The 41,809-nt window shown below is 59.8% G+C and carries 32 protein-coding genes and 1 pseudogene; 18 read left to right on the forward strand and 15 right to left on the reverse strand.

What is annotated here, in order from left to right:
- Nucleotides 1-65: 65 nt before the first annotated feature.
- The 4 genes from PG899_RS19725 to PG899_RS19740 form a co-directional block, all read right to left on the reverse strand.
- Complete coding sequence (locus PG899_RS19725; RefSeq protein WP_270697586.1) at nucleotides 66-599, reverse strand: hypothetical protein; 534 nt, start codon at nucleotides 597-599, stop codon at nucleotides 66-68.
- Complete coding sequence (locus PG899_RS19730; RefSeq protein ID WP_077097251.1) at nucleotides 583-2,328, reverse strand: hypothetical protein; 1,746 nt, start codon at nucleotides 2,326-2,328, stop codon at nucleotides 583-585. Before PG899_RS19730 ends, PG899_RS19725 begins: the two co-directional genes overlap by 17 nt.
- Nucleotides 2,329-2,704: 376 nt before the next feature.
- Entirely contained in the window at nucleotides 2,705-3,532 is an 828-nt protein-coding gene (locus tag PG899_RS19735) for a bifunctional transcriptional activator/DNA repair enzyme AdaA (RefSeq protein WP_077097253.1), read from the reverse strand.
- Nucleotides 3,533-3,583: 51 nt separating this feature from the next.
- Nucleotides 3,584-4,348, reverse strand: a complete 765-nt coding sequence (locus tag PG899_RS19740; RefSeq protein ID WP_077097267.1) for an SDR family oxidoreductase — start codon at nucleotides 4,346-4,348, stop codon at nucleotides 3,584-3,586.
- Between the two features lie 337 nt (nucleotides 4,349-4,685).
- Between PG899_RS19740 and PG899_RS19745 the strand changes: the two genes are divergently transcribed.
- Together PG899_RS19745 and PG899_RS19750 are read left to right on the forward strand one after the other, a co-directional pair.
- Nucleotides 4,686-6,035 (forward strand): leucine-rich repeat-containing protein kinase family protein, encoded by a 1,350-nt coding sequence (locus PG899_RS19745; RefSeq protein ID WP_190283612.1) that lies wholly within the window; start codon nucleotides 4,686-4,688, stop codon nucleotides 6,033-6,035.
- 216 nt (nucleotides 6,036-6,251) lie between these two features.
- Nucleotides 6,252-6,905: a thiopurine S-methyltransferase gene (locus PG899_RS19750; RefSeq protein WP_016350923.1), complete on the forward strand. Its 654-nt coding sequence runs from the start codon at nucleotides 6,252-6,254 to the stop codon at nucleotides 6,903-6,905.
- A gap of 295 nt (nucleotides 6,906-7,200) precedes the next feature.
- Here the strand turns inward: PG899_RS19750 and PG899_RS19755 are convergent, their stop codons facing one another.
- On the reverse strand, nucleotides 7,201-9,975 hold the full coding sequence (locus tag PG899_RS19755; protein WP_270697588.1) for an insulinase family protein: 2,775 nt from the start codon (nucleotides 9,973-9,975) through the stop codon (nucleotides 7,201-7,203).
- Nucleotides 9,976-10,137: 162 nt separating this feature from the next.
- Here PG899_RS19755 and sixA point away from each other — a divergent pair, with 162 nt between their 5' ends.
- The 3 genes from sixA to PG899_RS19770 all read left to right on the forward strand — a co-directional run bounded on the left by sixA (nucleotide 10,138) and on the right by PG899_RS19770 (nucleotide 12,064).
- Nucleotides 10,138-10,605, forward strand: coding sequence for a phosphohistidine phosphatase SixA (gene sixA / locus PG899_RS19760; protein WP_077096998.1), 468 nt, complete (start codon nucleotides 10,138-10,140; stop codon nucleotides 10,603-10,605).
- 133 nt (nucleotides 10,606-10,738) lie between these two features.
- Nucleotides 10,739-10,945 (forward strand): DUF1107 domain-containing protein, encoded by a 207-nt coding sequence (locus PG899_RS19765; protein ID WP_016350921.1) that lies wholly within the window; start codon nucleotides 10,739-10,741, stop codon nucleotides 10,943-10,945.
- A gap of 201 nt (nucleotides 10,946-11,146) precedes the next feature.
- Nucleotides 11,147-12,064, forward strand: a complete 918-nt coding sequence (locus PG899_RS19770; protein ID WP_270697589.1) for a DMT family transporter — start codon at nucleotides 11,147-11,149, stop codon at nucleotides 12,062-12,064.
- A 49-nt stretch (nucleotides 12,065-12,113) separates the two neighbouring features.
- On the opposite strand, the gene PG899_RS19775 is transcribed toward PG899_RS19770, so the two are convergent.
- Entirely contained in the window at nucleotides 12,114-13,730 is a 1,617-nt protein-coding gene (locus tag PG899_RS19775) for a peptide ABC transporter substrate-binding protein (RefSeq protein ID WP_077096997.1), read from the reverse strand.
- 384 nt (nucleotides 13,731-14,114) lie between these two features.
- Between PG899_RS19775 and fbp the strand changes: the two genes are divergently transcribed.
- Nucleotides 14,115-15,149, forward strand: coding sequence for a class 1 fructose-bisphosphatase (gene fbp, locus PG899_RS19780; protein WP_077096996.1), 1,035 nt, complete (start codon nucleotides 14,115-14,117; stop codon nucleotides 15,147-15,149).
- Nucleotides 15,150-15,366: 217 nt separating this feature from the next.
- Here fbp and mfd read toward each other — a convergent pair whose 3' ends face one another.
- Both mfd and PG899_RS19790 read right to left on the reverse strand, forming a co-directional pair.
- On the reverse strand, nucleotides 15,367-18,828 hold the full coding sequence (mfd, locus tag PG899_RS19785; RefSeq protein WP_077096995.1) for a transcription-repair coupling factor: 3,462 nt from the start codon (nucleotides 18,826-18,828) through the stop codon (nucleotides 15,367-15,369).
- A gap of 9 nt (nucleotides 18,829-18,837) precedes the next feature.
- Nucleotides 18,838-19,413: a hypothetical protein gene (locus PG899_RS19790; RefSeq protein ID WP_011705874.1), complete on the reverse strand. Its 576-nt coding sequence runs from the start codon at nucleotides 19,411-19,413 to the stop codon at nucleotides 18,838-18,840.
- Nucleotides 19,414-19,489: 76 nt separating this feature from the next.
- On the opposite strand from PG899_RS19790, the gene PG899_RS19795 reads away from it, so the two are divergent.
- From PG899_RS19795 to lolE, 3 genes are all read left to right on the forward strand, one after another.
- Complete coding sequence (locus tag PG899_RS19795) at nucleotides 19,490-20,725, forward strand: lipoprotein-releasing ABC transporter permease subunit (protein ID WP_190283611.1); 1,236 nt, start codon at nucleotides 19,490-19,492, stop codon at nucleotides 20,723-20,725.
- A gap of 76 nt (nucleotides 20,726-20,801) precedes the next feature.
- Nucleotides 20,802-21,500, forward strand: a complete 699-nt coding sequence (gene lolD / locus PG899_RS19800; protein ID WP_020480138.1) for a lipoprotein-releasing ABC transporter ATP-binding protein LolD — start codon at nucleotides 20,802-20,804, stop codon at nucleotides 21,498-21,500.
- A complete protein-coding gene (gene lolE, locus PG899_RS19805; RefSeq protein ID WP_041217146.1) occupies nucleotides 21,500-22,741 on the forward strand; it encodes a lipoprotein-releasing ABC transporter permease subunit LolE in 1,242 nt (413 codons plus the stop codon). The genes lolD and lolE overlap by 1 nt, the downstream gene beginning before the upstream one ends.
- A gap of 83 nt (nucleotides 22,742-22,824) precedes the next feature.
- Here lolE and yfbR read toward each other — a convergent pair whose 3' ends face one another.
- Nucleotides 22,825-23,415, reverse strand: coding sequence for a 5'-deoxynucleotidase (gene yfbR / locus PG899_RS19810; RefSeq protein WP_017408232.1), 591 nt, complete (start codon nucleotides 23,413-23,415; stop codon nucleotides 22,825-22,827).
- A 73-nt stretch (nucleotides 23,416-23,488) separates the two neighbouring features.
- Entirely contained in the window at nucleotides 23,489-23,923 is a 435-nt protein-coding gene (locus tag PG899_RS19815; RefSeq protein ID WP_011705879.1) for a YccF domain-containing protein, read from the reverse strand.
- A 428-nt stretch (nucleotides 23,924-24,351) separates the two neighbouring features.
- Here PG899_RS19815 and tig point away from each other — a divergent pair, with 428 nt between their 5' ends.
- The 6 genes from tig to ppiD all read left to right on the forward strand — a co-directional run bounded on the left by tig (nucleotide 24,352) and on the right by ppiD (nucleotide 32,867).
- Nucleotides 24,352-25,662 carry a trigger factor gene (gene tig, locus PG899_RS19820; RefSeq protein ID WP_077096990.1) on the forward strand — a complete coding sequence of 437 codons (1,311 nt, stop codon included), beginning with the start codon at nucleotides 24,352-24,354 and terminating at the stop codon, nucleotides 25,660-25,662.
- Nucleotides 25,663-25,748: 86 nt separating this feature from the next.
- The gene (clpP, locus tag PG899_RS19825) at nucleotides 25,749-26,372 is read left to right on the forward strand and encodes an ATP-dependent Clp endopeptidase proteolytic subunit ClpP (RefSeq protein ID WP_005301526.1); all 624 of its coding nucleotides are present in this window, start codon (nucleotides 25,749-25,751) and stop codon (nucleotides 26,370-26,372) included.
- Between the two features lie 146 nt (nucleotides 26,373-26,518).
- Nucleotides 26,519-27,793 (forward strand): ATP-dependent protease ATP-binding subunit ClpX, encoded by a 1,275-nt coding sequence (clpX, locus tag PG899_RS19830; protein ID WP_190283610.1) that lies wholly within the window; start codon nucleotides 26,519-26,521, stop codon nucleotides 27,791-27,793.
- A 141-nt stretch (nucleotides 27,794-27,934) separates the two neighbouring features.
- On the forward strand, nucleotides 27,935-30,289 hold the full coding sequence (gene lon, locus PG899_RS19835; RefSeq protein ID WP_077096986.1) for an endopeptidase La: 2,355 nt from the start codon (nucleotides 27,935-27,937) through the stop codon (nucleotides 30,287-30,289).
- A 240-nt stretch (nucleotides 30,290-30,529) separates the two neighbouring features.
- On the forward strand, nucleotides 30,530-30,802 hold the full coding sequence (gene hupB, locus PG899_RS19840; protein WP_005315375.1) for a nucleoid-associated protein HU-beta: 273 nt from the start codon (nucleotides 30,530-30,532) through the stop codon (nucleotides 30,800-30,802).
- A 151-nt stretch (nucleotides 30,803-30,953) separates the two neighbouring features.
- On the forward strand, nucleotides 30,954-32,867 hold the full coding sequence (ppiD, locus tag PG899_RS19845) for a peptidylprolyl isomerase (protein WP_043123304.1): 1,914 nt from the start codon (nucleotides 30,954-30,956) through the stop codon (nucleotides 32,865-32,867).
- A gap of 226 nt (nucleotides 32,868-33,093) precedes the next feature.
- Here ppiD and PG899_RS19850 read toward each other — a convergent pair whose 3' ends face one another.
- The 5 genes from PG899_RS19850 to PG899_RS19870 form a co-directional block, all read right to left on the reverse strand.
- Nucleotides 33,094-34,686: an ABC-F family ATPase gene (locus tag PG899_RS19850; protein ID WP_077096984.1), complete on the reverse strand. Its 1,593-nt coding sequence runs from the start codon at nucleotides 34,684-34,686 to the stop codon at nucleotides 33,094-33,096.
- 235 nt (nucleotides 34,687-34,921) lie between these two features.
- Nucleotides 34,922-36,577, reverse strand: coding sequence for a cation acetate symporter (locus tag PG899_RS19855; RefSeq protein ID WP_017408234.1), 1,656 nt, complete (start codon nucleotides 36,575-36,577; stop codon nucleotides 34,922-34,924).
- Nucleotides 36,574-36,885, reverse strand: a complete 312-nt coding sequence (locus tag PG899_RS19860; RefSeq protein ID WP_077096982.1) for a DUF485 domain-containing protein — start codon at nucleotides 36,883-36,885, stop codon at nucleotides 36,574-36,576. The genes PG899_RS19855 and PG899_RS19860 overlap by 4 nt, the downstream gene beginning before the upstream one ends.
- Before the next feature lie 109 nt (nucleotides 36,886-36,994).
- Complete coding sequence (locus PG899_RS19865) at nucleotides 36,995-37,621, reverse strand: 3'-5' exonuclease (protein WP_077096980.1); 627 nt, start codon at nucleotides 37,619-37,621, stop codon at nucleotides 36,995-36,997.
- 2 nt (nucleotides 37,622-37,623) lie between these two features.
- On the reverse strand, nucleotides 37,624-39,411 hold the full coding sequence (locus PG899_RS19870) for a putative nucleotidyltransferase substrate binding domain-containing protein (protein WP_077096978.1): 1,788 nt from the start codon (nucleotides 39,409-39,411) through the stop codon (nucleotides 37,624-37,626).
- A gap of 177 nt (nucleotides 39,412-39,588) precedes the next feature.
- Here PG899_RS19870 and PG899_RS19875 point away from each other — a divergent pair, with 177 nt between their 5' ends.
- From PG899_RS19875 to PG899_RS19885, 3 genes and pseudogenes are all read left to right on the forward strand, one after another.
- Nucleotides 39,589-40,395, forward strand: coding sequence for a crotonase/enoyl-CoA hydratase family protein (locus tag PG899_RS19875; RefSeq protein ID WP_077096976.1), 807 nt, complete (start codon nucleotides 39,589-39,591; stop codon nucleotides 40,393-40,395).
- 412 nt (nucleotides 40,396-40,807) lie between these two features.
- Nucleotides 40,808-41,058: pseudogene (locus PG899_RS19880) on the forward strand (ogr/Delta-like zinc finger family protein).
- Nucleotides 41,059-41,445: 387 nt separating this feature from the next.
- The gene (locus PG899_RS19885; protein WP_270697594.1) at nucleotides 41,446-41,757 is read left to right on the forward strand and encodes a hypothetical protein; all 312 of its coding nucleotides are present in this window, start codon (nucleotides 41,446-41,448) and stop codon (nucleotides 41,755-41,757) included.
- Nucleotides 41,758-41,809 lie beyond the last annotated feature (52 nt).

Below are 41,809 nucleotides of genomic sequence, written 5' to 3' on the forward strand. Positions count from 1 at the left end.
ATGGATACCGTGTCTCCTTTCCCGGGGAATGGCTATGGCACAGCGAAGGTGTAGCACTATTGGGATCAGTTATTTAGAGATTTCCGCAATAATGCTTGATTAGAACTAGGTAATAGTTCTTCTTTTAGCAAGTGCTCTTGTATAAATTCTGAGAGCTTATCACCATTCCATTCTTCAAAGGAGATATTGTTCTTCGTATTTCTTTGTTCATAACCTGATACCTCTTGTCTAATTCCTGAGTTAACATCGCCACCAAAGCACAAGCAAATTACTATTTGCTTATCTCTATGTTGAGGTGGTAGGCGACTAGGTATAAACGAGTCTTGAATTTCATCTAGAGAAGGCCTCAGAGCTTGATCTGTATTTCCGTTCCAAGTTTCGCGCGTAAGGTTGCCAGACTTAACTGAGAATAAATAAACTTTATCTTCCTCACCATTTATTCGTCCAACTGCGGCGATATCGACACCATACTCTTTCACTCCACGTGCTGGAGAAATGAATACATTCAGCCCCATACTACTCAGCAAATCTGGTAGCACAGCATCTAATTCAGCCCGCTCTTTTAATGAAGCTAAATATTGCTTAAGAATTAATTTCATTTTTCATTCTCTCACAACGAAAAAATCGCAAAGAATAATCCAAGGATTCAGGGTCTAAAATGTTTAGTGTTGGCATCTCAGCAGAATGGGAGAAGGAATGCATTTGCATTTCCTGTCGTGAAGGCTGTCCGCCGATCTGATGAATATAATAAATTGAACTGTTGCCATACAACAATCGCTGTGGCGTGGCAATCAGTCTAAGAAAAGAATTCTTTGATGCTTCCTCATAGGATTCCTGCATATCTTTTTCAAAATCTTTCCAATATAACTCTATATTTTTGCTTGGAGCTGCCAGCTCTTTTAATTCAGACACTCTTAATATGTCTAAATTATGTGCCTCAAGCTTGTCAAGCAAAAGTCTGCATATATAATCTTGTTCATTATTATCTCTATATGTTTGAAAGAATTTTTTAAGTTCACCAGGATAACTAAGAAGCAATGGGTCGTATAAAATATCTTCAAGTGTTGCAATGGTATGTTTAGAAGCTGATCTTGATATAGACAATATTAAACTTGCTGCAGCTATAGGCCGTGTAAATAGCCAACCGACAGCTTTACGACTAACAAATAATTTCTTCTGTTCATCGTCTAGCAATGCCATATCTGCATTGAGCTCAATATCCTTCCCTGAGATATCATGAAGTAGAATAAAGACATTCTGACAAAGAGATGACTCTCCATCTAAAAACCATTTTGTAATAAGATGATTGCGGAATTCGAAGTGCTTTGTTAATAACTCGCTGGAAAAATTGTCCAAGGACTTAAAGTTAATATTATTATCTAAAATTGATTCAAGTAATTCTATTGCAAGAGAGAACTCCTGTTTTTCAATCAGTCTGGATAATAATAAATCAATGTTGTCTATAATTCCTTTCTGCTCCGGATAGACATTAAATAGCTGCCTTACCAGTAGTTGTTGAATACTATCTGGGAAGTTGTTTTTTTGAAATAAGATTATATTAGAAATCGCATAAATAACTTCGGGAGACGACTTTTTAACGAAAGTAATTAGTAGTTCTTCTATATGGGGCCAATAAGATGGAAATATAGTTCCAAGGTGAAGTACAGACCTTAGTATTGAAGCGCGGCAGATACTATCATGCTCAATATTGGCACTGCATTGAATTAGCTCCCAGATGAGGCAGGCTTGAACTTCATCGATATTTAGCCTCCCTAATGCATAATAGGCTTGATTCCTAATGAGACCATTACTATTGGCAATCAAACTTTTTGTTATCTGTATAGCCTCAACTACATGTTCTAAATTATATGCGAGAATTGCACAGGAAAGAAATGGGGCATACAAATCAAGCTCATTTTGCTTCATTATATACATGACGCACTCTGTAGGTCGATGTATATCATCTACGCGGCAGAAACTCTCAAAGGCATCATAGATTCCATTGATGGCTAAATCTCTGCCTGCTTGTTGTGTGAGGTGTGCTAGGCAATGTACAACATCTTCGACTCTTGCATCTATTAAAGGTAGAGCACCTTCAACTGTATGCAAAATTGTAAAAAAAATTCTTTCATGAGAGGTTCTATTAACGTCTAGCACTATTTTTAAGAGATCAATATCACCTGCGTTGTGAAGGTCAGATAGAGTCTCTGTCAAGAAGGTCTCTTCTGAATGTATTTCTTGAATATACAAATCGTGAATCAGAGTAAGTAGATTTTCTACGCTTTTACTTTCATTTAGCAACTTACCTCTGGTTTCTTCTAACGACATTATCCTGTACCTCAACACACTGTCATTAAATAAGTAGTTACTTTGTAATGTATCGGTAAGGAGGTCAAATGGAAAATTTTTTATTTTAGAGGTAGTTCGGCAGATTATTTGACATATTATATCTTGCAAAAAAATGCTCTGAAAATGGTGCAATGCGCTGCGCTTATTGCACCCTACGTGTTTCGTTAATTTGCTGGGGTGGTGTTGCTAAGCGCCATGCCTCGCCAAAACAACAAAAGGGGCGATCTGCGCCCCGATTCTTCTCATGTTCCCGTTTTATATCGCTGCCTGCTCGTTCGGCGCTGCCTGATTGTCTGCTGACTCACAACCAACACTCCAGTTTCTCCCCCATCAGGGCGAGCAGAAAAGGCCAGGTTCACTCATACCTCGCCGCTTCCCAGGCGTGTATCGCCTGTTTGCGGGTCTCGCCCCAGTGATAGCCGCCGAGCTTGCCGTTTTGCTGAATGACTCTGTGGCAGGGGATCATCAAGGCGACCGGGTTGGCGCCCACCGCCAGCCCCACGGCGCGGGCGGCCTTGGGATTGCCGACGGCGCTTGCCACCTGGGCGTAGCTCACCACTTTGGCGGGCGGGATCTGCAGCAGCGCCCGCCAGACGCTGATCTGAAAGTTGGTGCCGCTCACGTGCAAGGAGATGGGGCGATCCGGCGCCTTGCTGCTGTCAAACATGGTGTGGATGACCCCCCGGGTACGTGATGGCGCCACCCTAAGTTCTGCCTCTGGCCAGCTGTGGGCGAGGGCGGTCAGCGGCGCCTGTGGGGCCTGGTCATCGAGAAACGAGAAGTTGCACACCCCTCGCGGGGTCAGGGCAACGAACGCCTGGCCGAAGGGGGTGTCGTGCACCCCGTGATCGATAACCAGCCCGGCCCCGCGCTGCTTGTACTCGCCCGGCGTCACCGCTTCGAGCTGCACGAAGTGATCGTAGAGCCGCGAGCCGCTGCTCAGGCCCAGGGTATCGGCTACCTCCAGCAGCGGGCGTGACTCCTGCAATAGTGCCTTGGCCCGCTCCAGAGTCAGCACCTGCAGATAGCGTTTGGGCGTCACCCCGGCCCAGCGGCTGAACAGCCGCTGGAAGTGAAAGGGGCTTAGATGCACGTGCGCCGCTATCTCGTCCAGGGTGGGCTGGCGCGTCACCTGGCTTGCGATAAAACGGATGGCATCGGCGATGCGGGCGTAATCAGACATAAGGCGCTCTCACGATAAGTTTGCAGCCGCAGGGTGTTGGGTGCGACAAGGTCATGTGCGACAAATAGATACCCCACCATCGGCCAGCAGGGCAATGCCGGTGGTAAAGCTGGATGCATCGGACGCGAGATAGAGGGCCGAGCGGGCGATCTCCTCCGGTTGGGCCAGCCGTTTGAGGGCATGCATATTCTGCACAAAGGCGAGACTCTCCGGCGTATCGGTAAAGGCCCGCCCCATGGGGGTGTCGGTGCCCCCCGGCAGCAGGGCGTTGACCCGCACCCCTTGTGCCCCATATTCGGCGGCCAGCACCTGAGTCAGGCCGATGAGGCCCGCCTTGCTCGCGGCATAGGCCGCCATGCCGGGCAGCCCCAGGGTATGGCCGACGAAGGTGGAGGTAAAGATCAGCGAGCCGCCGCCGCGTGCCTGCATGGCGGGGATCTGGTACTTGGCCCCCACAAAGGCGCTGGTGAGGTTGGTATCCAGGGTCTCCTGCCACTGCGCCAGTTCAAGCGCCGGCACGCTGCCCGGCGTCCCCGTGGTGCCGGCGTTGTTGAAGGCGATATCGAGCCCGCCGAAACGGGTCAGCGCGAGCTCCACCAGGGCGCGGGCGTAAGTCTCGCTTTTCACATCCCCCGCCAGGCTCACCGCCTGGCCCCCTTCATGGCGGATCTCCTCCACCAGCAGCTCCAGCTCGGGCTGGCGGCGGGCGCCGACGACGACGCTGGCGCCTTCCCGGGCAAACAGGATGGCGCTGGCGCGGCCGATGCCGGAGCTGGCGCCGGTGATGATGGCGACCTTGTTGGACAGTAATGACATGGCAGTTCCCTCGCAGGTGTGTTGTGCGCCAGCTAAGTGGCGCACGGGGTTGGCTGTGGGTTGGAACCTCAACGGGTTCGGCTCTCAATTGATTCGAACCCACTCTGGTTTGACCCCACTATGGCAATCGGCCCTCACAGACACGACCCGAATCTTGCTCTCTTTGCCCCATATCACGGCACCGTGCGCCGATGCCGACCCTCGCGGCAACAAAACAGGGGATCTTCGGCCGTCATTCTCTATAATGCCCCCTCTTTTTTTGACTGCCGGTTTGACTGCTGGGCCATACCGGCGGCACCGCTGGCCGCGAGCCGGCCACCCCGATAGAGACGATGTCATGCATACTCTGGAACAGCTGCGCGCAGGTGAACTCTGCGGCGCCCGCCACCTCAAACTCGCCGAAAACCTGACGGAGTTCCCGCCCGAGATCTTCAGTCTCAAAGAGACGCTGGAGGTGCTGGATCTCACCGGCAACCAGTTGAGTCGGCTGCCTGACGAGCTGGCCGAGTTCAGCAAGCTGCGCATCATTTTCTGCTCCGAGAACCGCTTTACCGAGCTGCCCGAGGTGCTGGGGCGCAGCCCGGCGCTCACCATGGTGGGCTTCAAGGCCAACCGGATCACCACGGTTCCCGCTGCGTCGCTGCCGGCGGGGCTGCGCTGGTTGATCCTGACCGACAACGCGGTGGAGCAGTTGCCCGATGAGCTGGGTCAATGCGGCGCCCTGCAAAAGCTGATGCTCTCGGGCAATCGCCTGCGCGAGCTGCCGGCAAGCCTGGCCAACTGCCAGCGTCTGGAGCTGGTGCGCATCGCCGCCAACCGGCTCGACGCGCTGCCGGATTGGCTGGTGAGCCTGCCACGCCTCGCCTGGCTGGCGTATGCAGGCAACCCCTTCAGCGACAAGCAGGAGCAGCGGCTGGGCCAGTGCGCCTCGGTGGCCGACATCCCGTGGGCTGCGCTGACGGTGGGCGAGCTGCTGGGGCAGGGGGCATCCGGTGTCATCCATCGCGCGGAGCTGGCCACGCCGGCGGGGCCGCGGGCGGTGGCGGTCAAGTGCTTCAAGGGGGCCGTGACCAGTGATGGGCTGCCCCGCTGCGAGCTGGCGGTGTCGTTGGCGGCTGGTCGTCATCCCCATCTGGTCGGGGTCGAGGGGCGGGTGGGCGATCACCCCTCCGGCATCCCGGCGCTGGTGATGGCGCTGATAGACCCAGATTTTATCAACCTGGCGGGGCCGCCGAGCCTGGACTCCTGCACTCGCGACATCTACCCGGCCGATGCCCGCTTTACCCCGGCCGCGCTGCTGGCCATGGTGCAGGGGGTGGCGAGCGCCGCGCTGCATCTGCACGGACGCGGCATCCTGCACGGCGATCTCTACGCCCACAACATGCTGCACTCTTTGCAAGAGGAGGGGCAGTTGCTGCTCGGGGATTTCGGCGCCGCCTCCTGTTATGAGCGAACCGATGGTGAGCTGGCCGGCTTGCTGGAGCGACTGGAAGTGAGAGCCTTCGGCTGCCTGCTGGAAGAGCTGCTGGCCCGCTGTGCCCCCTGTGATGACAGGCTGGATGCCCTGCATGTGCTGGTAGATGACTGTTTTGCCGAGGTGGTGGCGGTGCGTCCCGGCTTTGCCGAGATTGTAGCCAGGCTTGCTGCGGTGGCGCCGGTCATCTGCGCCGAGCCAGTTTTGCTGTGATCCGGCCCGCCCTGCCGTCGCGGTTGCAAGCAGGTGGAAAGCAGGCGAGCAAAAGCAGGAGTGGATGACAAAAAGATGTCAAAAGGGGGCCTTGGGGCCCTTTTTTGTTTTGTTCCGCTTTTTTGGGCAAAAGTTATGGCTGCCGCCTTGTTGGTGCTTGCGTGTGCCGGGCTAAGTTGTGATATTGAGGCATCTTTACATGACAGGGGTTACTGGATGGAAGCGGCATTTTGGCATCAGCGTTGGGAAGAGAACCGGATCGGCTTTCATCAGGCGGATTTCAATCGCTGGCTGCAATCCTGGTGGTCGGCCCAGCAGCAGGGCGAGCCCGTGCTGGTGCCCCTGTGCGGCAAGTCCCGCGACATGCTCTGGTTGAGCGGGCAGGGCCATCCGGTCGACGGGTTCGAGCTCTCGTCCGTCGCCATCAACAGCTTTTTCAGCGAGAACAAGTTGAGCGACACTGTGAGTGCCGAGGGACCCTATCAGTGCCATCAGCACGACAGCCTGCGCATCTATGAGGGGGATTTTTTCGCCGCCCCCGAACTTGGCCGCCGCTATCGGCTGGCTTACGACAGGGCAGCCCTCATCGCCCTGCCGACCGCCATGCGCCGTCAATATGCCGAGCTGATGAGCCGGCTTATCGAGGCGGGCGGTCAGATCCTGCTGGTGACTCTGGAGTATCAGCCGGAGCAGCAGCGCCAGCCGCCGTTCTCGGTGGGGGAGATGGAGGTGCGCACCCTGTTTGAGCGCCACTTCCAGGTCGAGGTGCTGGGGCGAGCGGCGGAGCTCGATCACCCCAGGGTGCTGTCGGGCCAGCTCTCCTACTTCGACGAGGTGGCCTACCGGTTGGTGCGCCGTCCAGAGGCTTGACCAAAAGCGTGACCCGAGGCCATAAAACTCGCCATAAAGCTGCAGCTGGTTGACTCTTTATTACCTCCTTTGACATAGATCAACGTGACAAGGGAGGGGAGTGCCTAAGATGAGCCTGTTTCTCAATCACTGTTGTCATCGGCAGGCGCGCTCTGGTTTGGGACTGCCCGCCGACCATCAACTCAGTGTCTGATTTTCACGCTCATGTTCACTTTTGGCGGCTCTGGTCGCAATTGATTATGGTTTTTCCAGCCGACCCCACGGGGTCGGCTTTTTATTGGCTGAAAGAAGGGGATCAGGCCTCGAAGGTGGCGGCATTGAGCCGGAACGCACGCGGGTCGTCGATGAACTGGCCGGTGATGCGCTCGTCGTGCTCGTGGCCCTGGCCATAGCTGCAGAGGATCAGCCGATCCGACGTTCTCGATCTCAGCTGGGTGATAAAGCGCACCAGATCGGCGCGGCTCAGGTTGCCCACCTCCTCGCACACCCTTTCGCGCTGATCAAAGCCCAGATCCTTGTTGCCGATGCTGACCCACAGTCGCTGGCCGCGGCTGCGCAGGTTGGCATCCCGCTCGCTCAGCTGGGCCTGCAGGCCCGCCTTGCTGTCCTGCCACTGGCGGGCGGTGAGCTCGAGCATGGCCAGCGGAAACAGATCGATGAACTCCTCTACCGCATCCAGCAGGATCTGCGGCCCGGCTACTGGCGACTGGATGTAGAAGATGAGGCCGGGATGGCGGTTGAGGGGCAGGTTGCCGGCCCCCACCACGTAGCCGAGCTGCTGACGGGTACGCAACTCGTGAAAGAAGGTGGAGGACATGATGTGGTTGGCCAGGGTGAAACAGGCCAGATCCCGCGCCCGTGTGGTGCGTGACTGGTAGTAGACCAGCAGGGCCGAGTCTTCATGCTCGCAGCCCTGTTCGCGAATGAGGGTGCCCCTGTCCTGAATGGAGATGAGTGGACGACGGGTCTCGGCACTGGGCTGGCTGTTGACACCGAGGTGGCGCTCCAGCAGGGCGGCGAGCTCGAGGGCCTCGGCGGCGGTCCAGTTGCCGTGCACCAGGGTCTCTACGTGCACCTCGGCAAAGAGGCTCGCCACGAAGGCGGGCATCTCGCCCAGCTCGACGCTGCGCAGGTGGCGCAGCAACTGCTCGAACGGCGGGTTGTTGGGCTGCAGCAGGCTGGTGAGCTGGTTGAACAGCTGGGAGATGGGGCGCGCCTTGGACTGGTTGTCCCAGTTGCGGATGAGCTGCTCCTTGATCTCGCTAAAGCGGGCCGGATCCGGGTAACCCAGGGTGCGGTTGCCGAGGATCATGTCGAGCAGCAGCGGCTGCTTGTCGGCAAAGCCGCTCAGGTTGATGGTAAAGCCTCCCTGGTGGGCATAGATCTGGTAACCGAGCCCCGCCAGCTCCGCCGGGTAGGTGAGGGCGTTGAGGTGGTCGGTGAGCAGCTCCACTGCCAGGCGGGCCATGGCAATGTGGCGCGGGCTCTTGACCGCGTGCTCGCTGTCGATGGAGATGTAGAGGTTGCCCTTGGGCACGCTGAACTGATGCTCGTGCAGGTGCCAGAGCCGAAAGCCGGGCCGATCGATCAGGCAGGCGGGCATGTCTGCGGTGAGCTCGGGCGTGCGCACATCGAGCCGGTTGCTGATGAAGGGGTTGGGCAGCGGCAGGGCCAGCGCCGGATCCGGTTCGCTCTGCTGCCAGCGGATCTTCTCCGCCTCGGTGATGGTGGTCACGCTGTAGGGGGTCTGATACCAGCGGGCCAGCCGGTCCGTGCCGAGCTCCGGCGCCGTGATGGTCAGGCGCAGGTTGTGGGGGGTGAGCTTGGCGAGCAGGCGGCGAATGAGCGGCTCGTCGTATGCGCGCATCATGTAGTCGCCGTAGAGCAGGTCGTCGGGAGCATAGCTGAACAGGTTCAACACCAGCCCGGAGACGGTGTCGAGCGCCCGGCCCCGCTCCTGGAAGCGGAAGGCGGACTCAAGCACGGTGCGCTTCTCGTCGTAGCGCCAGGCTTCCACCCCGCCGCGTTCGATGAGCTTCAAGTAGCCGAACAGGGCCGCCACTATCTCGTTGACGTGCTCGAGCCCGAGCGGGGTCAGGCCGAAGTTGACGCCAAAATCCTTGAAGTTGGCGCCGCTGATGCCGCCGCCGGCGGAGAGCTGGTTGACCCAGCCCTTCGCTTTCAGCAGGGAGAGCAGGCTGCCGTCTCCTTCGTAGCCGATGAGGTGGCTCAGGAAGGTGAGGGGCTTCTTGTCGTAATACTCATCCACGTTGGGCAACGGGAAGGTGAGCGCGAGTTTGCGGGTCTCCTTGACCGGGTTGATCTGGATGCGAATGCCCAGGTCATCGAGCCGGTAGAGGGGCATCTCGAGGGTCGGCGTTCCCAAATTGCGATTCAAAATGGGAGCGAAAAAGCGATCGCACCAGCCGAGCTGGGCCTCGATGGTGGCTGGCGAGATTATCACCAGCGCCATGCGATCCGCGCTGTAGTGGGTTTCGTAAAACCGGATGAGGTCGGAGCGCAGATCCCGACCGGGCAGATCGGCCAGGGTATCGAGGTTGCCCACCGAGAATTTGGCGAAGGGGTGGGCGGGATTGACCGTCTCCTTATGCACCTGGTAGCTGCGGCGCACGTCGTCCTGCAGCTTGAGGCGGTATTCGGAGTCGACCGCGTTGCGTTCCTTGTCCACCCACTCGGGATCGAAGGTGGGGCAGATGAAGAACTGGGAGAAACGGTCCAGCCCAGCCTCGAAGAAGCCGTTGTCGATCTCGAAGAAGAAGTTGGTGAACTCGGTGCCGGTCCAGGCGTTGTTGCTGCCGCCATGACGGCTCATAAATTGCTGGTATTCACCAGGTTTGGGATAGGTGCAGGTGCCAAGGAACAGCATATGCTCAAGGAAATGAGCCATTCCCTGCCGGTCCGCCGGATCGTCGAAATGGCCGGTGTTGACGGCCAGGGAGGCGGCAGACTTGTCGGTGTCGGGATCGCAGATCAACAAGACCCTGAGCCGGTTTGCCAGCTCCAGATAGTGGTACTGCCGATGGTCGTTGGGACTGGCATATGGGCTCATTGGCGCGTGACTCTTGTTGGATTTATTTGAATTTAAACATGATTATCGACCCCGCTACCCGGTGAGGCAAACCCTTTTCTGAGAGGTAGCGCAATTGTTTCCCCCGGCATGGCGGGGTAAGATCCCCCCGCTATCAAAACAGGCCCGTTGGGCGAGGTTGTAATGAAAATCTACATCATGCGTCATGGCCAGGCAGGCATGAATGCGAAAACAGATGAACAGCGTCCACTGACCGAGCAGGGAATCGAAGAGTCCATCTACATGGCCCGCTGGCTGGCTCCCCAGCTTGGCGACAAGCTGGATCGGGTGATCCACAGCAACTACCTGCGCGCCAAACAAACCTGGCAGAGCATATGCAGTGAATTACCCAAGGCAGGGGCCGTCGAAGAGAGTGGTGACATCACCCCTTATGGCGATCCGGCCTTCGTGGCGAGCTACCTCACTGCGCTTGCGGCCAAGCACGACAGCATTCTGATGGTGAGCCACCTGCCGCTGGTGGGCTATCTGGTGCAGAGCCTCTGTCCGGCAGCCGGTGCCCCCATGTTTTCCACCTCAGGTCTGGCCTGTATCGAGTGGCAAGATGGCAAGGGGGTCTTGCTCTGGTTGGAAGGACCACATACAATACGCTAAAAGTTAATAAAAAGTTATAGATTGGTTTTTTGGGGAAGAGAGTCGCGATTTTTCCGGATTTTTATACAGAATTTACGGAATTATTTCGCAGAAGCTGCTGTCATACGGATACAACTGCAAGAGGTTGCAAACGATGAGAGTGTTCAAGAAGTACCTGCCGCTGATGGTGGCAAAACATGTCAAAACCTTCTTCAAGGGGCGGATTTACATCCACGGCAGAGGACGCTTTGACTTCCAGTCCGGCCTGCTGATGATGCCCACGTCGGCGGACATTCCCCACCGTCAGACCGTGGTCGAGGTCAACGAGTTGATCTCGAGACTGCACATGGATGCGGCGTGATTGCTTCGTCACCTCGCTGATCCGCGTCATGCCCGCCACCGTGCGGGCATGACTGTTTTTGGGCTCCCTCCGGCCTCTTCAGCGCTGTTCGACCCCCCTTTTTGTCAGCCAATTCTGCCCAGGCGGCGCGGCGCTTGCTAATCCTGTTGACCCCCCTATACTGCCGCCAGAAATACCCGCTGCTTTTTTCTGGATATAGCGATGCCACTTGCCTTCTTGTTTCCCTTCTCCTGCATGGCCATCTGGGCCGGCAACGCCATCGTCAGCAAACTGGCGGTGGGCGTACTCTCACCGGCGGCGCTGGCCTGGTCGCGCTGGATGGTGGCCGCCATCATCTTGACGCCGTTCCTTGCGCACCGGGCCTGGCGGGATCGCGCCAAGCTGCGCGCCGGCTTCTATCAGCTGGCGGCGCTGGCTCTGCTCGGCATGGTGTTCAACCAGACTTTCGGCTATTACGCGGCGCAGACCCTGGGGGCCACCGAGATCGGCCTGATGATGGGGCTGACTCCGCTGATGACGGTGCTGCTCAGCATCTGGCTGCTGCGCGAGCGCCCCACCTGGGGGGCGCTGCTTGGCGGCGTCATCTCCATCCTGGGGCTGGCGATCTTGCTGGGGCAGGGGGATCCCGCCCGCCTCTTTACTCAGGGTATCCACATCGGCTCCGTCTACATGCTGCTGTCGGCGGGTACCTATGCGCTCTACAGCGTGTTGCTCAAGAAGTGGGATCTGGGGCTCGACAACTGGTCCATGCTCTACGGCCAGGTGCTCTGCAGCCTGCTGTTTCTCACTCCGTTCTATTTGCTGGTGGACGGGCAATGGCCGGACGGCCGGGCGCTCTGGCTGATCCTCTATGCGGGGATCCCGACCTCGGCCCTGTCGCCCTGGCTGTGGATGCAGGGCATCGCCCTGCTGGGGGCAAGTCGCACTGCCATCTTCATGAACCTGCTGCCGGTGATGACTGCCGCTCTGGCCATCAGCTGGCTCGGCGAAAGATTGACCAGTTATCATCTGATCGGTGGCGGCATGACCCTGTTTGGGGTGCTGCTGGCCCAGTTGCTGGTGCAGCCTGTGGTGCTGCGCCGGCGCAGGGTGGCGTTGGCCGCCTGCCGGGACGAATGAGAAAAAAGACCGCCGAAAGGCGGTCTTTTTGTCTGCGGGATGGCGAACCTTATTGCGCGGTCAGATAGAGATCTTTCGAGTAGACCAGATCCTGCGGATTCTGATAGGGGTAGCCCTTGATGTTGGGTTTGAGCAGGCGGGATTTGACATAGAAATAGACCGGGGCGATGGGCGCTTCTGCATCGATCAGAGCCTCGGCCTGCTGATAGAGCTGGTTGCGTTCGGCCGGATCCCTGGCGTCATGGGCCTTGGCCAGCAGGGCATCGTACTGCTTGTTGAACCACTTGCCGCTGTTGGCACTGCTGCTGGAGGTCATGATGTCGAGGAAGGTGGAGGCATCGTTGTAATCCCCGTTCCAGGCGTAGCGGCTGACCCCGAAGTCCCCTTCGTTCAGGGCCGACACCATGGTCTTCCACTCCATGTTGTTGAGCTTGGCCTGCACTCCCAGGTTATGCTTCCACATGGAGGAGATGGCCAAGGCTATCTTCTTGTGCCCTTCGTTGGTGTTGTAGAGGATGTCCACATCCAGCGGCTTGCCCGGGCCATAACCCGCTTCGGCGAGCAGCGCCTTGGCCTGCTTGATCCGCTCTTCCTTGCTCATCCGCTCGCTGGCCGGTCGCTTGAGCTCGAAGCCGTCCACTATCGGCGGCGTCAGGCTGAAGGCGGAGATCTGGCCCTGCCCCAGGATCTTCTCGGTGATGGTGTCCCGATCGATGGCCAGGGAGAGCGCCTTGCGCACCTTGGGGTTGTCGAACGGCTTGCGCTGGGTGTTGAACACGTAGTAGTAGGTGGCCAGGGTCGGCACGCTCACCAGCTCCTGCGGGCTCTGCTGCTTGAGCTGCTTGTACTGCTCGAGCGGATAGCTGGTGTAGTGCAGCTCGCCGGCGCGATAGCGGTTGTAGGCGGCGGTGTCGGAGACGATCTCCAGATAGAACACCTTGTTCAGCACCGTATGCTGGTTGTCCCAGTAATGGGGGTTGCGCTCGGAGATGAGACGCTCGTTGGGGGTCCACTCCTTGAGCACGAAGGCCCCGTTGGAGACGATGTTGCCCGGCTTGACCCACTCATGACCGAACTTCTCGATGGTCGCCCTCGGCGCCGGGAAGGTGGTGTAGTGGGAGAGGGTTTTGAGGAAGAAGGGCACCGGGTTTTTCAAGGTGATCTGCAGGGTATGGGCATCGAGCGCCTTGATGCCCAGCGTATCCGGGCTCTGCTTGCCCTGAATGACCTCGGCGGCATTGGTGACGCCGGTCAGCTCGATGAACCAGGCGTAGTTGGAGGCATTCTTGGGATCCGCCGCCCGCTGCCAGCCATAGACGTAATCGGCCGCCGTCACCGGCTCGCCGTTGGACCATTTGGCATCGGGTCTGAGCTTGAAGGTGTAGACGGTGCCCGTGGGGTCGAGCTCGTAGCCAAGAGCGCCGGCAGGCTGCAGCTTGCCGTCTCCGTCCAGGGTGTAGAGCCCCTCGAACAGATCGTTGACGATTTCGCTGCCCGCGCTCTCTTCCACCATCTGGGGGTCGATGGAGGCGGGTTCGGTACCTATGTTGCGGATGAAGGTTTGCTGTTCTGCCGGCAGCAACTTGGTACCGGCCGGTACCTGGGCTGCCAGGGCGGGGAGTGTGAACAGGGCGGCAACCGTGCCGGCAATGAGTGTCCTTTTCATTGAATATCCTTATGTTTTTTTGCTTCCAAAGCCGGGCCAGTGTGCGGGATTGATGGCGAGATCTCAAGAGGCAGACAGGTCCCCCATGGCATGTGTCCCAGATAGGGGGCATGGCGGGGATCTTGCCATCCTCATGGCGACATCTTCGTGAGTTTTTGCCACGAATTAACATCGAAAAAGTTACCGATTGAAACCAGTTTGAGGGCGGTTTCGGGCGAAAAAGGTGGGGGAGATGTGCGTTTATTCAGCGGCTTAATTCGCTGCAAAAACAAAAAACAGGCGTTACATTAGGTTACAAAACAAGGCTGCCGAGGATCGGCACTTTTTTTGTCTATGCGTGCAAACGTTTTCAAAGCCAACGGAAACGATCTTAAAGGAACAATAATGCGAAACATGATCACCATGGGCGAGTTCATCGTCAAAAAGCAGGCGGATTATCCCACCGCGACCGGCGAGCTGACCTCGCTGCTCAGCTCCATCCGCCTGGCCGCCAAGGTGGTGAACCGGGAGATCAACAAGGCGGGGCTGGCGGACATCATCGGCTCCATGGGCGCTGAAAACGTGCAGGGCGAGGTGCAGCAGAAGCTGGACGTCTACGCCAACGAGCGCTTCAAGGCGGCACTGGAAGCCCGTGGCGAAGTGTGCGGCATGGCCTCCGAAGAGGAGGAGGATTTCGTCTCCTTCGATTCCGAGCTCTCCCGTCACTCCAAGTACGTGGTATTGATCGACCCCCTCGATGGCTCCTCCAACATCGACGTCAACGTCTCCGTCGGCACCATCTTCTCCATCTACCGCCGGGTCAGCAAGCCGGGCGCCGGCGTCACCCTGGAAGACTTCCTGCAGCCGGGCAACCGCCAGGTCGCCGCCGGTTACGTGGTCTACGGCTCCTCGACCATGCTGGTCTACACCACCGGCTTTGGCGTCAACGGCTTTACCTACGACCCCTCCATCGGCTGCTTCTGCCTCTCCCACGAGAACATCCGCATTCCGGAGGAGGGCAAGATCTACTCCATCAACGAGGGGAACTACATCAAGTTCCCGGACGGGGTGAAGAAGTACCTCAAATATTGCCAGGAGCGGGACGAGGCGACCCACCGTCCTTACACCTCCCGCTACATCGGCTCGCTGGTCTCCGATTTTCACCGCAACCTGCTCAAGGGCGGCATCTACATCTATCCGTCCGGCACCAACTCGCCGAACGGCAAGCTGCGCCTGCTCTATGAGTGCAACCCCATGGCGTTCCTGGTGGAGCAGGCCGGCGGCAAGGCATCAGACGGCTTTGGCCGCATCATGGACATCCAGCCCACCGCGCTGCACCAGCGTACCCCCTATTTCGTGGGTTCCACCAAGATGGTGGAGCGGGCCGAGGCCTTTATGCGGGAGTTCTCTTCCCATGAGGATCCGGCTAATCAGGGTTGATCGTCAGAGGTGTAGGTTGGTGCTGAGCGCAGCGAAGCCCAACGTTTACCGGTGCGATTCCCTCTCCCTCTGGGAGAGGGCAGGGTGAGGGGAATGGTTTTCACTGCCCCCCTCATCCCCGACCCTTCTCCCACAAGGGGAGAAGGGAGACGCTCGTCACCAGCCAACATAAACAAAACGGGAGCCACAGTGGCTCCCGTTTTGTTTCGCTTTCCGCCTACAGGCTGTTGTTGGCGAGGTCTGCCAGCAGGCCGTCCACCAGCTTGAGGCGCATGGCCCTGTCCTGGGTCGGCACCTGGAAGCGCAGCCGGGTCGGCCCGTCCATCTTGTAGATGCGCGGCTGCTCGGAGAGCAGCTTGACCAGATAGGCAGGGTTGACCTTGGTCTCCTGGGTAAAGTCCAGATAGCCGCCACGCTCGCTCATCTCCACCCGGCGAATGCCAAGGGCTGTGGCGCGCTGGCGGAAGGCGGCCAGCTCCAGCAGGGTTTTGGTCGGCTCCGGCAACAGGCCAAAACGGTCGATCAGCTCCACTTTCAGTTCGCGCAGCTCCTGCTCGTCCGCCGCACTGGCGATCCGCTTGTACATGGAGAGGCGCATGTTGACGTCCGGGATGTAGTCGTCCGGCAACAGCGCAGGCAGGCGCAGCTCCACCTCGGTGTGCTGGCTCATGAGTTGTTCGAGCGACGGCTCTTTGCCCGATTTCAGCGCCTCGACCGCCTGCTCCAGCATCTCCATGTAGAGGGTGAAGCCGACCGATTCAATCTGGCCACTCTGATCGTCACCGAGCAGTTCGCCGGCGCCGCGGATCTCCAGATCGTGGGTGGCCAGTGCAAAGCCAGCACCGAGATCTTCAAGGGACGCAATGGCCTCCAGCCGCTTGGCCGCATCCTTGGTCATCAGCTTGGGATGGGGGGTGAGCAGGTAGGCATAGGCCTGGTGGTGGGAGCGGCCGACCCGGCCCCGCAGCTGGTGCAGCTGGGCCAATCCCAGGTGATCCGCCCGATCCATGATGATGGTGTTGGCGCTCGGTACGTCGATGCCGGTCTCGATGATGGTGGTGCAGACCAGCAGGTTGAAGCGCTGGTGGTAGAAGTCCGACATCACCCGCTCGAGCTCGCGCTCGCGCATCTGGCCGTGGGCGATGCCGATGCGCGCCTCCGGCACCAGCTCGGCAAGATCTGCCGCGCACTTCTCGATGCTCTCCACGTCGTTGTGCAGGTAGTAGACCTGGCCGCCGCGCTTCAACTCCCGCAGCACCGCCTCGCGGGTGACCGCCGGCTCCTGCTGGCGCACGAAGGTCTTGATGGCGAGCCGCTTGGCGGGCGGGGTAGCGATGATGGAGAGATCCCGCATGCCCGACATCGCCATGTTGAGGGTGCGCGGAATGGGGGTGGCGGTGAGGGTGAGGATGTCCACGTCGGCCCGCAGCGCCTTGATCTTCTCCTTCTGGCGCACCCCGAAGCGATGCTCCTCGTCGACGATGAGCAGCCCCAGATCCTTGAAGGTAAGCTCGGCGCCGAGCAGCTTGTGGGTGCCGATGATGATGTCGACCTTGCCCTCGGCCAGCTCTTTCATCACGGCGGACTGCTCCTTGGCAGAGCGGAAGCGGCTCAACACCTCGACCCGTACCGGCCAGTTGGCGAAGCGGTCGCGGAAGTTGTCATAGTGCTGCTGGGCGAGCAGGGTGGTGGGCACCAGCACGGCCACCTGCTTGCCGCCATGCACTGCCACAAACGCCGCCCGCATCGCCACCTCGGTCTTGCCGAAGCCCACGTCGCCGCACACCAGCCGATCCATGCTCTTGGCCTGGCACATGTCGCCGAGCACCGCATTGATGGCGTTGAGCTGGTCGTCGGTCTCCTCGAACGGGAAGCCGGCGGCAAACTGGCGATAGGCCTCGCGGTCGTGTTTGAAGGCAAAGCCGTGACGGGCCGCCCGCATGGCATAGACATCCAGCAGCTCGGCTGCCACGTCGCGCACCTTTTCGGCCGCCTTGCGCCGGGCCTTGACCCAGGCCTCGCCGCCGAGCTTGTGGCTGGGCGGGTTGTCCGAGCCGGTATAACGGCTGATCAGGTGCAAACTGGTGACCGGCACGAACAACTTGTCGCCGCCGGCGTATTCCAGGGTCAGAAACTCGGTGGGCAGGCCGCCGGCATCGATGGTTTCCAGCCCCAGATAGCGGCCGACCCCGTGATCCAGGTGCACCACCGGCTGACCCTGGGTCAGCTCGCCGAGGTTTCGGATCACCGCATCCGAGCTCAGGTTCTTGCTCTTCTCCCGTTGCCGTTTGCTGCGGATCTTGCCGCCCAGCAGTTCGGTCTCGGTGATGAGCGCGAGCTCCTCTTGCCCCGGCTCTCGCAGCAAGAAGCCGCGCTCGAGCGGTGCCACCAGCAGGCCGTGACGGGCCTTGCTGGTAATGAAGGCGTCGAGTGATGCGAACTCCTTGGGCTGCAGCGCGATGCGGGCCAGCAGATCGCCCAGCACCTCGCGCCGCCCCTCGGACTCCACCGCAAACAGGGTGCGCCCAGCAAAACCTTGCAGGAACTGGTTGAGGGCCAGCAGCGGCTGCTCCTTGCTGTGATCGAGCTGCAGCTCGGGCAGCGCCGAGATGGGCAGGTCGTGCTGGCCCGCATCACCGGCAGTGGGCGCCTCCTGCAGCCGCACGGCCGCGTATTGGCCGAGCGCCGCAAACAGCTGCTCCACCGGCAGATAGATCTGTTGGGGTGGCAGCAGGGGACGGGTATTGTCCCAGCGCCTGTCCTCGTAGCGTTGAGCAATGTCGTTCCAGAAGCGCTGGGCGGCGGGGTAGATCTCCCCCACGGTCAGCAGCAGGGTGTTGTCCGGCAGGTGGTCAAACAGGCTGGCGGTCTGCTGGAAGAAGAGCGGCAGATAGTACTCGATGCCGGCCGGCCAGCGCCCCTTGCTCACCTCCTGATAGACGGAGCCCTCGGCGCGGGAGATCTCGAACTGTTCGCGATACTGGCCGCGAAACAGCTCGATGGCCCCTTCGTCGGTGGGAAACTCCCGGGCAGGCAAGAGGCTGACGCTCTTGACCGGCTCGCTGGAGCGCTGGGTCTCGGGATCGAAGGGGCGGATGGAGTCCACCTCGTCGTCGAAGAAGTCGATGCGATAGGGGCTGCTGCTGCCCATGGGGAAGAGATCGAGCAGGGAGCCGCGGGCGGCAAATTCGCCGTGCTCCAGCACCTGCTCCACCGCCACATAGCCCGCCTCGGCGAGGCGCGCGCGCAGCTGCTGCAGATTGAGGCGCTGACCGCTTTTCACCATCAGGCTGTATTTGTCGAGATAGACCCGGGGCGCCGTGCGCAGCATCAGGGTGGAGATGGGCACGATCAGCACGCCGCTGCTCATCTGCGGCAGCTTGTAGAGGGTCTCGAGCCGCTGGGAGATGATGTCCTGATGGGGGGAGAAGGTGTCGTAGGGCAGGGTCTCCCAGTCCGGGAACAGCAGCACCGGACAGCCGGTGTCGGCCAACAGGTATTGCAGTTCCTGTTCGAGGCGCAGGGCGCTCGGGGTATCGGCGGTCACCAGCAGGACGGGGCGATGCGCCTCCTGGGTGAGGCGGGCGGCCATCAGCGAGAGGCTGCTGCCTGTCAGCTGGCCGAGCGTTAACTTTTGGCCCGCCTTGGCGGGCAAGGCGGGAAGCTTCATTGGCATCATTCGATTCTTTTAACGTTGACGGTCTTGCGCACGAAGTTTGAGTTGTTTGGACTGGATATGCAGGCTGGCACGTACCAGCAGTTCACGGTCATCCTCGCGGATCCGCACATAGTCGAGCATCACGTGGGTGCCGTGCTCGCTCGGTTCCAGCTGCTTGACCTGGCCGTAGCAGTAGATGGCGGAGGCCTCTTCGCGCAGGAAGATCTTGAGCCGCACAATTTGGTGCAGGTGCGGCACCTCGCCGTGGCCCTGGCGCGGATGCAGATAGGTCAGCTGGCCGGCACCAAAGCGCAGGGTGTGAAAGCGATGTTCCGGATGATCCTGCACCGACAGCACATAGCCCATGATCATGTCGATCTTGCGCGACTGCTGGTTGATGATCTCCACCAGATCGTGCATCGAATCGTTCTGATTGCGGATCAGGCGGCTGGTCACCATGTCGATGGAGGTAATGGCGGAGGCGATGCGAAACGGTTCGGGCAGCTCGGCCTCCAGTGCCTCCAGCGAGGGCAGATGAAAGTCACCGGGCATGGGGATCACATTGACCGGTGTGGCATGGGTGACACTGAAGAACTGTTCCTGCATGGAGGCTATCCCTTGTTGTCATAGACGGTTTCCCTTTATTATCCGGTATCTTATTTTGTTGGCAATGTAGATATCCTTGAAGACTGGACTTTTTCAGCCACTGTCGCTGGCCATCGGCCTGCGTTATGCAGGCTCGCGACGCAGCAATCGCTTCGTTTCATTTATCTCCCTGTTTTCCACTTTCGGCATCGCCATCGGGGTCGCCGCCCTGATGGTGGTCATCTCGGTGATGAACGGTTTTGAAGGGCAGCTCAAGGGCCGCATCCTGGGGGTGATCCCCCATGTGGTGGTGACCAGCCCGGCGGGGCGCATCGATGCCGCGCCGCAGGGCCTACCCGATCTGGCCAGGCTGCCGCACGTGATTGCCCATGCCCCCATGCTCGACAGCGAAGGCATGCTGCAAAGCCCCGGTCAGCTCACCGGCGTCAGCGTGCAGGGCATCGGTCCCGCCCAGTGGCCCAAGGACGACATCCTGCACGCCCAGATGCAGATGGGGCGTCTGGACAGCCTGCAGGCCGGCGAATACCACATAGTGCTGGGGCAGGGGGTGGCCAATCGCCTCAAGGTCTCCATGGGCGACCAGGTCCGTCTGATCCTGACCGAAGGCACCCGCTTCACCCCGTTTGGCCGGGTACCGGCCCAGCGTCTCTTTACCGTCTCCGGCATCTTCGGGGTCGGTGCCGACGTGGACAGCCAGGTCGCCCTGATTGCGCTGGGGGATGCCCAGCGCATGCTGCGGTTGCCTGCGGATCAGGTGGGCGGCATCCGCCTCTGGCTGGATGACCCCTTCGCCGCTGATCAGGTGGTGAAGACGGCGCTGCCGGACGGGCTGGAGTGGCAGGACTGGCGCCGCGAGCGCGGCGAGCTGTTCCAGGCGGTGGCCATGGAGAAGCGGATGATGGGGCTGATGCTGGTGCTGATCATCGCGGTCGCCACCTTCAACATCCTCTCCGCCCTGGTGATGGTGGTGACCGACAAGGAAGGGGAGGTGGCCATCCTGCGCACCATGGGCATGAGCGAGACCGGCATCGTCAAGATCTTCATGGTGCTGGGGGCCTCCAGCGGCGTCATCGGCGCCCTGTTCGGCGGTCTGGCGGGGCTGGCGCTCTCCATGGGGCTCAACCCCTTGCTCGATGCGGTGGGGCTCAACCTCTACATGACGGCTGGCGGCTCGGGCTTGCCGGTCATCGTCGAACCCGCTCAGGTCGTGACCATTTTGCTGGGTGCCGTGCTGCTCAGCTTCAGCGCCACCCTCTACCCGGCGGCCCGTGCGGCCCGGGTCAAACCGGCCGAGGCGCTGCGTTATGAATAATTCATCTTCTGTTGTTACTGGTGCCGGTGTTGCTGCCGGCGCCGGCGTTGTTACAGGTGCAAGTGGAGCCTCCTTTATGAATCAATCCGTCTCCTGCGAGCCGCTGCTGCGCTGTCAGGCCCTCAACCATGTCTACAAAGAGGGCGATCTGGAGACCCAGGTACTCAAGGGCATCGATCTTAGCGTGGCGCCCGGCGAGATGCTGGCGGTGGTGGGCAGCTCGGGCTCCGGCAAGACCACCCTGCTGCACCTGATGGGGGCGCTCGACAACCCCTCCAGCGGCGCCGTGTTGTTCAAGGGGCAGGACATCCATCGCTGGGACAGCCGCACCCAGGCGAAGTTTCGCAATCAGGAGCTGGGTTTTGTGTACCAGTTCCACCACCTGCTCTCCGAGTTCACCGCGTTGGAAAATGCTGCCATGCCGCTGCTGATCGCCGGTGAGTCGGTGAAGAGCGCGACCGACAAGGCGAGCCGGATGCTGGGGCGGGTAGGGCTCTCCCACCGTCTCAACCACCGACCGTCCGAACTCTCCGGTGGCGAACGCCAGCGGGTGGCCATCGCCCGTGCCTTGGTCAACGAACCCAGCCTGGTGCTGGCGGACGAGCCCACCGGCAACCTGGATCACGCCAGCGCCACCGCCGTCTATGAGCTGCTCTGCGAGCTCAACCGCGAGCTCGGCACCGCGTTCGTGGTGGTGACCCACGATCTCAGCCTGGCAGCCAAGCTCCATCGCCGGGTGACCCTGGTGAGCGGCGTGATGGCGGAGGTCGCCTGATGTTCAAACCGCTGCCCCTGTTTCTGGGCCTGCGTTACAGCCGCTCCCGCCGTCGCAACGGCTTCATCGCCTTTATCTCCGCCTCCTCCCTCATCGGTATCGCCCTCGGGGTGATGGCGCTTATTCTGGGGCTCTCCGCCATGAACGGCTTTGAGCGGGAACTCAAGAACCGGGTGCTCTCCGTGGTGCCCCACGGTGAGCTGATGGGGATGGAGGCACCGCTCCCCAACTGGCCCAAGCTGCGGGACTACCTGCTGGCCCAGCCCGGGGTGGAGGCTGCCGCCCCGGTGATCCGGCTCGACGGCCTGCTGGAGCACGGCAGTGCCCTCAAAGGGCTGCAGGTGCGCGCCGTGCTGCCGGAGCTTGAAGCCAATCTGTCCGATGCGGGCAACTACATGACGGGCCGGGGTCTGCGCGAGCTGGAAGCCGGCGAGCACGGCCTCATCCTCGGCAAGACCATCGCCGACAAGCTGGGGGTCAAGATAGGGGATACTGTCACCCTGCTGCTGCCCCAGGGCGGCGATGCCGCTGGCATCAAGAACCCGAAGCGCGAGTCTCTCACCGTGGTGGGGCTGCTCGAGATCGGCGGCCAGCTCGATGGGGTGCTCGGCTTCATGCATCTGGCGGATGCCCAGGCCATCACCGGCATGGGCAGTGCGGTGGAGGGCTTCAGCCTCAAGGTGAACGACGTGCTCAAGGCGCAGTCCATCACGGTGGCGGCCGCCCAGAAGTTCCCGCACTACGTCTACATCAGCAGCTGGATGAGCCGCCAGGGTTATCTCTATCAGGACATCCAGATGGTGCGCACCGTGATGTACGTGGTGATGCTGATGGTGGTGGCGGTGGCCTGTTTCAACATCGTCTCCACCCTGGTAATGGCGGTGAACGAGAAGCGCAGCGAAATAGCCATCTTGAAGACCATGGGGGCGAGCCCGGGCCAGATCCGGCTCACCTTCGTCATTCAGGGGATGGTGAACGGGGTGGCGGGTGCCTTGCTCGGCGCCCTGCTGGGCGGCCTGCTCTCCAGCAAGCTGACCCAGATCCTGGGGGGCATCGAGAAGCTCATTGGCCACCGTTTCCTCAACCCGGACATCTACTTCATCGACTTCCTGCCGACCGAGCTGCACATGCAGGACTTGCTCATCGTGACCGGCGCCGCCATCCTGATGAGCCTGCTGGCCACCCTCTACCCCGCCTGGCGGGCAAGCGGGCTGGTGCCGTCCCGCGAGCTGGGGCACTGATAGGCGGCATCTTGCTGCTGATAAAAACGAAGGGCCCGCCGGTGCAAACCGGCGGGCCCTGCTGTTTTGGGGGGATGTCTGGTTTAGTGGGCGTTGAGTTCATCCAGCGGCAACGAGAAGCTCGCCACGAAGATATCGATGAAGTAGCGCATCTCGTCGCTCATCCGGGCCGCCAGCATCTGCTCGAGGCGCTTGCGCGCCGGCTCGAACTCCCGGTTGCCGGCGTTAATCTCTTCCAGGCACTTGGTATAGGCGCAGAGGGTGTCGGCATCCTTCACCAGTCTGGCCAGTTCGCCATCCTGGGCTGCCGAATCGAGCAGCGGGCGAAAATCCTCGACCAGCTCGGGCGGCAACATGCCCAGCAGGCGCTGCTCGGCGGCCAGCTCAATCTTCTTGTATTCGCGGGCAATCTCGGGATTGAAGTACTTGACCGGCGTGGGCAGATCGCCGGTCAGCACCTCGCTGCTGTCGTGATAGAGGGCCATGACGGCGGCGCGATCGGCATCCACGTTGCCGCCAAAGAGCCGGTTTTTGATGAGGCCGAGGGCGTGGGCCACCATGGCCACCTGCAGACTGTGCTCTGCGATGTTTTCGGGCTGGATGTTGCGCATCAGCGGCCAGCGATAGATGAGCTTCATGCGGGCGAGATTGGCGAAGAAGTGGCTGGGCAGCATGGATGACCTCAAAGATGGCAATGAAAAAGGGCAGACCCTAGTCTGCCCTTTTTTACGGCTGACGGCATCGCCTTCAGCGAATATAACGACCGGATTCGGCCTCCTGATTGGTGACGATCATCTGGCCGATGGGGGCCAGGCTGATGAGCGCCAGCTTGAGGTGCTGGATGCCGAACGGGATGCCGACGATGGTGACGAAGCAGGCCAGCGCCGAGGCGATGTGGCCGATGGCCAGCCAGATCCCGATCAGCACGAACCAGATGATGTTGCCAATCAGCCCCATGGTGCCGGTACCCATGTCGCTCAGACCGGTCATGGTCTTGCGGTTGACCGCCTGCTTGCCAAACGGGAAGAAGGTAAAGGTGCCGATGACGAAGCAGGCGCGTCCCCAGGGGATCCCGATGAGGGAGATAAAACAGATCAGCCCGGCCAGCCACCAGGCCAGCCCCATGAAGACGCCTCCCAGTACGAACCAGAGCAGATTGAACAAGAAGCGGAAAAAGGCCATGTCGGTGACTCCAGACTTATCAAGATGGCTGCCACCATAACGAGCGATGGTCATGGACGCAATGGTTGAAGGGGCGGGGTGGACAATTTGGGTCGCAGGGGGCGAAAAGAGACCGCGATGGAGAGATATGAGGTGAAAAAGTAGGCTCTTGCACGAAAAAAGGTGAGCAAGTGCAAATTCTTGCGGCTTGTGTGCTTGAAGTCGGCTCCGCTATTCCCCATATAAGGGGCAGTTTGGCGGGAATTGTGCCATCCCCTGCCCGGTTGGGGGACGTGTGGCTCGACTCGATCAAAGTGCGCCGCTATAATGTCGCGTCATATTTTCTCATCACAAAGACAGTCGTTGTCTTTATAAACAGGAAGACTCCGGGCTTTGCCCAGGGGCAATAAAGGGTCAGCACGCAGTGCTGAGTTGAACGAGGTAGAAGAATGCAAGTTTCTGTAGAGACAACCCAGGGTCTGGAACGCCGTCTTACCATCACCGTACCGGCCGCTACCGTTGACGCCGCCGTGCGCAAAGAATTGAACGGCCTGGCCAAAACCCGTCGCATCGACGGTTTCCGTCCTGGCAAGGCTCCGGTTGCCATCATCAAGAAGATGTTCGGCGCCATGGCTCATGCTCGCGTTGCTGACGAAATGATGCAGAGCAACTTCATCAAGGCCATCATCGAAAACAAACTGAGCCCGGCCGGTGCCCCGACCATGGATCCGAAAGAGATCCAGGAAGGTCAGGACTTCGAATTCACCGCGACCTTCGAAGTGTACCCCGAGTTTGAAGTGGCTGGCCTCGAGACCATCAAGGTCGAGAAGCCGGTTGCTACCGTGAAGGATGAAGATCTGGCCAACATGATCGACACCCTGCGCAAGCAGCACGCTACCTGGAGTGAAGTGGACGCCGCCGCTGCCGATGGCATGCGTGTGACCATGGACTTCGTCGGTTCCATCGACGGTGAAGAGTTCGACGGCGGCAAGGCCGAAGGCTTCAACCTGGTACTGGGTGCCGGTCGCATGATCCCGGGCTTCGAAGACGCCATCCTGGGCAAGAAAGCAGGCGACGAGTTCACCATCGACGTGACCTTCCCGGCTGACTACCACGCTGAAAACCTGAAAGGCAAAGCCGCCAAGTTCGCTTCCAAGCTGAACAAGGTTGAAGAGCAGATCCTGCCTGAGTTGACCGAAGAGTTCGTCAAGCGTTTCGGCATCGAGAGCGGCAACGTTGAAGAGCTGAAAGCCGAAGTGCGCAAGAACATGGAGCGCGAACTGGCTCAAGCCCTGAAAAACAGCGTGAAAGAGCAGGTTCTGAACGGTCTGGTTGAAGCCAACCAGATCGATCTGCCGAAGGCTGCCGTTGCTCAGGAAATCGATGCCCTGCGTCAGCAGGCGCTGCAGCGTTTCGGTGGCTTCCAGGGCGGCAACGCTCCTGAACTGCCGGCCGAGCTGTTCCAGGGCCAGGCCGAGCGTCGTGTACGCGTAGGTCTGCTGCTGGGCGACGTGATCCGTACCAACGAGATCAAGGCTGATGAAGCGCGTGTCAACAGCATCATCGAATCCATGGCCACTGCCTACGAAGATCCGAAGGAAGTGATCGAGTACTACCAGAAGAACGAACAGATGCTGAACGGCGTTCGCAACCTGGCAGTTGAAGATCAAGCCATCGACCTGATCCTGTCCAAGGCCCAGGTGACCGAGAAGGAAGTTGCATTTGACGAAGTGATCAACAAGTCCGGTGCCGCTGCCTAAGAACATTTGACTTAAGGTCAAGACTGTTAAGTATAATGGCTCGTGTGATCTCCACTCGGGCCATTTTATTTTAGGGACAATGCCTTATGTACAAGAACTATAACGATGTGACTGAATCCCCACGCAATGCGCTCATCCCGATGGTGGTAGAGCAAACCGCGAAAGGGGAGCGTTCCTACGACATCTATTCTCGTCTGCTGAAGGAACGGGTGATCTTCCTGACCGGTCAGGTTGAAGATCACATGGCGAATCTGGTGGTGGCTCAGCTGCTGTTCCTGGAGTCTGAAAATCCGGATCAGGACATCAGCATCTACATCAACTCTCCGGGTGGGGCCGTCACGGCCGGTATGTCCATTTATGACACCATGCAGTTCATCAAGCCGGACGTCAGCACGGTGTGCATGGGGCAGGCCTGCTCCATGGGTGCCTTCCTGCTGGCCGGTGGTGCCAAGGGCAAGCGTTTCTGCCTGCCCAATGCCCGCGTGATGATCCACCAGCCGCTGGGCGGTTTCCAGGGCCAGGCATCTGATATCCAGATCCATGCCCAGGAGATCCTGAAGATCAAGAATACCCTGAACGAGCGTCTGGCCTTCCATACCGGTCAGGACATGGCCACCATCGAGCGTGACACCGACCGTGACAACTTCATGTCGGCCGAGCAGGCCGTGGCCTATGGCCTGGTTGACGGTGTCCTGAGCCGCCGCGGCTGAGCCACGAGCTAGCCCGTACCATCGTCGAGGGCATCATCTGGTTTGATGATGCCCTCAATCGGCAGATCAGGCATGGGCAGGGTGTTCCGGACTGTTGTAAACTCAACAGGACAATCCATCCTCTATTGATAAAACGAGGTTGCTGAATGACAGAAAAACGCAAGGGTGAGGGTGATAAGCTGCTCTACTGCTCTTTTTGCGGCAAAAGCCAGCATGAAGTGCGCAAGCTGATCGCTGGCCCTTCCGTCTACATATGTGATGAGTGTGTCGAGCTGTGCAACGACATCATCCGCGAAGAGATCCGCGAGATCTCGCCCAAGCGCGATGGTAGCGAGCTGCCGACCCCTCATGAAATCCGCGCTCATCTGGATGACTATGTGATCGGGCAGGAGTACGCCAAGAAGGTGCTGGCGGTAGCCGTCTACAACCACTACAAGCGGCTGCGCAGCGGCAGCGAGTCCGGTGGTGTGGAGCTGGGCAAATCCAACATCCTGCTGATCGGTCCGACCGGCAGCGGCAAGACCCTGCTGGCTGAAACCCTGGCTCGTCTGCTGGACGTTCCCTTTACCATGGCCGACGCCACCACCCTGACCGAAGCCGGTTATGTGGGCGAGGACGTGGAGAACATCATCCAGAAGCTGCTGCAAAAGTGCGACTACGACGTAGAGAAGGCCCAGCGCGGCATCGTCTACATCGACGAGATCGACAAGATCTCCCGCAAGTCGGACAACCCCTCCATCACCCGCGACGTGTCCGGGGAAGGGGTACAGCAGGCCCTGCTCAAGCTGATCGAAGGGACCATTGCTTCCGTGCCACCGCAAGGTGGTCGCAAGCACCCGCAGCAGGAGTTCTTGCAGGTTGATACCTCCAAGATCCTGTTCATCTGCGGTGGCGCCTTTGCCGGTCTGGACAAGGTGATCGAGCAGCGCTCCGTCAAGGGCACCGGCATCGGCTTTGGTGCCGAGGTCAAGTCCAAGAGCGCCAAGGCGACCTTGAGCGAGAGCTTTGCCAAGGTGGAGCCGGAAGATCTGATCAAGTACGGTCTGATCCCCGAGTTCATCGGCCGTCTGCCGGTGGTCGCGACCCTGACCGAGCTGGACGAGGCTGCCCTCATCCAGATCCTGAAAGAGCCGAAGAATGCGCTGACCAAGCAGTATGCCGCGCTGTTCGATCTGGAAGGGGTGGAGCTGGAGTTCCGTGACGACGCGTTGAACGCCATCGCCCGCAAGGCGATGGAGCGTAAAACCGGCGCCCGCGGTCTGCGTTCCATCGTGGAAGCCGTGTTGCTCGATACCATGTATGACCTGCCGTCGCTGGACGGTGTCAGCAAGGTGGTGATCGACGAAACCGTGATCAAGGGGGACTCCGCGCCCTTGATGATCTACGAAAATCCCGAGACCCATGCCGCCGCATCAGAGTAACTGTCTGATTTTTAATCAAATGAAAGGGGCTTTTTGCCCCTTTCATGCTTTTTGCGGTTTCGGCGATTGAATCTCATCTAAGCGCCCCCATATACTCAGCCAAGCGCTTTGCCAACGGTATAACAAGCCGAGAGGACATATATGAACCTAGAGCGTTCAGAACGCATCGAGATTCCCGTCCTGCCTCTTCGTGACGTGGTGGTTTACCCCCACATGGTCATTCCACTCTTTGTGGGGCGGGAAAAATCCATTCGCTGTCTGGAAGCGGCCATGGAGCAGGACAAGAAAGTTCTGCTGGTGGCCCAGAAGGATGCGTCAACCGATGAGCCGACGGTGGAGGAGATCTTCTCCGTCGGGACAGTGGCCAATATTCTACAGATGCTCAAGCTGCCCGATGGCACCGTCAAGGTGCTGGTGGAAGGGGGTCAGCGTGCCCGTCTTGAGCGGATGATCGACGACCGGGACTTCTTCGTTGGCGAGGCGCACTACATCGCCTCCAAGGCGATTGAGGAGAAGGACCAGGATGTGCTGGTGCGCTCCGCCATCGGTCAGTTCGAAGGCTATATCAAGCTCAACAAGAAGATCCCGCCCGAGGTGCTCACCTCGATTTCGGCGATCGACGATGCGGCGCGCCTGGCCGATACCATGGCCGCCCACATGCCGCTCAAGCTCGAAGACAAGCAGAAGGTGCTGGAAATCGCCTCCGTGTCCGAGCGCATCGAGTTTCTGATGGCCATGATGGAGTCGGAGATTGACCTGCTGCAGGTCGAGAAACGCATCCGCTCCCGGGTCAAGAAGCAGATGGAGAAGAGCCAGCGCGAGTACTATCTCAACGAGCAGATGAAGGCCATCCAGAAAGAGCTGGGTGAGCTGGAAGACAGTCCGGATGAATTCGAAGCCCTCAATCGCAAGATTGAAGAGGCCGGCATGCCGGAAGATGCCCGTGAGAAGGCGCAGGCCGAGCTCGCCAAGCTGAAGATGATGTCGCCCATGTCGGCCGAGGCCACCGTGGTGCGCAGCTACGTCGACTGGATGGTACAGGTGCCGTGGAAGGCGCGCTCCAAGGTCAAGAAAGACCTGGGCAAGGCGCAAGAGGTGCTGGATGCCGATCACTATGGCCTGGAGAAGGTCAAGGATCGCATTCTCGAGTATCTGGCGGTGCAGGCGCGCGTCAACAAGCTCAAGGGCCCCATCCTCTGTCTGGTAGGACCTCCCGGCGTGGGCAAGACCTCGCTCGGTCAGTCCATCGCCAAGGCGACCGGTCGCAAATATGTGCGCATGGCGCTGGGCGGGGTGCGTGACGAAGCGGAGATCCGCGGTCACCGCCGTACCTATATCGGTTCCATGCCCGGCAAGCTCATCCAGAAGATGGCGAAAGTCGGCGTGAAGAATCCGCTGTTCCTGCTCGATGAAATCGACAAGATGAGTTCGGACATGCGTGGCGATCCCGCCTCAGCCCTGCTGGAAGTGCTGGATCCCGAGCAGAACAACAGCTTCAACGATCACTATCTGGAAGTGGATTATGACCTGTCGGACGTGATGTTCGTGGCCACCTCCAACTCCATGAACATTCCGGGTCCGCTGCTGGACCGGATGGAAGTGATCCGCCTCTCCGGTTACACCGAAGATGAGAAGCTCAACATCGCCAAGCAGCATCTGGTCTCCAAGCAGATCCAGCGCAACGGCCTGAAAGAGTCCGAGATCACCATCGAGGATTCCGCTCTGGTCGGGGTGATCCGCTACTACACCCGCGAGGCGGGGGTGCGTAGTCTGGAGCGCGAGATCTCCAAGATTTGTCGCAAAGCGGTCAAGCGCATCCTGCTGGACAAGAGCATCAAGCATGTTCAGGTCAATCAGGCCAACCTCAAGGAGTTCCTCGGGGTGCAGCGCTTTGACTACGGCAAGGCCACCGATCAGAACCAGGTTGGTCAGGTGTGTGGTCTGGCGTGGACCGAAGTGGGGGGCGATCTGCTCACCATCGAGACCACCAACATGCCGGGCAAGGGCAAACTCACCTACACAGGTTCCTTGGGTGACGTGATGCAGGAGTCCATCCAGGCCGCCATGACGGTGGTACGGGCCCGTGCCGAGAAGCTGCGCATCAATGCCGACTTCTACGAGAAGCGCGATATCCACGTGCACGTACCGGAAGGGGCGACCCCGAAAGACGGTCCGAGCGCCGGTATCGCCATGTGTACCGCCCTGGTCTCCAGCTTGACCGGTAATCCGGTTCGTGCTGATGTGGCCATGACGGGGGAGATCACCCTGCGCGGCGAAGTGCTGCCGATTGGCGGCCTCAAAGAGAAGCTGCTGGCCGCCCATCGCGGTGGCATCAAGCGGGTGCTGATCCCGAAAGAGAACGAGCGTGACCTCGAGGAGATCCCGGACAACGTCAAACAAGACCTTGAAATCTATCCGGTTCGCTGGATTGACGAGGTGCTGGAACTGGCGTTGCAGGACAATCCGCAAGGGTTTGAGCGCGTTTCTGTCGTGTAAATGTTGATGCGCCGCAAATTTGGCGCATTCGGGGGGTGGTTAAGGCTTGCATGCGCCGGATAACGGAAGTAGCCTTGACCACCGATCGGGTACTCATGATGAGTCGCAATGCGTGATGTGGCGCGGGTTTGCGCTAGATTGTCACTTGCAACTGATCAGGAGGCTTGCTATAAAACCTCCACTTGTTGTGGCCAGGGAAATCGGCGCCGCAGCGATGTTCGATAAAAGGGGAATATAAGAGTGAATAAATCTCAACTGATTGACAAGATTGCAGACGGTGCTGATATCTCCAAAGCCGCTGCTGGCCGTGCGCTGGATGCTTTCATTGACGCCGTGGGTGAAGCCCTGAAAGAGGGTGACCAGGTTGCTCTGGTGGGTTTCGGTACTTTCGCCGTGCGCGAGCGTGCTGCCCGTTCTGGCCGTAACCCGCAAACTGGCGCGACCATCGAAATCGCCGCTGGTAAAGTTCCTGCCTTCAAAGCCGGTAAGGCCCTGAAAGACGCTGTCAACTAAGCCGGGCGCTGATATCACATCGGCCACCGTCCTTGGTCACAGACCAGACAAGTGAGAGGGCTCTCCCTCATACTGATTGACCAAGGCGCATCGCAATCGGTGCGCCTTTTCATTATTTACGCCCATCGAGTTCGGGAGCATAAGTACAAACATGATGTTGGATAAACTACGCGAAGGGGCGCAGGGCAAGGTAGCCAAGGTTATCTTGGGCCTGATCATCCTCTCCTTTGCCTTGGCCGGTGTAGGTAGCTACCTCAACGGCCCGGCTCGTACCGCCCCCGCCACCGTCAACGGCAATGACATCAGCTCCGCTGCGCTGGAAAATGCCTATCGCAACGAGCGGGCCCGCATGGAATCCCAAATGGGGGAGTCTTTCAGCCAGTTGGCCGCCAATCCTGACTACATGAAGCAGTTCCGCCGTGGCGTGCTGGACCGTCTGATCGATCAGGCCCTGTTCGACAGCAAGGCCCGTGAACTGGGTCTGCGCGTCAGCGATGAGCAGATCAAGCAGGCCATCGTCGCCATGCCCGAGTTTGCCGAAGATGGCAAGTTCAACAACGATCGCTATCTGCAGCTGATCCGCCGCGCCGGCATGACCCCGGAGATGTTCCGTGACTCCCTGCGCCAGGACATGGTTCGCCAGCAACTGATGGGCGCCCTGCTGGGCACCGAATTTGCACTCAAGGGCGAAGCCGAGCAACTGGACAAGCTCTACAACCAGACTCGCGATCTGCGTCTGGTGCGCCTGGCCGCATCTGCCTACCTGGGGGATGTGAAAGTCTCCGATGAAGAGGTGGAGCAGTACTACAAGGCCAACAGCAGCCACTTCATGAATGACGAGCAGGTCAAGGTCGACTACCTGCTGCTGGACGCTGCCACCCTCGGCAAAGACGTCAAGGTGAGCGAGCAGGATGCCCAGGATTACTACGATCAGCACCAGGATCTGTTCCAGCGTGCCGAGCGTCGTCATGTGGCTCACATCCTGATCCCGTTCGGCAAGGACGAGAAAGCCGCCGAGCAGAAGGCCGAGGCCGTGCTGGCCAAAGCCAAGGCCGGTGACGATTTCGCCGCGCTGGCCAAGGCTGACTCATCCGATACCTTCTCCGCCAAAAAAGGCGGCGAGCTGGATTGGTTCGAGAAAGGGGTGATGGATCCGGCGTTCGAGAAGGCCGCGTTTGCACTGGCCAAGGCCGGCGATCTCTCCACCGTGGTGAAGAGCCCGTTCGGTTTCCACGTCATCAAGCTGCTGGGGGTTGAACCGGCCCAGACCAAGCCGTTTGCCGATGTGAAAGCAGAGACCATCAGCCGTCTGCAGGCAGACAAGGCCAAGGAGCTGTTCTTTGCCGAGCAGCAGAAGATGGCCGACAGCAGCTTCGAGAACCCGGATTCGCTGGACTTGACCGCCGACACCATGGGTCTGAAGGTGCAGTCCACCGGTTACTTCAGCCAGGCTGATGCACCGGCACCGCTGAACGATCCCAAGGTACTCTCCGCCGCCTTCTCCGAGCAGCTGCGCGATGACAACACCAACTCCGACGTGATCGAGCTGGCGGATGGCAAGGCGCTGGTCATGCACATCACCGGTCACCAGCCGAAAGCGGCCAAACCGCTGGCGGAGATCAAGGAGCAGGTGATTGCAGCCATCAAGCACGACAAGGCCAGTGAAGTGGCCCGTGGCAAGGCGCAGGGTCTGCTGGACAAGCTCAAGGCTGGCGAGAATATCCAGGCCGAGCTGACCGCGCTGGGTCTGAAGGTGGAGAATCATGACGGGGTAGCCCGCTTCGCTCAGGATCTGGATCAGAACCTGGTGGCACAGGCCTTCCGCATGCCTCATCCGATCGACGGCAAGCCGAGCGTCGAGCTGGTGACCGAAGCCAACGGCGACCGCGTAGTGGTGGCCCTGGACAAGGTGACTGTCGCCAAGGAGCCGTCTGGCATGGCCAAGCTGCTGCAAGGCCAGCTGGGTCAGGGAAAGGCTCAGGTGAGCTATAAGTCTCTTATCGACGAGCTGCGCAAGTCTGCCAAGATCGAGTACTTCACCGATGTGGAAGCCACGGTCGAATAAGTCGAACCGACTCCAATCGATGTGAAAACGGCCCCTTGATGGGGCCGTTTTTTTATCTGCAAGGCCTGTTTGGTCTCCTTTCTGGCGGGATGACAATCCAGTCTTGGCAGGGGGAAGGGGATATGACGCACGGGATGATCCGCGTCGTTCAGCAGAATCGCAGGCATAAAAAAAACCGGCACTGAGGTGCCGGTTTTCATTGACGGGATGTGCGGGCAGGAGGGGGTTATACCACGCCCTGGGTGCGCAGGTAATCCTCGTAGGTACCGCCGAAGTCGCGGATGCCATTTTCAGTCAGCTCCAGGATGCGGGTCGCCAGGGAGGAGACGAACTCACGGTCGTGGGAGACGAAGATCAGGGTGCCCTTGTACATCTCCAGCGCCAGGTTCAAGGATTCGATGGATTCCATGTCCAGGTGGTTGGTCGGCTCATCCATGATCAGGATGTTGGGGCGCTGCATCATCAGCTTGCCAAACAGCATGCGGCCCTGCTCACCACCTGACAGCACCTTGACCGGCTTCTTGATGTCGTCCTGGGAGAACAGCAGACGGCCCAGAACGGAACGTACCGCCTGCTCGTCTTCGTTCTCCTGTTTCCACTGGGCCATCCAGTCGAACACGTTGAGATCGGTGTCGAAGTCCTCGGCGTGATCCTGGGCGTAGTAACCGATCTGGGCGTTTTCGGACCACTTGATGGTGCCGGTGTCCGGTGCCAGCGCGCCCACCAGGGTTTTGATCAGGGTGGATTTACCGATCCCGTTGGTACCCAGAATTGCGACCTTCTCGCCCACTTCCAGCATCATGTTGAGGCCCTTGAACAGCGGAGCCTCGCCATAGCCCTTGGAGACGCCTTCGATCTCCAGGATGTTGCGGTAGAGCTTCTTCTCCTGCTCGAAGCGGATGAAGGGGTTCTGCCGGCTGGAGACCTTCACTTCCTCAATCTTGATCTTGTCGATCTGCTTGAGGCGGGAGGTGGCCTGGCTGGACTTGGAGGCGTTGGCGCTGAAACGCGACACGAAGGATTGCAGATCGGCGATCTGGGCCTTCTTCTTGGCGTTGTCGGCCAGCAGGCGCTCACGGGCCTGGGTGGCGGCCGTCATGTACTCATCGTAGTTGCCCGGGTAGACGCGCAGCTCGCCGTAGTCCAGATCCGCCATGTGGGTACAGACGGAGTTCAGGAAGTGACGGTCGTGAGAGATGATGATCATGGTGCTCTCGCGATCGTTGAGCACCTGTTCCAGCCAGCGAATGGTGTTGATGTCCAGGTTGTTGGTCGGTTCGTCCAGCAACAGGATGTCGGGGTTGGAGAACAGCGCCTGTGCCAGCAGCACCCGCAGTTTCCAGCCTGGTGCCACTTCGCTCATCGGGCCGTTGTGCTGCTCGATGGGAATGCCGGCACCCAGCAGCAGCTCGCCTGCGCGGGATTCAGCGGTATAGCCGTCGTACTCGGCGACCAGGCCTTCCAGCTCGGCAGCCTTCATGTAGTCGTCGTCGGTCGCTTCCAGGTTGGCGTAGATGGCATCGCGCTCGGCGATGGCGGCCCACAGCTCGGTGTGACCCATCATGACCACGTCCAGTACGCGCATCTCTTCGTAGGCGAACTGATCCTGACGCAGCTTACCGATGCGTTCGTTGACGTCCAGGCTCACATTACCGCCAGTGGGCTCCAGATCGCCGCCGAGGATCTTCATAAAGGTGGACTTGCCACAGCCGTTGGCGCCGATAAGGCCGTAGCGGTTGCCGCCGCCAAACTTGACGCTGATGTTCTCAAACAGCGGCTTGGCGCCGAACTGCATGGTGATGTTGTTGCTTGAAAGCACTGGAATGTCCCGGTTGGTCTGTCAAATGGCGCGCATTATGGCACAGATCCCCCGAAAGTTTTAGCAAGAACTGTGATCCGGGCCTATTGCAGAGGGGATAGAGAGGGTGGTGGCGAGCGCTTGCGCCCCCTGGCGGCGATGGCCGCATCGTTCCGATTGCAACGGGTGCTGGCCATTGCCTGTCGGCATGAAAAAAGCCGGCCTGGGGGCCGGCTTGCAACCGTCAATCGAAGGTTCAGTGGGAGCTGGCGCTGGCTGCCCCCAGTCCGGTCTGGGAGCGGACGAACTGCGGGAAGAACTTGGCGTGCTCGTCGAGCGCATTTTGCGACTTGTCGGTGACCGAGAACAGCCAGATCCCGACGAAGGCCACCGCCATGGAGAAGAGAGCGGGGTACTCGTAGGGGAAGATGGCCTGAGCATGGCCCAGCACCTTCACCCACACGGTCGGGCCCAGGATCATCAGGCTGACCGCGCTCACCAGCCCCAACCAGCCGCCGTAGACGGCGCCACGAGTGGTCAGGCGAGACCAGAACATGGAGAGGAACAGCACCGGGAAGTTGCAGCTGGCGGCGATGGAGAAGGCCAGCCCCACCATGAAGGCGATGTTCTGCTTCTCGAACAGGATGCCGAGACCAATGGCGACCACACCCAGCACCACAGTGGTGTACTTGGAGACGCGCAGCTCGTCGGCTTCGTTGGCCTTGCCCTTCTTGATGACGCTGGCATAGAGATCGTGGGAGACCGCAGAGGCACCGGCCAGGGTCAGCCCGGCCACCACCGCCAGGATGGTGGCAAATGCTACGGCGGAGATGAAGCCGAGGAACAGGCTGCCGCCCACAGCATCGGCCAGGTGGATGGCGGCCATGTTGGTGCCGCCCAGCAGGGCGCCGGTGGCATCCTTGAAGTCCGGGTTGGTGCTGACCAGCAGGATGGCGCCAAAGCCGATGATGAAGGTCAGGATGTAGAAGTAGCCGATAAAGCCGGTGGCGTAGAACACGCTCTTGCGCGCTTCCTTGGCGTCACTCACGGTGAAGAAGCGCATCAAGATGTGGGGCAGGCCGGCGGTGCCGAACATCAGGGCCAGACCCAGCGAGATGGCGGAGATGGGATCGGCGACCAGGCCACCCGGGCTCATGATGGCGATGCCCTTCTCGTGCACCTTGACCGCTTCACTGAACAGGGTACCGATGTCGAAGTTGACCGACTTCATCACCATGATGGCCATGAAGCTGGCACCGGAGAGCAGCATCACCGCCTTGATGATCTGCACCCAGGTGGTGGCCAGCATGCCGCCGAACAGCACGTAGAGCACCATCAGAATGCCGACCAGCACCACGGCCACATGGTATTGCAGGCCGAACAGCAGCTCGATCAGCTTGCCGGCGCCCACCATCTGGGCGATCAGGTAGAGGGCGACCACCACCAGCGAGCCGCTGGCGGAGAGGGTGCGCACCTCGGTCTGTTTGAGGCGATAGGATGCCACGTCGGCAAAGGTGTACTTGCCGAGGTTGCGCAGCCGCTCCGCGATCAGGAACAGGATGATGGGCCAGCCCACCAGAAAGCCGATGGAGTAAATCAGGCCATCGTAGCCGGAGGTGTAGACCAGCGCGGAGATGCCGAGGAAAGAGGCGGCGGACATGTAGTCACCGGCGATGGCCAGGCCATTCTGGAAGCCGGTGATGCGCCCGCCGGCGGCGTAGTAGTCGGAGGCCGAGCGGTTGCGCTTGGAGGCCCAGTAGGTGATGAACAAGGTGGCCGCCACGAAGATCACGAACATCACGATGGCCGAGATATTGAGCGGTTGGCGATGCACCTCGCCGGTCAGCGCATCGGCTGCCAGCAGGGGGGAGGAGGCCAGCGTGGCCAGCAACAGCAGAGACTTGCCTTTCATGATTGGGCTCCCTTGAGGATCTTCTGGTTCAGTTCGTCAAACTCGCTGTTGGCCCGAAACACATAGATGCCGGTCAGCACGAAGGAGGAGACGATGAGGCCAACGCCGACCGGGATACCGCGGGTAATGGTGGACCCTTCGCTCAAGGGGGTGCCCAGCCAGCCGGGGGCGAAGGCGATGAGCATGATGAAGGCCAGATAGAGCCCCAGCATCAGGATGGAGAGGGACCAGGCAAAGCGCTGGCGCTTGGCGACCAGCTCCTGGAAGTTGGGATCTTGCTGGATCCGAAGATACGGTTGCTGTTCCATTGCAGTGCTCCATGACATTGAGTGTCGACGGTGAATGAAGGGAGGTCCCTACCGAGCAGCAGGGCTGCTCATGTAAGCAAAATGTGAATCAAATGTTATTTGTGGACAATTAGACTTTGGGATAAGCCAGTGGCCCGCCCCGGGTGAGGCGCAAGAAGATGAGGGCGGCGGTGATGGCGTCACTCAGGGCATCGTGGGCGGGCAGGGCCGGCAGGCGCAGATGGCTGCTGATGGCGGCCAGATGCAGGTCGATGGCGGCATCGGGATAGCGGCGATAGAGGTGATCGTGGTAGAGCCGGCTCACCTCTATCCCGCGCTGCGCCAGGGTCAGCCCCCAGCATCGCTGGCAGGCGAGATTGAGGATGCGCAGGTCGTAGGCGATGTGATAGCCCACCAGTTCGCGCGGGCCGATAAAGGCGAGCAGAAGGCGCAGCGCGGCTTCCAGCGTCATGCCCTGTTGCAGATCCTGATGGCGCAGACCGTGGATCACCACCGAATGTTCGCTCAGGCTGGCCGGCGCTTGCACCCGGATGGACAGCGCCTCGCCGGTCAGCACCCGGTTGCCCTGGATGCGCACCGCGCCGATGGCGACGATCTCGGCTTGGGCAGGATCCAGGCTGGTGGTTTCGAAGTCGAGGGCCACCCACTCGTCGGCGGGCGGGTCGGCATAGAGCGGGGCAAACGCCGGGTCTTGAACGCGGCGGCCATGCCAATAACGGCGCAGGCGGTTCAACATGGCTACTGCCTCAGACGAAAGTGCAAGGTGAGCCACTGCTGGAACTTCTTCACCTGATGCAGCGCCTGGCGCAGCAGATCCCGCTCGCCGTGGCTGAGATCATTCACCTGCACCCGGCTCTCTCCCTCCTTGAGTTGGCTGCGCAGCCGCAAGCGAACGAACAGCCTGAATGCCTCCGCCAGATTGTCGCCAAAGCCGGTGCTAAGCCGCCCGGCCGTCACCAGCGCCTCGATCCGTGCCAGGGTAGAGGTCTCCAGAATGGCGGCTTCCAGCGCCAGCATGCGAATGCCGTGTACCAGCGGGAAGAGGCCACCGCGTTTCAGATCCAGTCCCTCCGGCGCTCGCTCCAGACGGCCAAACAGGGTGAGCGGCGCATGAAACGCCACCGCCGGTCGCACCATCTCCGCCAGCAGATCTCCCCGCTCGGTCAGTTGCTCGCGCAACTTGCGCGCAAGAGGAGGAAGCAGGGCACGATCGCCGGCGATGGGGTGGGCGTCGGCCAGGGTGGCGAGCCAGAGCAAGTCTGCTTCACTGGCCTCGACGCAGGCCCGCTCGATCTCCTGCTGCCAGAGCGCCAGGGGTCTCACCCAGGCCGGATTGTTGACCATCACCCGGCCGGGGCAGGGTGGGTAACCGAGCCGGGCCAGCAGTTCGCTGAAGGCGGCCAGGTCGGCCTGCTGGGTCGGCCAGTGCAGGTCGGCGGGCAGGATCAGGGCATTGTCCTGATCGGTTTTGAGGATCTGCTCGCCGCGCCCCTCCGAGCCCAGCATCAGCAGGCAGACCCGCTCCTGCACCGCGGGCGGGATCAGCAGCGCAAAGGCCTTGGCGATTAGCTGCTCGTTGATGGTGGCGATGAGTTTCATCAAAAAGGCGGTGTGGATCCCCTGGCCGAACAGCGAGCGGGTCAGCTGTTGCTGCTCCCGGGCCACCGCTTCCAGCGCCGGCAGGGTGTCGGCGCGGGCGATGCGCAGGGTCAGCACATGGGAGTGGGTGGAGAAGAGACCGAGCACCTGGGTCAGGTGCAGGATCCCCGCCACGGCCTGCCCCTGCCAGACCACCAGCCGCTTGATGCGATGACGGGTCATCAGCAGCAGGGCGTCGAACAGATAACTGCCCAGCGGCAGGCCGATGAGCGGGGTCGGATCCAGCACCGCCAGCGGCGTCGTCAGCGGCAGTCCCTTGAGCGTCAGGGCGTGCAGCAGGGTCTTGCGGGTTGCCAGACTCAGGCTGCCGTCCGTGGCCGGGTAGAGCAGGCAATCGGTGCCCTTGGCCACCATAGCCTCGGTGGCGGCCAAGAGCGACAGGCGGCTGTCGACGATGAGCGCCGGCTGCAGATGGCCGGGCTCGATGCGGGTCAGGATGAACTCCGCCAGATTCTTCTGCCCCAGCTGGGCGCGCTGCTCCTGCTGTTGTTGCCGCTGTGCCAGGCTGGCGGTGAAGTAGCGGGCGAAGGCGGGGTTGCCCTCGCACAGCTCGATGAAGGTGGCTCTGGGGATCAGCTGGCAGAGCAGATCTTCCAGCGCACTGAACTGGTGGCGGCAGTGGCCGTCGAACTGGGCGCGCACGTCGAACAGGTCCCCCTCGCCATAGTCGCCAAACTGATGATGAGGGCTCGACTCCTCCACCGCTCCCTTGAGGACGAGATAGAGGCCGGGGGGCGCATCACCCGCCTTGAGCACTGGCTGGCCGGCGCGAAAGTAGCAGATGGAGAGGTGCTGCTCGAGCCGTTGGCGCTCCTCTGCGCTCAGGCAGTCAAACGGCGGGCGGGCAAAGTTGAACAGGCTGGTCATGGCAATCCTTGGCCGGTGGCGTCAAGCCAGTCTGACAAAGCGGCGCCTGGCCAGCCAGCCGACTTTAGTCGCACGCGCCGCGGCAGTGGGGAAACCGGGCTCCTCGCTGTACCTGGCGATAACACTCTGATAACGTGGTGGTATGACCAGTGTGAACTCAGGAGAGGACAGGGGAAAATGGAAAAACCAAGGGTCAAATGCGAGATCCGGGACGGCATCGCCGAGGTGATGCTGGCACGGGGCGACAAGCTCAATGCGCTGGACAGGGCCATGTTCAGCGCCATCGACGGTGTTCTCGATCAGCTGCGCCAGCACAAGGGGTTGCGGGCGGTGATCCTGCACGGGGAGGGGCGGGCCTTTTGTGCCGGGCTGGATGTGAAATCCATGCTCAAGCAGCCGGTGGCGGCGCTCGAGATCTTAAAACGCGAGGCGGATGAAGCCACCAACCTGGTCCAGCGGGTGGCCTATGGCTGGCACGAGTTGCCGGTGCCGGTGATCGCCGTGACCCAGGGGGTCTGCTTTGGCGGCGGGCTGCAGATTGCGCTCGGCGCCGACTTTCGCTTCAGCACCCCCGACTGCCGTTTCTCGGTGATGGAGATCAAGTGGGGCATCATCCCCGACATGAGCGGCAGCGTCACCATGCGCAACCTGATGGGGGTGGACACCGCCATGGAGCTGGCCATGAGCGGACGCGAGCTGCCGGCGCCTGAGGCCAAGTCTCTCGGGCTGGTGAGCCGGGTCTGCGACGATCCACTGGCCGAGGCGCGGGAGTTCGCGAAGACCCTCATCACCAAGTCGCCGGACGCACTGGCGGGGATCAAGCAGCTCTACAACCAGGCCTGGGCCCGCAGCGACGAGGCGATGCTGAAGGAAGAGACCCGGTTGCAAAAGCAGATCCTGGGACGCCCCAACCAGTGGCGCGCCACCCTCAACAGCCTGTTTCGCTGGCGCCTGCCGTTCGGGCCGCGCCGCAACGCGCTCTGACAGGCCGGGATAAACAAGAAATGGTATCGATCTGGTGCCAAGGCCATTGAGGGCCCCAGCATCTGATCGAACCGTTCTGGTTTCATTTCCTCATCTGCGGGTTGGGCTCATCGGTGATGCCGAGGCCCAGCAGGTAGGTGTGCGCCAGGTAGGCGAATTGCTCGATCGGCTCGATGGAGCAGAACTGATATGGCCGCTCTGGTTCCAGTAGATGAGATCCCGATTCGGGCAAAGGATGGCGAACGGCTTGAGCTTGTCATCGACCTCTTTGGTCTTGAGCGCCTGTACCGTGCCATGGCCGGACCAGCGAGCGTGCTTCGGCCAGATGATGGCGGTGTAATAGGTCGGATGGTAGGTATCAGAGTTTGCCGTGGCAAGATAGGCTTTTGATTTAGATAGAAAAGGGGGTGTAATGCGGGTTTATTGCAAAGTGTCTGGCCAGCGGGGCCGCATTACCAAGACCAACCGACTGAGCGATGATGTCTCGGATCTCTACTGCCAGTGCACCGATACCGAGTGTGGCCACAGCTGGGTGGCCACCTTGTCGTTCGCCCACACCTAAGCCCTTCGGCCAAGACCACGAACCAGTTGGTACTGGGCTTGATGAGCTCGCTGACACCAGAGGGGCGGCAACTGGTACTCAAAGGACTGGGGGCGCAATAGCGCTCCTAGTTGTTTTCTCACTCTTGCACGATGGGTCTTCATCAGGAATACCCTCCTTTGCTATGGTCTCCGCAGCCTCCCTTAATTCTTCCTACAAGGCTGACCTTCATCAAAAAATGAGAAAGAAATCAGTCTGATAGATAACTTTTTGCTTACTGTAATGGTTTGCGTTTGATACCCTACTCATCAGACTATCCGAGGAGCTAATTGTTGTTGAGATGCCCCTCTTCAATCTGGTGATAAAGCAGCGCGCAGGGAGCTGAAACCCCCAGCGGTAGCCATCTTGTCTACCAGAAACTGAGATGCAGGGTAATGAGTTCTGACACTAGTTAACCTGAAAGAGTCGATCAAATGGAATAGGCTTTATAGTTGGGATAGTGCCATTCAGTGCCTAACAAAGCATTAAACCGCCAGCAAAAAGGAGCAGGTTTGGGGCTCCCTATGGCTACGATAGGTTTCAATATGACATCACCAAATAGCGAAGACATATATTCTCTTATAGGATTCACACTTACCTATATTCAGGTTGTGGAAAGAAGTATTAGCTTTGTTACTACCTATGTCTTGCAAGATGATGATCCATTAACCTTAGCAAAACTAAACTCTATCCAAGCAAAGGAGCGAAAAAAAGCTCTTGGTTATTTCATTGGAAAAGTGAAAGAAAGAGCAACTCTAGGGAAGGTGCGAGCAAGTCCCTGATATGAGATCATGTTTGTCATCTGGAGCCATGAAAAAGGGTTCATCATGAGTC

The organism is Aeromonas sp. QDB39, assembly GCF_027707585.1.
In the GTDB taxonomy this organism is placed as follows: domain Bacteria; phylum Pseudomonadota; class Gammaproteobacteria; order Enterobacterales; family Aeromonadaceae; genus Aeromonas; species Aeromonas hydrophila.

What these genes read in the sequence shown, in the direction of transcription:
- mfd (WP_077096995.1), bottom strand. Translation starts at nt 18,828, where the DNA reads ATGATGCCAATGAAGCTTCCCGCCTTGCCCGCCAAGGCGGGCCAAAAG.
- PG899_RS19730 (WP_077097251.1), bottom strand. Translation starts at nt 2,328, where the DNA reads ATGTCGTTAGAAGAAACCAGAGGTAAGTTGCTAAATGAAAGTAAAAGC.
- PG899_RS19725 (WP_270697586.1), bottom strand. Translation starts at nt 599, where the DNA reads ATGAAATTAATTCTTAAGCAATATTTAGCTTCATTAAAAGAGCGGGCT.
- PG899_RS19865 (WP_077096980.1), bottom strand. Translation starts at nt 37,621, where the DNA reads ATGTTGAACCGCCTGCGCCGTTATTGGCATGGCCGCCGCGTTCAAGAC.
- ppiD (WP_043123304.1), top strand. Translation starts at nt 30,954, where the DNA reads ATGATGTTGGATAAACTACGCGAAGGGGCGCAGGGCAAGGTAGCCAAG.
- PG899_RS19770 (WP_270697589.1), top strand. Translation starts at nt 11,147, where the DNA reads ATGCCACTTGCCTTCTTGTTTCCCTTCTCCTGCATGGCCATCTGGGCC.
- PG899_RS19775 (WP_077096997.1), bottom strand. Translation starts at nt 13,730, where the DNA reads ATGAAAAGGACACTCATTGCCGGCACGGTTGCCGCCCTGTTCACACTC.
- clpX (WP_190283610.1), top strand. Translation starts at nt 26,519, where the DNA reads ATGACAGAAAAACGCAAGGGTGAGGGTGATAAGCTGCTCTACTGCTCT.
- PG899_RS19740 (WP_077097267.1), bottom strand. Translation starts at nt 4,348, where the DNA reads ATGTCATTACTGTCCAACAAGGTCGCCATCATCACCGGCGCCAGCTCC.
- PG899_RS19870 (WP_077096978.1), bottom strand. Translation starts at nt 39,411, where the DNA reads ATGACCAGCCTGTTCAACTTTGCCCGCCCGCCGTTTGACTGCCTGAGC.
- PG899_RS19875 (WP_077096976.1), top strand. Translation starts at nt 39,589, where the DNA reads ATGGAAAAACCAAGGGTCAAATGCGAGATCCGGGACGGCATCGCCGAG.
- fbp (WP_077096996.1), top strand. Translation starts at nt 14,115, where the DNA reads ATGCGAAACATGATCACCATGGGCGAGTTCATCGTCAAAAAGCAGGCG.
- PG899_RS19855 (WP_017408234.1), bottom strand. Translation starts at nt 36,577, where the DNA reads ATGAAAGGCAAGTCTCTGCTGTTGCTGGCCACGCTGGCCTCCTCCCCC.
- clpP (WP_005301526.1), top strand. Translation starts at nt 25,749, where the DNA reads ATGTACAAGAACTATAACGATGTGACTGAATCCCCACGCAATGCGCTC.
- sixA (WP_077096998.1), top strand. Translation starts at nt 10,138, where the DNA reads ATGAAAATCTACATCATGCGTCATGGCCAGGCAGGCATGAATGCGAAA.
- PG899_RS19790 (WP_011705874.1), bottom strand. Translation starts at nt 19,413, where the DNA reads ATGCAGGAACAGTTCTTCAGTGTCACCCATGCCACACCGGTCAATGTG.
- lolD (WP_020480138.1), top strand. Translation starts at nt 20,802, where the DNA reads ATGAATCAATCCGTCTCCTGCGAGCCGCTGCTGCGCTGTCAGGCCCTC.
- tig (WP_077096990.1), top strand. Translation starts at nt 24,352, where the DNA reads ATGCAAGTTTCTGTAGAGACAACCCAGGGTCTGGAACGCCGTCTTACC.
- PG899_RS19750 (WP_016350923.1), top strand. Translation starts at nt 6,252, where the DNA reads ATGGAAGCGGCATTTTGGCATCAGCGTTGGGAAGAGAACCGGATCGGC.
- PG899_RS19860 (WP_077096982.1), bottom strand. Translation starts at nt 36,885, where the DNA reads ATGGAACAGCAACCGTATCTTCGGATCCAGCAAGATCCCAACTTCCAG.
- PG899_RS19815 (WP_011705879.1), bottom strand. Translation starts at nt 23,923, where the DNA reads ATGGCCTTTTTCCGCTTCTTGTTCAATCTGCTCTGGTTCGTACTGGGA.
- PG899_RS19755 (WP_270697588.1), bottom strand. Translation starts at nt 9,975, where the DNA reads ATGAGCCCATATGCCAGTCCCAACGACCATCGGCAGTACCACTATCTG.
- lon (WP_077096986.1), top strand. Translation starts at nt 27,935, where the DNA reads ATGAACCTAGAGCGTTCAGAACGCATCGAGATTCCCGTCCTGCCTCTT.
- PG899_RS19735 (WP_077097253.1), bottom strand. Translation starts at nt 3,532, where the DNA reads ATGTCTGATTACGCCCGCATCGCCGATGCCATCCGTTTTATCGCAAGC.
- yfbR (WP_017408232.1), bottom strand. Translation starts at nt 23,415, where the DNA reads ATGCTGCCCAGCCACTTCTTCGCCAATCTCGCCCGCATGAAGCTCATC.
- lolE (WP_041217146.1), top strand. Translation starts at nt 21,500, where the DNA reads ATGTTCAAACCGCTGCCCCTGTTTCTGGGCCTGCGTTACAGCCGCTCC.
- PG899_RS19765 (WP_016350921.1), top strand. Translation starts at nt 10,739, where the DNA reads ATGAGAGTGTTCAAGAAGTACCTGCCGCTGATGGTGGCAAAACATGTC.
- PG899_RS19745 (WP_190283612.1), top strand. Translation starts at nt 4,686, where the DNA reads ATGCATACTCTGGAACAGCTGCGCGCAGGTGAACTCTGCGGCGCCCGC.